This window comes from Duganella vulcania (genome assembly GCF_009857655.1).
In the GTDB taxonomy this organism is placed as follows: Bacteria; Pseudomonadota; Gammaproteobacteria; order Burkholderiales; family Burkholderiaceae_D; genus Rugamonas; species Rugamonas vulcania.
On record NZ_WWCX01000011.1, the window covers coordinates 57,672 to 113,265 of the forward strand.

Genomic DNA, 55,594 nt, shown 5'->3' on the forward strand with positions numbered 1-55,594 from the left:
ACAGCAGGAAGCCGGCCGGCTTGCCGTCGCAGTAGATTCCGCGTGTGAAGAAGTCGGGATAGAACTTGGATTGCGCGATCGAATAGGCATTGCTGTCCAAAAAATCACGCTGGTGCTCCGGGAGCTCCATGTCCATGAAGCTCTCGAAGTTGTCCTCGTCGATGTCTTGCAGCGTCACGTGTGCGGTCATTGAAAACCGGTTTCCTTAAGCGATGATATTCAGGCCGCCGTCGACATAGACGGTGCTGCCAGTGAGGCGATGTGCATATTGCGAGGCCAGGTAGGCGCAGGTATTGCCGACGTCGAGGATGTCCACCAGCTCACCCACGGGCGCGCGGGTGGCGGCGTCGCGCAGCAGCAGTTCGAAGTCCTTCAGGCCGGAGGCGGCCCGCGTTTGCAGCGGCCCCGGCGAAATCGCATGGACCCGGATGCCGCGATGGCCCAGTTCATAGGCCAGATAGCGGCAACACGCTTCCAGCGCAGCCTTCACCGGCCCCATGACGTTGTAGTTCGGGACGACCTTCTCCGCGCCATGGTAACTCATGGCGAACATGCTGCCGCCTTCAGTCATCAACGGCACCGCCAGTTTGGCCATGCGCACGAAGGAGTGGCAGGAGATGTCCATCGCTTGAAGGAAGCCGTCCAGCGAACAATCCAGCAGGCCGCCCTGCAAATCCGCCTTGGGCGCGAAGGCGATCGAGTGGACCAGGACATCCAGCTTGCCCTGTTCGGCCACTTTCGCGAACAGCGCTTCCATTTGGCCGGGTATCGTCACATCCAGCGGCAATAGCTGCGCGTCGATTTCCTGCGCCAGCGGCGCCACGTGCGGCAAGGCCTTGTCGTTCAGGTAGGTGAGCACGACCTCCGCCCCGAGTTTGCGGAAGGCCAGCGCGCAGCCCCAGGCGATGGAGTGCTCATTGGCGACGCCGACCACCAGCGCGCGTTTGCCGGACAAAATCGGATAAATCGTTTCGGTGGTATTCATGGGCGCTCCAATAATGTTTGCGTGTGACGGGCAATCATCAGTTCCTCGTTGGCCGGAATCACCCACACGGCCACCTTGCTGTCGGCGGCGCTGATGCGCGCCACGCCACGCGGATTGGCGTCGTTGGCGCCGGCGTCCAGCTTCACACCCAGCCAGGCGGCGTCGCGGCAGACCGCCGCGCGCAGCGCCGTGCTGTTCTCGCCTATCCCGCCCGAGAAGACCAATGCGTCCAACCCTCCCAGTGCCGCGGCCAGCGAACCCAGTTCGCGGCCGATGCGGTAGACCATCAACGCAATGGCGGCTTTTGCGTGCGGATCGTCGCTTTGCTCCAGCGTCCGCATGTCCGGCGAAATGCCGGAGACGCCAAGCAGGCCGGACTCCTGGTACAGCAGCTTCTGCACCCCGCCCACATCCATGCCCAATTGTTCGATCAGGTACAGCACCACGCCGGGATCCAGCGCGCCGCAGCGGGTGCCCATGGGCAGGCCATCGACGGCGGTAAAGCCCATCGTACTGGCGACGCTGCGCCCAGCGGCCATCGCGCACATGCTGGCGCCATTGCCCAGGTGCGCCGCGACCACCTTGGCGCTTGCCAGCGATGGATCTGCATCCGGCAGGCGGCTGGCGATATATTCGTACGACAGTCCGTGGAAGCCGTAGCGCCGCACGCCCTGCTCGGTGATCCGCGCCGGCAGCGCGAACGCTTGGGCTTCCGGCGGCTGGCCGACGTGGAAGGCGGTATCGAAACAACCCATTTGCGGCACATCAGGGGCCATCGCCATCACGGCGCGCACCGGCGCCAGATTGTGCGGAAGATGCAGGGGCGCCAGCGGTATCAGCTTCTCCAGCGCGGCCAGTACATCGGAATTCAAGCGCTGCGGCCCGCTGTAGGCCACGCCGCCATGAACAATGCGGTGGCCCACCGCCACCACGCGATGGCCCTCGAGATGCGATTGCGCGAAATCGATCAGGAAGCGCATGCCGCCTTCGTGGTTCAGCGGAGCGTCCGCCCAGCGGTGCTCTCCGATGGAGCGTCCCTGCGCGTCCTGCGCGCTGAAGCGGGTGACGCCGCTGTAGAGGTTTTCGATTTTCCCATTGAACGTGAGCGCCAGCCCGGCGCCGCTGTACAGCGAGAACTTGATGCTCGACGAGCCAGCGTTGATGACGACGATGCTATCGTTAGGTGCCATGTCCTCAAGCTCCCATGGCGTGGCCGGTGGCCAGTTTGCTGTGCGCCACCAGCACCGCCACCGCGCAGGACGCGAGGCGCGCGGTGACCGAGTCGGCACGGCTGGTCAGGATGATCGGCACGCGGGCGCCGAGCACGATGCCCGCCGCCGCCGCACCGGCCATGAAGGTCAGGCTCTTGGCCAGCATATTGCCGGCTTCCAGATCGGGCGCCACCAGTATGTTCGCCTTGCCGGCCACCGGCGAGACCAGATGCTTGATCGCCGCGGCCTCGGGATCGATGGCGTTGTCCATCGCCAGCGGACCGTCCAGGATGGCGCCGGTGATTTGGCCGCGGTCCGCCATCTTGCACAGCGCGGCGGCGTCTATCGTGGAAGGCATCTTGGCGCTGACCGTCTCCACCGCCGCCAGGATAGCCACCTTGACCGGATTGAACTTCATCACATGGGCCAGGTCGATGGCGTTCTGGATGATGTCGACCTTTTCGTCCAGCGTGGGATTGATGTTGACGGCGGCATCGGTGACGATCAACGGCTCGTCGCGGCCAGGCACGTCCATCACGAAGCAGTGGCTCAGGCGGCGCCCGGTGCGCAGGCCGGTCCCGCCGGCGACCACGGCGCCCATTAATTCGTCGGTGTGCAGGCTGCCCTTCATCAGCACGGACGCATGGCCTTCGCGGATCAGCTCCACCGCGCGGAAGGCCGAGGCGTGGCTGTGTTCGGTATCGACCAGTTGCAGTGCGGAGATGTCCAGGCCCGCCTCCTCCGCGGCTTTGCGGACGCGTGCCTGTGGCCCGACCAGGATCGGATTGATCAACCCCATGCGGGCGGCATCCAGCGCAGCTTCCAGTGCGTGGCGGTCGCACGCGTGCGCGACGGCGACCGTGACCGGCCCGGCTTTGCGCGCCGCAGCGATCAGGATTTCGTAATTCGGGTGAGGCGTACTTGGTGCATTCATCTGGTTTCCTTTGTGGTCAGGCAGGGAAATGATATCAACAAATCTAGATAACGCAATCGAATATTGCTGCGGTGCCGCATCGAATTATTTTGCGCGGTTTAACCCTGATTTCCCCGCCGGTCCGTTTCACATGGGACGCCGGGCTTTTCCGGCCAAGGAGATGTCATGTTGCGCCCACTGCTAGCAGTACTTTTATTGAGCCTGTCGTTGACGGCGAACGCCATCGCGCCGCTTCCGCCCATCATGCCGCCGCGCCTGATCGCCCCGCGCGCGCAGACGCCAGTGCGCCTGCAAAGCCTGCGCATCGGCGCGGAGATCAGCGGCGGCCTGGCCCAAACCACCGTGGAGATGGTGTTCTACAATCCAAACGCAGTACAGCTGGAAGGCGAACTGCAGTTCCCGCTGCTGCCCGCGCAGCACGTGACCGCGTTCGCGCTGGATATCGACGGGGCGCTGCGGCCCGCTGTGCCGGTCGAAAAAGCCAAGGGCCGCATGATCTTCGAGGAGGTTGAACGAACCCGCGTCGATCCCGCGCTGTTGGAGACGACCCAGGGGAATAACTTCAAGCTGCGCGTCTACCCGATACCGCCGCACGGCACCCGCACCGTGCAGCTCAAATATGCCGAAGCGCTGCCGCGCCAGGAGGCACAGCGGCTGTATCGGCTGCCCCTGGCCTACGGTGAAGGGATCAAGGAATTTGATCTGGAACTAAATGTGCACGGCGCGGTAACGCCCCCGCAGACGCGCGGCGCGTTGGGCGGCGTGCAGTTCGAGCGCCAGCAGGACGGCTATCGCGCCCGCATCGCCAGGAATGCCTTCCGCGCCGACGGCACACTGGAGCTGACGCTGTCCGCCGCGACGGAACCGCAGACCTTTGTGCAGGAGTTCGACGGCGAGACCTTCTTCCTCAGCGAGATCGCCGTCGCCGGGGACAGCAACCATCCGGCGCGGGTGCCGCCAGGCGTGCTTGGACTGCTGTGGGATAGCTCGGGCTCCGGCGCCCAGCGCCAGACCGAGGCCGAACTGGCAGTGCTGGACGCCTACTTCAAGACCGTGCGCAATGTGGAGGTGCGGTTGATCCGCCTGCGCGACCGCACGGAGGCTAGCCAGCGATACCGCGTCGTCAACGGCAATTGGGCTGGTTTGCGCGCCGCGCTGGCGAATACCGCCTACGACGGCGCCAGCGCCCTGGGCGCATGGAAGCCGGAAGCGGACATCAACGAATACCTGCTGGTCAGCGATGGACTGTCCAACTATGGCGATGCGCCCTTCCCTACGCTGGGCAAGGGTCAGCGCCTGTATGCGCTGAATTCGGCGCTGGTGTCGGACAGCGCGCGCCTGTCGGCGCTGGCGGAACGCAATGGTGGCCGCCTTGTGCAACTGCAGGCAGGCCAGCCGGTGCAGGCGGCACAAGCGCTGCTGGCCGACGAGCTGCAACTGAGCGATGTCGCAGCCACCGGCGCCACCGATATCGCGATTGAAGCACGCGAGCCGCAGGACGGCATATTGCGCATCGCCGGGCGCCTGAAACAAGCCAATGCGGAGCTGGCGCTAACCTTGACGCAGCAGGGCAAGAGCCGCACGATGACTGTGCCGGTTAGCGGCAAGGCGCCGTTCCACCCACTGGCCGCTGGCATGTGGGCCAGCTACCGCCTGCATGCGCTGGAAGCGGACTACGATCTGAAACGCGGAGAGATCCGGCGTGTCGGCCAGCGTTTCGGCATCCCCACGCGCGAAACCTCGCTGCTGGTGCTGGACCGGCTGGAGGACTATCTGCGCTACGACATCGAACCGCCCGCAGCCTACAAGGAAGCCTATGCCAAGCTCAAAGAGAATCGCCTGACGCAGCGGCGCCGCATCGCCGCACAACACAGCGACCAGGTCGTGCAGGAATTTGAGCAAAAGGTGGCGTGGTGGGCAAAGACCTATCCGAAGTCGGCGCCGCCCCGGCATATCGAGTTCAAGCAGGACGGCGATGGCGCGATGGAGTTCGAGCCTCGTATGATGCCGGCCGCGGTGGCCGAAATGGCCCCGTCGCCAACGCAAAGGCGAGCGCCTGCGCCGCTGGCATACGGACGCGCCGAGACGCGCAACGCGGAGCGCCTCGCCAAAGCCCCTGCGCCATCCGGCGATGAAACGCCGAACGCCGGCATCCAGCTCAAGAAATGGTCACCCGACGAACCGTATCGTGCCCGCATGAAGGCCGCCAAAGCCGGCGACTTGTATGCCATTTACCTCGACGAGAAGCCGAACTACGCCAACAGCAGCGCCTTCTTCCTCGACAGCGCGGACATGCTGCTCGAATCGGGCCAGCGCGACCTGGCCTTGCGCGTGCTATCCAACCTGGCGGAGATGAATCTGGAAAACCGCCAGGTATTGCGGATACTCGGCTACCGGCTGCTGCAGGCGGGCGAGCCGGTATTGGCGATCCCCGTGTTCAAGCAGGTGCTGCTGCTGGCAGAAGAGGAGCCGCAATCGTACCGCGATCTGGGCCTCGCTTATGCCGCCGCCGGACAGGTGCAACCGGCGGTGGACCAGCTGGCGGAAGTGCTGAACCGTCCGTGGGATGGCCGCTTTGCCGAAATCGAGCTGGTGACGCTGGCGGAGCTGAATGCGATTGTCGCCAAGGCTGCCGTCAAGCCGGACACCAGCCGCGTCGATCCGCGCCTGCTGCGCAACCTGCCGCTGGCCTTGCGGGCAGTGCTGACCTGGGACGCCGACAACACCGACATCGATTTGTGGGTCACCGATCCGAACGGAGAGAAGTGCTACTACGGCAACCGCTACACCTACCAGGGCGGGCGCATGTCGCGCGATTTCACCGGCGGCTACGGGCCTGAGGAGTTTTCGCTGCGGGTGGCCAAGCCTGGCAAATATCGGGTGGAGGTCAACTCCTTTGGCAGCCGCCAGCAGATCGTGGCTGGCGCGACGACGGTGCAGCTGCGCCTCAGCACCGGCTTCGGCACGGCGAAACAGCGCGACCAGATGGTCACGCTGCGCCTGCGCGATACCGGCAGCACCGTGCTGGTGGGAGAGTTCGACGTTAATTGATCGCCTGGAGTTGCCGCTGAAGTTCAGGCGGCACTTCGGCATACGGGTAGCGCATGCGGAATTTCAGCCATTCCGCATGCGCTTCTTTCGTTTGGCCGGCTTTCAGCATTGCGTCGATGCGATCAAGCCACTCGGGCGCCGGCGGGTCCTCCACTACCGCGCCAAAATAACTCATCGGCCGTGGCTTGGATGCGGCATCTGCCATCACCGGTGCCCGCATGCGAGCAAGCGGCGCTGGCGCCGCCAGCAATGGGAATTCGGCGCCAGGCTCCGGTTGCAGGATCAGCTGCCTGGATTCCTCTCGTGCAGCCAGCACGGTGGACCGTTTGGCCATTGGCGCAGCCATGACCGGTGGCGCGGCTGCTATCGACGGCGCAGCTAATGCCGGTGCCGGGGCAATTTCGGTGTCCGCCGCGGCGACCGCGATGTCCACGGGCGGCGCCGGTCGCGTCGCGGAGCGCTTGTGCTGAACAGCTTTCGGCGCTGGCGGCGGCGCCGATTCAATTTCAACAGCGGGCGGCGGCACTTCCGCGACAGGAGCCGCCGCCACGACCACAGGCTCCTTGGCCACCGGCGCAACCGCCTGCGGCATCAGGACGCGCACAGCGAACAAGGCAAACACCGCGCTGGCCGCCAACCCAAGCGGAACGCTCGCGCGCCGCAGGTAGTGGCGGGCCGGCGGTGCGGCCGGCACGGCATCGTGCAGCGCATCGTTTGCCGATTCGGCGCCGCCGCCGCGCATGTCGGCAGCAGCCCGCGCCAGGATGGCGGCGGACAAAGCCTCCGGCGGCTGCGGTTGCGGCACGCCTTGCAGCTGGCGCGCCAGGTCCCCCTCGCCATTGAGGAAATCTTCGAATTCCGCGTCTTCAGTGTGATCGTGTGGATTCATGCTCTCGCCTCTTCGGCAGCCGGCGCCAGTTCCTGCCGCAGCCTGCGCATCGCGTAACGCAGGCGGCTCTTCACCGTCTCCACCGGCGCCGCCACCAGTTCCGCGATTTCCTCCAGGCTCATGCCGTTGAACTGCTGGAGCACCAGCGCCTCGCGCTGATCGACCGGCAGCAAACGTATCATCGCATGCAATCGGCTGTTCTGCTGCTTGCGTTCCAATTGGCCGTCGGGCGCCAGGCTATCGTGCGCGCCATCGGCGACGCCCTCGAACCAACCCTCCTCGCCGCCGTCGCTGGCCAGCAGCACACGCTCGTTCAGGCGTATCAAGTCGATCAGGCGATTGCGCGCGATCTGGAAAAGATAGGTGCGGAAGCTGGCGCCCGGCTCGTAGCGCGCGCGGGCCTGGTGCAGATTGGCCCAGCTGTCCTGCATGATGTCGTTGACCCATTCGCGGCGCGGCGAGCGCCATGCCAGAAACAGATACAGTCCCTGGCTGTGGCGCCGGTACAGTTCCTCGAACGCCGCCAGATCGCCGTTGCGATAGCTGAGCATGAGCATTTCATCGGATCGTGGCGCGGACATGGCGTAATGATAACGCAAGCACAGCCCGCCCGGAAATCCACGTATTGTTACCAAATATTGCCAAGCCATAAAGGCTTTCCCGCAACCGGGGCTGTAAAGACGTGTAAATTTCGCCGCTAGAGATATTTCCCGAGATAAACTTTAGCTGCTAAAGCTCAGGAGCACGTCATGCACTTTACTCTTCGCCCCATCACTTTCGCTGTGGCCTGTGGCCTGGCGTTGTCGCAGTCCTTGCCCGTCCATGCGCAGCCGCAGAACTGGCGCGCCACGCATTCCCACGCGCCCGACGCCAGCGATTTCACGCCCGGCGCAGAGATGCGGTCCGGCGATACGCTGCACGTCGCGGTCTCGCTTCAGCTGCGCAACCGCGACCAGCTGGAGGCCTTCGCCGCAAGCCTGATGGCCGGCCAGACCAACACCCCGCTGACCAGTGAGCAGTTCCTGTCCCGGTATGCGCCGGCGCCGGCCGATGTCGCCGCTGTGGTCAAGCACCTCAGCCAGAGTGGCTTCGTCAATATCGAGATCAGTCCAAATAACATGCTGGTGAGCGCCGACGGCTCGGTGGGCAGCGCGCGCTCGGCCTTCAATGTCCAGATGCGCCACTTCTCCAGAGGCGAGCGCACGGCGTACGCCAACACCAACGATCCGGTGGTGCCCAGCGCATTGAGCGGCATCGTGCTCGGCGTGCATGGCCTGCAAACCGTGCATCTGGCGCACACCGCGCAGGTCGAGGCGCAGGCATCGGTCTACGCCACAGCCGGCAAGGTGGGCCACAGCCCGACGGCCTGGCCGGCGATCTACAACGCCACCGCCCTGCCCACCGCGGCCAAGACGACCATCGGCATCATCACCGCCGGCAGCATGACGCAGACCTTGACGGACCTGAGCAGCTTCGCCCGCACCGCAGGCTACGCGCAGCCGGTGGTCAGTGTGGTCAACGTCGCCAGCGCCAGCCGGCGCGTGAGCACGACCGCCACCACGGACAATACGGCGGAGTGGAATATCGACAGCCAGAACGCGCTGGGCGCGGCCGGCGGCGCCGTCAAGTCCATGGTGTTTTATGCGGCGGCTTCGCTGACCGAGGCGGATCTGACGGCGGCCTATAACGCTGCCGTCGCGGCCAATGTCGCCAAGGTGATCAACGTGTCGCTGGGCGAGTGCGAGTCCAACGCGCGCCTGAGCGGCACGCAAGCCACCGACGACCAGATTTTCCTGGCCGCCGTGGCGCAAGGCCAGACCTTCGTCGTCGCCACCGGGGATGCCGGCTCCTACGAGTGCGGCGGCAAGACCAGCGCGCAAAGCTATCCAGCCGTCTCCCCGTATGTGATCGCGGTCGGCGGCACGTCGGTCTCCACCAGCACCACCGGCACGTGGACCGGTGAAACCGTTTGGGCGTGCACCAACTACAGCACCTGCGCCACCGGCGGCGGCACGGGCGGTGGCGTGAGCCTGATCGAGGCCGCGCCAAGCTGGCAACTGGCGTCCAAGGTGCTGGGCACTTCAACCCGCCGGGGCGTGCCGGATATCTCCTTCGCCGGCGATCCGTCGACCGGGGCGATCACGCTCGTCAAAGGCAAGTACGTGCAGTACGGCGGCACCAGCCTGGCCGCGCCTATTTTCGCCGGCTTCTGGGCGCGGATACAGTCCGCCAATGGCAACCGGCTGGCCTTCCCCGCTCCCGCCCTGTACAAATATGGCGTGGCGCAGACGGCGCTTTTCCACGATGTCATCTCCGGCACTAACGGCGGATACACCGCAGCCAAGGGCTGGGACTACACGACCGGTTTCGGCAGCCTGAATGTCGGCAGCTTCGCCGCCTTCGTCACCTCCAGCGGCGGGTTCTGACGCCGGTCAGTAGATCTCGCGGCGCAAGCGCTGCATTTGCTGCTCATGACGTTCCACCCAACGGCGGGCGTCATCGAGCTGGCGCTCCAGGCGCGGAATGTAGTCGTACAGATCGCGGCGCTCCTGTTCACGGCGGGCGTCCTGCTTCCTCGTTTCGTCGTTGACCACGCGGTCCTTGGCTTCCTGGTTCGAGCGGATCTCGCGTTCCAGCCTGGCCAATCGATGACGGGCGTCATTCAGGCGGTTCGCCACATCATTGGCATCGTCCACCGCCTGGCGGTGCTTGGCGGCGGCGATCTCGAAATCCTGCCCGCTCACGTAAGCATGCTTCAACTGGTTGCGCATCTCGACGCGGCAGACTTCGACCATCATGCCGATGTTGGTGCGCCCACGTTCAAAGGCGTTCTCCGGCTGGCAGTACCTGGTGTTCTGCTCTTCCCATGCCGCCGTGTACTGGTCGCGGGTTTTGGCGGTGACGAACACGCCATCGCGCCCCGCATTGGCGATGCGTTCGTCCAGCATGAACGGCTTGCCATAGCCATCGTCGGCGCCGGCCTGGCTCCAGTAGGCGGCAAGCCGCGTCTCCCAGGCCTGGCGGTAGTCGGACTCGAAAATCTTCAGTCCCTTGGCGCGTGCTTCCTTGCCGCGCATGGCGAAGTCCTTGCCGCTGACGGCATCCTGGGTGCCGAGGTTGCGCCAGTAGTTGACGATCTCGCCGTTCCATGCTGCACGGTAGGCTTCCTCCTGCACCTGCACGCCGGCGCTGCGGGCGGCGGCGGCACGGTCGCGGAAGGCGCTGTCCGGCGTGCCATTGCGCGCGTCGGTGTAGCCGGCATCCTGCCAGAAGGTGCGGTTGCCGATCTGCCAGCCGTCGGAATATGCGGCTTCGTCGAAGCGCAGCTGCGTCGCTGCGGCCCTGACGCGCGCGGCGTCCTTTTGCGCGGCCAGTGGCTGGCCGTCGGTGCCGGCGCGCTTGCCCAGTCCCCGCCAGTATTCGGAATTGCCGATGGCCCAGCCGGCATCGTAGGCTGGGCGGTTGAGCGGCGTATTGTGCTTGCGGATTTCTTCGCTGGCCACGTGGGCGTCAAACTGAGGTTGCTGCCCGTTGCCGCCATCGGCCTTGCCAAATTGCGACCACAGGTCCCAGTTCCCCTGTGCCCAGCCGGCCGTGTACTGCGCCTCCGCGCCGCTGGCGGCGGTTTGTTTGGCATCGGCGTGGTCATCGCAGAAGTCCTTGCGCTCCGCGTAGTTGGCCGGTTCGCCCTGCAAGCCGTCCTTGTGGCCGATGGCGTTCCAGTCGCCGACCTTGCAATCGGCGATGCGCTGCATGGTGGATTGGCAGCCGGCCAGCAGCAGCGGCACAGCGAGGATCAGCGGGCGAAAGCGGGTCAGATAATTCATGGCGGGATATGAGAGTTTCAGCGGCCAGATTATATGGCAAATTTGACACGCTCAGGCTGGGTTTTGCGTAAAGCTTACCCTCACCATCAGCCCCGGTCCTTCGTCGCGATTCGCCAGCAGGATGCGGCCCTGGTTGCGGGCGGCGGCCCGCTCGGCGATCGCCAGCCCAAGACCGCTGCCCGCCTGGTCCTGGTCGGGCAGCCGGAAAAAGCGTTCGAACACCTTGCGCTGCATTTCCGGCGCGATGCCCGGTCCCTGGTCGGCCACCGAGAAGTCCACGCGGCCATCGGCCTCCAGGATGCATACCGTCACGCGCCCGCCTTCGGGCGAATACTTGACGGCGTTGCTGACCAGGTTATCGATCAGCGACGCCATGCTTTCCAGGTGCATCGGCAGGATGCAGCGCTCCGGCGCCTGCAGTTCGATTTCGACATGGCGGGTGGCGGCGATCTGGCCGGCCAGCGCCAAGCGGTCCGCCACCAGTTCAACCAAGTCGCGCGGCACCAGGCTGGCGTGATCGCGGTCGCCGCCGGAACGGGCCAAGGCCAGCAACTGGTGGACCGTGTGCGTGGCGCGCTGCACGCCGGTGCGCAGGCCTTGTCCGGCTTCTTCCACACGCTGCGCGGTGCGCGTGGTGGCCAACGTCTCGGCATTGATCTGGATGATGGACAGCGGCGTCTTGAGTTCATGCGCGGCGTCGACCAGGAACTCCTGTTCGCGCTCCAGCCGCTCGGTCAGGCGCTCCATCAGCCGGTTCACCGAACCGACCAGCGGCGACAGCTCCAGGTATGGCGACGGCGCCAGCGGCGACAAATCGGTGGCCGAGCGCTCTTCGATCTCGCCGACGATGGACTTCAAGGGCCGCAGTCCGACACGAATGATGAACCAGGCCGGCAGCAGCAGGAACGGTATGCTGAACAGCAGCGGCGCAAAGTAATAGCCGATGCTGGACACCTGCAGCATCCATTCGCCTATCACCTCGGTCGCCATGCGCACCGTGACGCCGGTGGCGGGGTCGTCTTCGACCGAGACCACCCACCCGTCCCTGAGCGGTTGCCGGTGCGGGCCGGCGGCGGCATCGGTGGGCGGCAGGCCGGCGTCCGGCGAGGCGTAGACCAGCTGCCCGTGCCGCCAGACCTGCGTTTGCAGCGCCGGTATGTACCAGCCCAGTTCCGTGTACAGCGCGTAGTGCAGCTGTTCCATCTTGCGCACCAGGGGCTGGATCTGCCCGGGTGGCCTTTCGCCGATGGTTTGCATCAGCACGATGATGCGCAAGGCGCTGGCGCGCAGCTCGCGCTGCATGTCGCGGCGCTTGCTGGTGCGGGTCTCGTACACATCCAGTGCCAGGTTCGCCAGCCAGATCAGCATCATCACCGCGATGAAGCCGAACAGCAGGCGCTTGAACAGCGAGCGATTGTGCATTGTCATTTGTCGACGACGTAGCCGACGCCGCGCACCGTGCGGATGTAGCCCTCGCCGATTTTCTGCCGCAGGTGCGACATATGGACGTCCAGCGCCGCGCCCTCGCTGTGCGGCAGCGCGCGCGACTCGAGCTCGCGCCGGGTCAGCACACGGTCCGGGTAGCGCATCAGCGCATGCAGCAGCGCGAATTCGGTCTTGGACAGCACCACGTTGACGCCGGCCCGGGTCAACAGCATGCGCTTATCGTCCAGTACCAGGTCCTTGACCTTCCACACCGGCTCACCGGATTCGCTCCAGCCGGTGGCGCGCCGCATCACCGCGCGCAAGCGCGCCAGCAGTTCCGTGACCACGAAGGGCTTGACCAGATAGTCGTCGGCGCCGCGATCGAGGCCGTTCAAGCGGTCCTCCAGGCTGTCGCGCGCGGTGATGACCAGGATGGGCAGCGTGTGGCCGGACGCCCGCAGCTCGCGCAGCACGTCGATGCCGTTCCCGTCGGGCAGGCCCAGGTCCAGCAGCACCGCGTCGAACGGCTCGTTTTCCACCCAATGGCGCGCATCGCTGGCGCGGCGCACCCATACCACTTCCTGTCCCGCATCCTGCAAGGCCGCTTGCAAGGCCTTGCCCAGTTCCAGGTCGTCCTCGACCAGGCATATCTTCATGTGTAACCACCTCTTTCGTGAAGCCCGTATCTACGCATCTTCCCGCCCGCCTGTCAATCGCCTGCGCGCCACAGCGTTAGGAAACCCTTAAGGTTTCTTTTGGATTGCGTTAAGGAAGACTAGGGAGAATCTGCCCACACTACAACTATCATCGTGGGAGATTAGATGGACAGCAAAGCAGGGATGAAAACGGTGCCAACGCCGATCGCGTCGGCGGTGGCATTGATGCTCGCATGCGCGGCGGCGCCCGCGATGGCGCAGCAAACGGCCGGCGACAGCGCCCAGCCGCTGGAACAGGTGGTGGTTACCGGCATCCGCGCCTCCCTGCAGCAGGCGCTGGCCCGCAAGCGCAATAGCGATACGCTGTCCGAAGTGGTATCGGCCGAAGACATCGGCAAGATGCCGGACAAGAACGTGGCGGACGCCATCCAGCGCGTGCCGGGCGTGAACATCTCCTCCTCCGCCGGCGGCGAAGGCGGCTTCGCCGAGAACGACCGCGTGAGCATCCGCGGCACCAGCTCCAGCCTGACGCAGACGCAGGTCAACGGCCATACCATCGGCACCGGCGACTGGTTCGTGCTGGACCAGGCGGGCGCGGTCGGCCGCAGCGTGAGCTACGCGCTGCTGCCGTCGGAAATCGTCAGCGCGGTCACGGTGCAGAAAAGCCAGCAGGCCGACATGGTGGAAGGCGGCGTGGCCGGCTCGGTCAATATCGAAACCCGCAAGCCGCTGGACTTCAAGAAGCAGTTGACGCTGGAAGCCTCGGCCCAGGCCATCCATGCCGACCTGCCCAGCAAGACCGATCCGCAAATGAATGCGCTGATCGGCTGGAAGAACGACGCCAAGACCTTCGGCGTGCTGGTGCAGCTGTTCTCGGAAAAACGCCATGAGCGGCGCGACGGCCAGGAGTTCTACGGCTACACCGCCATCGCCGCCGACAGCAACGCGGCCAAGGCGCATCCCGAGCTGGCGGGCATCCTGGCGCCGGCCGGCATCAGCGCCTCGCTGTTCGAGCAGACCCGCAAGCGCACCGGCGGCGCCTTCGACCTCCAGTTCAAGCCGAACAAGGAACTGAGCTTCGACATCAACGGTTTCAGCTCGCAGCTGGACGCGGCCAACTACAACCGCAGCTTCTACAACAACATCGCCGCCAACATCAACGCCACCAACCCCGACACAGGCGCGCCGGTCGGCGTGATCCCTTCGGCCTACACCATCAAGAGCGGCACGCTGGTGTCGGCGACGATCCCGGCGTCGCAGTACCCGGCCGTCAGCGCCACGCAGACCTACAACTCGTCGCTGTATTCGGCCTTCGGCGACCAGATCTACCGTCCCGGCTCGTCGTCCTCGTCGGCCTACATCGATCTCGATGGCAGCTACAAGGTCAACCAGGACCTGCGCATCAGCGGCAGCGTGGGCTACACGCGCGGCACCGGCAAGACCCCGGCCGATATCGGCTACGAGGCAGGCCTGACCGGCGCCGGTTCCAGCTACACGCTGAACGGCCTGTCGCCGGCCATCATGTCCTTCCCCGGCGCGGACACGTCGAAGTTCACCAACTACGTCACCGCCTCCGCCTGGGGCTCACACGTCATTACCAAGGATGCCGAAAAATACGCGCAGGCCGACGCCGAACTGCGGCTCGATCGCGACGTCATGGAGTCCGCCAAGTTCGGCGTGCGCTTCGCCGAACACCATCGCAGCGTGAGCCAGCCGGAGAACCGCAGCTGCAAGGCCTGCGACGGCACCACCTCGGCGCCGCTGCCGGCCTGGAATGGCTCGACCTACCCGTCCAACTTCGGCAACGGCATCACCAACAGCGGCGGCTTCCTGCGCAACGTGTGGCAGATCAATCCCGCCGACATCGCCGCCTGGGCCGCCAAATACGACCTGGCCGGCGGCCCCACCACCGAGAACTGGGCCGGCGAGATGGACGTGAAGGAGAAGTCCAGCGCCATCTACGGCATGGTCAACCTGGCGGGCGACGGCTGGCGCGGCAACGTGGGCGTGCGCTATGTGCACACCAACCAGGCGACGATCACCAACATCCCCGGCGGCGACCATCCCATCGGCCAGGACAACGTGAACGGCCCGTACACGCCGACGCTGAACCAGAGCGGCTACAACGACTTCCTGCCGAGCGCGAACTTCAAGATCGACCTGTCGCCCAAGCTGGTGGCCCGCGCGGCTGTCGCCAAGACGATGGCGCGCCCGGACTTCAGCGCGATGGTCGGTGCGGTGACGCTCAACGACACCAACCTGACCGGCAGCAGCGGCAATCCGAGACTGAAGCCGGTCCGCTCGACCAACTACGACGTCGCGCTGGAGTGGTACTTCGCGCCGAAAGCGTTGCTGTCGGCCGGCGTGTTCTACATGGACATGTCGTCCTATGTCACCTACGGCACGGCCAACCTCACCTACTTCAACAACTCGTTCAAGCGCTTCGACAGCTACGCCATTTCGTCGCCGACCAATATCGCGGCCAAGAACAAGGGCGTGGAGCTGGCGTACCAGCAGCACCTGTTCGGAGGCGTGGGCGTCGTGGCCAACTACACCTACACCGACGGCAAGGCGGACGACGGCCTGCCGGTGGTGGGCAACTCGAAAAACACCTACAACGCAGAGACCTACTACGAGGACGACCGCTTGAGCGCCCGCCTGGCCTACACCTACCGCTCCAGCTTCTCGGGCGGCTTGTACAACAGCTTCCCGCAGGTGATGGCGGGGACCGGCAACCTGGCGGCGTCGATCAGCTACAAGATCAACGAGAACCTGTCGGTCACCTTCGATGCGCTGAACCTGAACAACGCGGTGCTCCGCTACTACGGCACCAACAAGGACCAGCCTATCGCCTCGTATTCGAACGGCCGTCAATACTACCTGGGGCTGCGTGGCAAACTCTAGGCCGGCGCGGATACTGGCGATCGACGCCTTCCGCGGCGTCACCATCCTGGTCATGATCTTCGTGAACACGCTGGCAGGCGTGCGCGGGATGCCGGCCTGGATGGATCACGCCCCGGCGGATGCCGACGCCATGACCTTCCCGGACGTGGTGTTCCCTGCCTTCCTGTTCATCGTCGGCATGTCGATACCGTTCGCCATGGCGCAGCGGCAGGCGGCGGGCGATACGGCGGCCCAGCGCTGGCGGCACGTGCTCACCCGGGCCGCCGGCTTGTTGGTGCTCGGTGTCTTCATGGTCAACGCGGAAGACGGCTACAACGAGGCGGCGATGGGCATGTCCATCCATCTGTGGTCGCTGCTGTTCTACGGCTGCGCGATGCTGGTGTGGACCGTGCACCGGTTCGCGAACAGGACGCTGTCGCTGGCATTGCGGGCGGCCGGCCTTTGCGGGCTGGTGGCGCTGGCGCTGGCGTTTCGCGGCGGCGCCGATGGCAGCCTGCGGCTCGCGCCGCAATGGTGGGGCATACTGGGATTGATAGGCTGGGCCTACCTGTACAGCGCATTGGCGTGGGAGCTTGCGCGTGCGCGCATCCTGCCGCTCGTCGCGCTGGTGCTGGCATGTACGGGCCTGTACGCCGCCGCCCACGCGGCGCCATCGTCCGCGCTTGTGCAGCTGCTGGGCGCGCAGGCAGAAAACGCCGTGCACACATCGATCGCGCTGTGCGGCATGGTGACGTCGCTGATCTTCTTCGGCCAGGGGCGCGCCAAGCCGTTCCGCGATGCGCTGCTGCTTGCGCTGGCACTGACCGCGATCGCCTTTGTGCTGCGGCCCTGGTTCAAGATCTCGAAGATTTATGCGACGCCGAGCTGGGCGCTTTACAGCTCCGCCATCTGCGTACTGCTGTTCGCGGCGCTGTACTGGGTGGTCGACCTGCGGCGCATTAACGGCTGGGTGGCGCTGGTCCGGCCGGCGGCGGCCAATCCGCTGCTGGTTTATATCATTCCCTACATCGTCTACGCGATGATGCAGCTGCTGCACCTGGCGCGGCCGGACGTGCTGGGCTCCGGTTGGCCCGGATTCCTATGGGCCCTCGCCTACGCCATCATCGTCATGGCGCTGGCGGCGGGCCTCAACCGGCTGCACTTCAAATTGCAGCTTTAACCTCGAAAACTATGCGCATCAATTCTATCGACGCGGTACGCGGCCTGACGGTGGCCGCCATGCTGCTGGTGAACGACGCCGGCGACTGGTCGCACGTCTACCCCTGGCTGGAACACGCCGAATGGCACGGCTGCACGCCGCCGGACTTCATCTTCCCCATCTTCCTGCTGATCGTCGGCGTCTCGCTCAACCTCGCGCTGGGGCCGCGCCTTGAGGCCGGCGCCAATGCGGCGGAGCTTGCGCGCCCGGTGCTGCTGCGCGCCGCGCGCATCGTGCTGCTGGGGATAGCACTGCATGTGGTGGCGATGCTGCTGCTGAATGGGCGCGGCTTCCGCCTGTTCGGCGTGCTGCAACGGACCGGCATCTGCTTCGCCGCTGCGGGACTGCTGGCCATCCACGTGCGCAGCGCCCGCGCGCAGTGGGCGGTGTTCGCCACCATCGTGCTGGGATATTGGGGCCTGCTGGCCGCCGGCGGTTCGCTGGAGCCGGGCCTGAACCTGCCCGACCGCGTCGACAGCGCGCTGCTCGGCCATCTGGCCTACCAGTACGACGCCGCCACCGGCATCGGCCACGACCCGGAGGGCATCGTGGGCACGCTGGCGTCGCTGGCCACGGTCATCCTCGGCCTGCGCGCCGGCGACTGGCTGCGGCAAGGGCGGACCCGCACGCTGGCACTGGCAGGCGCAGCGGGCATGCTGGCCGGCGGCCTGTGGTCGCTGGTGCTGCCGCTGAACAAACAGCTGTGGACCTCGTCGTTCGTGCTGTGGACCGGCGGATTCGGCATGCTGGTCATCGCGCTGGCGCACCAGCTGATCGACGTTCGTGGTTGGCCGCCGCTGGGCCGCGCCATGGGCCTGAACGCCATCGCCGCCTACGCCGGCTCCTGGATCGCGACTTGCGTGATCGAAGGCAGCGGCATCATGGGGCCACTTTACGCGACGATTTTCAGCCGTCCGCTGACCCCGTTGCTGGGCCCCTGGGCGGCCTCGCTGGCGTTCGCCGCCTGCTTCACCGCCCTATTCTGGCTGGCCATGGCCGGCGCTGAAAAAAAAGGCTGGCGCATCACGATTTGAGCCCGGTTTTCTTTTTGCATTTGAGCGGGATCGCTTCCATTGCTAGCACATCCATTGTGACTATCTCAACTAACTTTACAAAATAAAAATATTCCAAATTGCATCTTGTTCATTCATAATGCTTTTAGAGCAAGTTCGCTGAAGTCACCGTTCCGCGCCGCCGGCGGCCGGCCGTCCGCCTCAAATACGAAATCTGGAGTTTTTACATGCGCTTTAAATCGATAATGTTGGCCCTGTCCGCTGTCGCCGCCCTGAGCGCCAGCGCCGCAAACGCCGCCGTACCTGGCGAATTGATCGTCAACGGCGGTTTTGAAAGCGGCAACTACGGCCAGATCGGCTGGGGCGGCCATCAGCTGCAAGGCTGGAACAGCAACGGCTACAACTTCCTGTTCAACGGCTCGAACGTCGACAACGGTGGCGTCACCGGCAGCTACGGCAACCTGCAACTGTGGGGTCCACATAACGGCGCCGCCAACGGCCTGGGCGCCAGCCCGGTGGGCGGCAATTTCGTCGCGGCCGACGGCGCCTTCGAAATCGCCCCGCTGACCCAGACCGTCAACGGCCTGGTCGCAGGCAAGCAATACGACCTGAGCTTCTACTGGGCCGGCGCGCAGCAGCAATCGTTCAACGGCGCCACCACCGAACAGTGGAAAGTCTCGTTCGGCAATCAGACCAAGTCGACCGAAGTGAAACAGAACGCCAACCACGGCTTCACCGGCTGGCAAAAAGAGACCTTCACCTTCACCGCCACCAGCAGCAGCGAAGTGCTGAGCTTCCTGGCCGTGGGCACCCCTGCCGGCGTGCCGCCGTTCTCGCTGCTGGATGGCGTGTCGATGGTGGCCTCCGTACCTGAGCCGCAAACCTGGGGCATGCTGGGCCTGGGCCTCGGCCTGGTCGGTTTCGCCGCACGCCGCCGCAAAGCCAAGGCCGCTTAATTCGCTGCCTGCTTCAACCGATGCCGGACGTTCGCGTCCGGCATTGTCGTTTCCGTTTTCGCTATTATTGGCACCATGACTTCGATGAACGCCTTCCTCGCCTACCTGCCCACTTTTGCGGTCAACGTCGCGCGCCTGTGCGTGTGGCTGGTGCTGCTGTCGCTGGTGTTCGTGCCGCTGGAGCGCTGGCTCGCGGTGCGCAAGGCGCGCCTGCCGCGGCGCGCGCTGGCGATCAATCTGGGCCTGTATTTTCTCAACAGCCTGTTGCCGGCCGCCGTGCTGAGCGCGTTGATGGCCGTGGTGGCCGTGGCAGCGCAGGCGGTGTTGCCTGCCGCCGTGCCGGCCGCCGTGGGCGCGTTGCCGCTGGCGGTGAAGCTGCCGCTGTCCCTGCTGATCGCCGAGGTGGGCTTTTACTGGGGCCACCGGCTGAGCCACCAGCTGCCGTGGCTGTGGCATTTTCATTCGGTGCACCACAAGCCTGAGCACCTGTACTTCCTGATCAACACGCATGCGCACCCGGTCGACATGGTTGTCACCCGGCTGTTCGGCATGACGCCGCTGTACATCCTCGGCCTTGCCGGCGCCAGCGCGAGCGGCAGCGCCACGCCGGCGCTGGTGATTATCATCGGCACCGTCTGGGGATTCTTCATCCATTCGAATCTGCGGGTCCGGCTCGGCCCGCTGGAATCGATCATCGCCACGCCGGCCTTCCATCACTGGCACCACACCAGCGTGGCGCCGCTGGACCGCAATTTCTCGTCGATGCTGCCTTTCCTCGACCGCGTGTTCGGCACCTGGCACCTGCCCGCCGAGTGGCCGGCGGCCTACGGCATCAGCGAAGCGCCTCCCAGCGCGCACGAGGCGTTGAGGCAAGCGGGCGATCCTTCGCTATAATCCAGCGTTACTCCACGACGAAGAAAGCCTCGGATGTTCAAAAGTTTGCGTATTGCCGGCGCGGTGATGCTGGCCTGCCTGTCCGGCGCGGCGGCGGCCGACACCTTCGAAACCATCGAAGCGGCGCCGCTGAAGGAAGTGTGGCTGAACGGCGGCTTCTACTCCTACCATTTTCAGCGCGATAAAGGCCTGAACGACAGCAATCCCGGCCTGGGCGGCGAATACCGCTTCTCGACGGTGGCGTCGGCCACGGCGGGCCGCTTCTACAACAGCGACCGCGCGTATTCGAATTACGTCGGCGTGTACTACCAGCCGTGGAAGGTCGGCCCGGTGCGGCTGGGCGCGGTGGCGGGCGGCTTCAGCGGCTACCCGAAGATGCGCGACGGCGGCTGGTTCCTGGCGGCGATCCCCACCGCCAGCTTCGAATACAAGAGCGTCGGCGTCAATGTCGCCATAGTGCCGACCTATAAGGACCGGCTCTATGGCGCCATTTCCGTCCAGCTCAAGCTGAAGGTCTTCGACTGATCAGTGGCGCGCCTTGGACGAGACGGCGATCTGGTCGAGGATGTGCTTGGGCACGGCCGCGTAGTGCTTGAACTCCATCGTGTACGTGGCCCGGCCCTGCGTCAGCGAACGTAGCGTGGTGGAGTAGCCGAACATCTCGGCCAGCGGCACCAAGGCGCGGATGATCTTGCCGCCGCCGCCCGGGATCTCGTCCATCCCCTGCACCATGCCGCGCCGCGCCGTCAGGTCGCCCATGGCGTTGCCCATGAACTCTTCCGGCGTTTCCACTTCCACCTGCATCATCGGCTCCAGCAGCACCGGATCGGCGCGCCGCATGCCATCCTTGAAGGCCATCGAGCCGGCCATGCGGAACGCGTTCTCGTTCGAGTCAACGTCGTGGTACGAACCGAAGGTCAGCGTGACCTTGACGTCCACCACCGGATAGCCGGCCAGCACGCCGCTGCGCAAGGTCTCCTGCACGCCCTTGTCGACGGCGGGTATGAACTCGCGCGGCACCACGCCGCCCTTGATGGCGTCGACGAACTCGTAGCCCTTGCCCGGCTCCAGCGGCTCCAGCGTCAGCACCACGTGGCCGTACTGCCCGCGTCCGCCGGACTGCTTGACGAACTTGCCTTCGACATCGCTGGCCGCGCGCTGGATGGTCTCGCGGTACGCCACCTGCGGCTTGCCCACGGTCGCCTCCACGCTGAACTCGCGCCGCATGCGGTCCACCAGGATCTCCAGGTGCAGCTCGCCCATGCCGGACATGATGGTCTGGCCCGATTCCTCGTCCGTGTGCACACGGAACGACGGGTCTTCCTGCGCCAGCCGGTTCAGGGCGATACCCATCTTTTCCTGGTCGGCCTTGGTCTTGGGCTCGACCGCCTGCGAGATCACCGGTTCCGGGAAGATCATCTTTTCCAGCACGATCACGTGCTCCGGCGAGCTCAGGGTGTCGCCGGTGGTCACGCCCTTCAGGCCCACCGCCGCCGCGATGTCGCCGGCGTAGACTTCCTTGATCTCCTTGCGCTCGTTGGCGTGCATCTGCAGGATGCGGCCCAGGCGTTCCTTCTGGCCCTTGGTCGGGTTGTAGACCGTGTCGCCGGAATTGACCACGCCCGAATACACGCGGAAGAAGGTCAGCTGGCCGACGAACGGATCGGTCATGATCTTGAATGCCAGCGCCGAGAACGGATCGCTGTCGGTCGGGTGGCGCTCGATCGGATTGTCGTCCTCGTCATGGCCGGCGATCGCCGGCACGTCGACCGGCGACGGCAGGTACTCGACCACCGCGTCCAGCATCGCCTGCACGCCGCGGTTCTTGAAGGCGCTGCCGGCCAGCATCGGCACGATCTCGTTGCGGATGGTGCGCAGGCGCAGGCCGGCCTTGATCTCGTCCTCGGTCAGCACGCCGCCGTCCAGGTATTTTTCCAGCAGCTCGGGCGAACCCTCGGCAGCCGCTTCGACCATCTTGTCGTGCCACTCCTGGGCCAGCCCCTGCAGGTGCGCGGGGATGTCCTCGTAGGTAAACTTGACGCCCAGGCTCTCGTCGTCCCAGTTAATCGCGCGCATCTTGACCAGGTCCACCACGCCGTGGAAGTTGTCCTCGGCGCCCAGCGGAATCTGGATCGGAATGGCGGCGCCCTTCAGCCGCGTGGCGATCTGCTCGCGCACGCGGAAGAAGTCCGCGCCGACGCGGTCCATCTTGTTGATGAAGGCGATGCGCGGCACGGCGTACTTGTTCGCCTGGCGCCACACGGTCTCCGACTGCGGCTGCACGCCGCCGACCGCGTCATACACCATGACCGCGCCGTCCAGCACGCGCATCGACCGCTCGACCTCGATGGTGAAGTCGACGTGGCCGGGCGTGTCGATGATGTTGATGCGGTGCTCGGGGAAATTGCCGGCCATGCCTTTCCAGAAGGCGGTGGTGGCGGCCGAGGTGATGGTGATCCCGCGTTCCTGTTCCTGCTCCATCCAGTCCATCGTCGCGGCGCCATTGTGCACCTCGCCGATTTTATGGTTGACACCGGTATAAAACAGGATGCGCTCCGTGGTCGTGGTCTTGCCAGCGTCGATGTGGGCGCTGATGCCAATATTGCGGTAACGCTCGATGGGGGTCTTGCGGGTCATCATTCTCTCCTTGGTGCAATGTGAATGCAGGAAGTCTCACGTGCGGCGATAACGGCGGATTTCAAGTGGCGGGGCAAGGTCATCCGTGCGACCTGACTGGCAGCAATTCCTATAGTCTGTAGAATAAGTTTCAAGTTTAACTGAAAGACCCTCATGACTGTACGCTCCAAACACGCACTCCTTCTCTCCTTCGGCATGGCGCCGGCTCTGGCATTGGCCCAATCCGCGCCGCCACCGGCCGCCAGCGACCTCGAATTGCGCATCGAACGCTGCTCCGTGCTGGGCGACGCCAGCGCCCGCCTCGCCTGCTACGACGCCCTGTCCAAGACCGGCCCCGCGCTGAAAAGCGCCGGTGGCGCCGCGGTCGGCGTGCCCGACCCCGGCAAGGTCAGCAAGCTGGCCACCGCATTGACCCAGCCGTCCAGCACCCAGCCGGACGAGCCGCCCGCCGCGCCGCTGCTGCCGCCCAAGGTGGCCGCCATCACCACCATACCGCCGCAAGACTCGGTCTCGCGCATGGTGCAGTGGTGGGAGCTGGACCGCTCGGCCAAGCGCGGCGTGTTCAACTTCCGGCCGCACCACGACACCTACCTGCTGCTGGCCAACTACAGCACCAGCTCCAATGATGCGCCTTTTGAAAATTTCACGCCGGCTGGCATCAAATCCCAGCACACGGAGCTGACCTACCAGCTCAGCTTCAAGATGAAAATGATCGAGCAGGTGCTCAAGACCCCGGTCGACCTGTGGTTCGGCTACACCCAGAACAGCTTCTGGCAGGCCTACAACCGCGCCGCCTCCAGCCCCTTCCGCGAGACCAACTACCAGCCCGAGCTGATGCTGACCACGCCGCTGAACCTGAACCTGGGCAGCGCGCTGGACATCCGCTACCTGACCCTGGCCGTGATGCACCAGTCGAACGGGCAAACGTCGACGCTGTCGCGCAGCTGGAACCGGGTGTATGCGGAAGTGGGCGCCGAGCACGGCAAGCTGGCCGCGCAATTGCGCATCTGGAAGCGGCTGGACAATGCCCGCTCGGACAACGACAACATCGACATCGTCGACTACATGGGCCATGGCGACCTGAACTTCAGCTACCGCAACGACGGCCACGAGTTCTCGCTGATGGCGCGCCACAACTTCAAGAACGGACGCGGCGCGCTGCGGGCCGGCTGGGCCTTCCCGGTGGTCGCCAACCTGAAAGGCTACCTGCAATTGTTCAGTGGTTACGGCCAAAGCCTGATCGACTACAACTACAAGCAAAAGTCGCTGGGCGCCGGCTTCCTGGTCGACTTCTAAGACAGCCCGCACTGCCGCCGTCACCCATTGACAGGCGGTTCTTTTCGCGTTAATTTAACCACATGGTTAAATACGAAAATCAGCTTGACGCGGTCTTCACCGCCCTCGCCCACCCGGCTCGGCGCGCAATGCTCGCGCGGCTAGGCAGGGGCGAAGCCACGGTGAGCGAACTGGCGCAGCCGTTCGAGATGTCCATGCCAGCCATCACCAAGCATCTGAAAGTGCTGGAAAAGGCCAAGTTGATCAGCCGCGGCAAGAATGCGCAATGGCGGCCCTGTCGTCTGGAAAAGGCGAGCCTGGAGACGGCATCAGGCTGGATAGACGAGCAGCGCAAGATCTGGGAGTCCCGCCTGGACCGCCTGGAAGATTATCTGCACACACTGGAAAAACAGAAAGGAAACGACGATGGCGACGAATGAATCCGAACGTGAACTGGTATTGCAGCGCGAGCTGCCCTTTGGCCGGGAGCTGATCTGGAAAGCCATGACCGAGCCTGAGCATGTGAACCGGTGGTGGGGCCCGGACGGCTTCCGGAACGAACATGTCAGCATGGATTTCCGGGTAGGCGGCAGCTGGACGTTCGAGATGGTGGCACCTGACGGCACCCGCTATCCCAACCATGCGGTATTCAAGGAAATCACGCCACCGTCCAAGCTGGTGTATGACCAGGGCTGCGGCAAGCGGGTCTGGTTCGAAGCCAGCATCACACTGGAGGAGGCGGGCAGCGGCACCCTCCTCACCCTGCGCCAGCTATACCCCGACAAGCAATCGCGCGACGAGGTGATCGAAAAGTTCGGCGCCGTCGAAGGCGGCAAGCAGCACCTGGCGAAACTCGAAGCCTACCTCAAGCAAAACCTGACCTGACCTACCGGAGACGCTCACCATGTCACTCGCACTGTAGGACGGCGAGCGTCACGTCGTCGAATCCAGCATCATCATCGAGCACCTGCAGCGCGCCGGACCGCGACTGATGCGGCCGCCGGCGGGAATCAGCGGCTTGGCGAGCCGCGCAGGATGCGCGCCGGCAGCATGACGATGGCGCGCAGCAGCTCGAACACGCCCTCGACGCCGATGCCGATCAGGCGGAACGGCAGCGTCAGCAGCCAGAACAGCGGATACAGCACCAGCGCCAGCAAAGCCAGCGGCCAGCACAGGAAAAGCAGACCCAGCCAAAGAATAAAGCTCAGCATACGACGCTCCCGGTATGAATATTATCTATAATGCCACTGTAGTTTAGCGACAGGCCGGACGCAATTCCCGTGCGACCAGCTGCGCATAGCCGCGATCAACCGCGACTTTCATGGGACAAACGGAAAAATAATGCTCAAACCCTGGTATGTGGCGGCCCTGCTCGGCAGCTCCGCTTTGATGACCGCGCAAGCCCAGCAACAGCCGGCCACGGCCCCCAGCGTGGTGGTGGCCGGCCAGCGCCACGCCTCGCCGTGGTTCCGCGCCGAGAGCCAGCACCTGGTGGTGTATTCGAACACCAGCAACAGCCAGGTCGCGGACCTGCTCAACCAGCTTGAAAAGCTGGACTACATGCTGCGGCTTTACACCCAGCCCTTCCTCAAGTCCAGCGGCGCCGAGCCGCGGCTGACGTTTTACTATCACGACGGCGCGGCGGCGTTGAACCCGCTGGGCGTCAGGCAGCCGGCCAACGCCATCGGCCTGTACAACAGCTGTGCCTCGGGCGTGCAGGGCTACGGCGTGCGCCTCAGCCCCGACGACGAGGAAGGCTTGTCCGCGCTGTACGAAGCCTACACCCGCCACTTCCTGTACCGCTACACCGACATCCGCGCGCCGATCTCCTTCATCGACGGCATGGCGCACTACTTCGCCAGCGTGCGCTTCACCGACACCGAGATGGTGGTGGGACGCACGCCGGCCAGCCTGGGCCGCTACCTGGACTTCCTGGGGAACGGCCACCGCTACAGCCTCGAGTACAAGGACGTGCTGGAGCAGAACGACTCGCGCGGCCAGAACTATGCCTCCACCGCCGGCATCAAGCTGGAGTTCGCCGCCCGCTCGTGGCTGCTGACCCATTACATGCTGTCGACCGACGACAACCGCAAGCGCCTGGTCGACTACCTGGGCGCGGTCTACCGCGAGGTGCCGATCACCGAGGCCTTCGAGCAGGCATACGGCCTCAAGGTAAGCGAGCTGAGCACCACGCTGTGGCGCTACCGGCTGCAAAAGCAGGCGGTGCTGACGGTGCACATCCCCACGTTGCCGGCTGCCGTGATGAACTTCGACAGCCTGCCGGAGTCGTCCGGCGAATTCGTCCTGACCGAGGCGGCGCTCAAGTCCTGCCCGGACCGCAAGACCGGCGAGTCGCTGCTGCGCCGGACCGCCGAGGCGGCCGCGCGCTATCCGGCCAACGCCTACGTCCAGCGCGTGCTCAGCCGGGCGCAGATCGACTGGGGCAATCCGCAGGACGCCATGCCCTACCTGACCTCGGCCGCGAACAAGCCGGATGCCGGCGCGGAAGTGTTTTATCTGCTGGGAGAGGCCCAGCTGCGCCTGAGCCAGACGGACGCCGCGCGCGCCAGCCTGGGCCGCGCACTGACGCTGGATCCGAAGTCGGCCGAGGCGGCGTCCGCGCTGTACCAGGCCGGGATGAAGGCCGGCGCCGCACCGGACGAGGCCACGCTGCAGGCGGCCATCGCCGGCTGGAAAAATGCGCACGAGGTCAACACGCTGGCCCGCCAGGCCGCGCTGGCCTACGCCTACGCGGGCGAGATGCCCAAGGCACGCAACGCCCTCAAGCTGATGGCGCATAACATCCGCGAACCTGAATTGGCGGCCTGGGCTAAAACCTGGCTGGATAAATTGGCGGCGGGCGCCGGCCAGGCCGAAGTGCTGGCGGAGATGCGGCTGCAACCGGCGTCAGGCACGGTGTCCCGCGAATGGACCATCGCCAATTCGATGGTCATGCAGGATGTGGAGTACAACGCCGGCTTGCAGGATGCGCGCAGCTTCCTCAGCCAGCAAAGCCTCAATCCGTCCAGCCCGGACAAGGCCGTGCAAGCGACCTTCGACACGCGCTAGGTCTTGATTACTGGCCGACGCAGATAATCTTGGTCACGTACTCTTTGGCGTTGGGCTTCTTTTTGTTAGCCCACGCCACCGCCTGATTGGCCTCCTCGATGGTCAACACCGTGGCCTTCTCTTTGGACTTGATGAAGGAAACGCCCTCGAAGACGCCGTCCTTGCTGCGCATGACTTTGGCAAACACCGGCGGCTTGGTCTCGCCGTCGGCGATTTTGTTCTGCTGGATGAGGTAGCGCTGGTCGATCTTTTCCATATATTTCTTTCTGCAAAAGACGAAATATACGCTTCGGAACGACCCGCGTGAAGGGCTATTTAGGCGAAGGCTGGCACGTAGCTGGCCGGTTGCAGCGCCGCTTCGTACAGGATCTCGGCGCGCAGCGAGGCCTGCAGCGATGGAATCGAGCCACCGGCGCGGTACTGGAAGCTCACTTGCAACACGTCGCCCTCGCGCGCCTTGACCGGGGTGGCCAGCGGCAGCGTCATGTAGTGGTTGAGCCAGTCGATGGTGGTCGAGCGCTCGGACACCACGGCCAAAATGTTCTTGGTCACGAAACGCATGGCGTTGATCTCGCCGCTGCGCTCAACCACGAACTTGCCCTGCCACGCATAGGTCAGGTCGTTGGGCTGGTTGAAGTCGATGATGCTGTACACGGCCGGCTGCGCCAGTTCCACCGTCCCGGGATAAATCACATTGGTTTCCTGGAACTGCACGATGGGCGCGTAAAAGCCTTCAAAATCATATTCCTGCTGTAGCGGTTGGACCGCCATGATCACGGCCTCGGGCAGAAACACCGGCAGCGGGCCGCCGAAACGCTCGGTATAGCGGCGCTTGAACGACTCGATCACCTCCACCTGCTTCTCGCGCAGCATGCCGACGTGGATCATCTCGCAGATGACGACATCGACCGGCTCCGGCGGCAGGTATTCGAAGGCGTCCGCGTGGACAACCTCGACCTTTTCACCGTTGGGGTTCAGCGCCAGCATCTTGCGCGCTTCCTTGACCATGTCGGGATTGAACTCGACGCAATACACCTTGTCCGCCTTGGCCGCCGCGAACCACGACAGCACGCCGGTGCCGCCGCCCAGCTCCAGCACCTTGGCGCCGGGCTTGACCGCGTAGTCGATGGCCGACTTGAAGCCGTGCATGCGGTTTTGGTCCATCAGCATGTTGTGATGGTAGTGGACTGGAATGAATTGCCCCAGATAGCAGCTTTCAATCTCGCGTTCGTTCAGCATGGATATCCTTGGTTGATGAGCATTGCGTCTGGGAGCAATGCATGGGAACCATTATCGTCAACAATGCCGGCCAACCAAGCGGGGAACTACGCGCCAAAAACCCGCCAATTCGGGCGTTGTCAATTCTGCATGCGGGTTAGCGCTTTGCCTTCGCGGCCAGGTGCGCTTCAATGGTTTTCGTGATCCACGGCTTGTCGGCCTTGGTCGCGAACTCGGCGGCGGTCTGGTGGAAGCCGCCGTCCTTCAGGGTCGCGTCGGCGCCCTGCTCCAGCAACAACTCCACGACCTTTTCCTGGCCCTCGCGCGCGGCGATCATCAGCGGCGTCATGCCGGACGGCGCTTCGGCGTCGATGTAGGCGTGGTGTTCAAGCAGGATGCTGGTGATCTCGGTGCTGCCGGCCGCCGCCGCGTAGTGCAAGGCGGTCCAGCCCTTCTGGTTGACCTGTGCGCCGCGCTTGATCATGTCCAGCACGGTGGCCTTGCTTTGACGGAAAGCCGCCATCATCAACGCGGTATTGCCGTTGGGCGCCTTGGCTTCCAGGTCGATGCCGGGCTGATCCATCAGCAGCGTGGCGACGCGGTAGGCTTCGTAGCGCATCGCGACGATCAGCGCGGTCTCGCCGCCCGGCTCGCGCAGATTGGGACTGAGTCCGCGTTCCAGCAGCTTTTTAACGCCGGAGACGTTGTCCAGCTGGATGGCGCGGAAGAGGTCGACCTCGTCGTCGGTCTGCTCGGCCGCCAGCGCGGGCATCGTCAGGGCGGCGGCCATGGCCGTCAGCAGCAAGCGGCGTTTGGAGAGAATCAGCATTAGGAAATCACGCTACCACGTTGAATAATTTGAAGAAATTGGCGGTCGTCTGTTCGGCGACCTGCTCCACCGGGATGCCCTTGAGCTTGGCGATGTACTCGCCGACGTGGGCCACGAAGCCCGGCTCGTTCATCTTGCCGCGATGCGGCATCGGCGCCAGGTACGGCGAATCGGTCTCGATCAGGATGCGCTCCAGCGGCACTTCCAGCGCCACCGCCTGCAGATCCTTGGCGCTCTTGAAGGTCACGATGCCGGAGAACGAGATGTAGAAACCCATCTCGATGGCCGCGCGCGCCACTTCCAGCGACTCGGTAAAGCAGTGCATCACGCCGGCCGCGCCGCCAGCCTCGGTGCCCGCGCCTTCTTCGCGCATGATGCGTATCGTGTCTTCGCTGGCGCTGCGGGTGTGGATAATCAAGGGCTTACGCGTGATTCTTGATGCTTTGATGTGGGTGCGGAAGCGCTCGCGCTGCCATTCCAGGTCGCCCTGCAGGCGGAAATAATCCAGCCCGGTTTCGCCGATGGCGATGATCTTCGGGTCGTCGGCCAGCTCAACCAGCTGCTCGACGGTCGGTTCGGGCGTGTCCTCGTAATCCGGATGCACGCCGACCGAGGCGTAGATGTGCGGATACTCGTGGGCCAGCGCCAACACTTGTGGAAAATCCGGCAGGTCGACCGATACGCACAGCGCGTGGGTGACCTTGTTGTCGGCCATCTTGGCCAGGATTTCGGGCATGCGAGCAGCCAGCTCGGGGAAATTGATGTGGCAGTGGGAATCGATAAACATGCCGTGATTGTAACCCAAGCGCGCCTGGCCTAGAATCGGCGTTCCATTCAATTCAGGAGCTCGCCCGATGTCCGTCCGCCTTCCGCTCACCCTCGCGCTTGCCCTGCCGCTGGCTGCCGCCGCCGAGCCGCCCTCCCAGCAATTCGCCGACCTCGGCGACGTGCGCCTGGAAAGCGGCGCCGTCATCAAGGATTGCAAGCTCGGCTACCGCACCCTCGGCAGCCTGAACGCGGCCCGCTCGAACGCGGTCGTGTTCCTGCCCTGGCACACCGGCAAGAGCGTCGAAGCGGTCTCGCTGCTGGGACCGAAGGGCTTGTTCAACACCGCCGGCCACTACGTGATCGTCATCGACGCGATCGGCAACGGCGTGGGCTGCTCGCCGTCCAACAGCGCGGCGCAGCACGGCACGGCCTTCCCGGCCTTCACGGTGCGCGACATGGTGGAATCCGAATACCGCCTGCTGACCGAAAAGCTGGGCCTCAAGCACATCCACGCGATGGTCGGCTACTCGATGGGCGCGACGCAGACTTTCCAGTGGATGGTCAGCCATCCCGGCTACATGGATGTGGCCGTGCCGATCGCCGGCACGCCGCGCCAGACCAGCTACGACCTGCTGTTCTGGCGCACCGAGGAGGCGGCGATGCTGGCCGATCCCGACTACGCCAACGGCGAGTACAAGCAGAATCCGAAGCTGCCGCTGTACCACCAGATCTTCTCGCTGAACTTCGACACGCCGGCCTACCGCGCGGCCCAGACCAAGCCGGCCGAGGTGGACAAATTCATCGCCGAGACCATCGCCGACGACCCGGACGCGGCCGACGCCAACGACCTGCGCTGGCAAATGCGCGCCTTCCTGACGCAGGATATCGCCGACGACGCCGCAGCCAAGGTGAAAGCGCGCGCACACATCATCAACCCGCGCCAGGACCTGATCGTCAATCCCGCGCCGGCGCTGGCGTTTGCGCGCCGGATTCGCGCCACGACGACGGTGCTGGAGGGCGATTGCGGCCATTCGGCGGTGGTCTGCGCGACCGCCCAGATCCGCGCCGCCGTCGACCGCGCGCTGAAATAAGGTTCAGGCGACGCGCTTGCCCAGGATGATCAGGTCGCGCTCGATGCCGTCCAGGTTGGCCACCTTGGGCAGGTTGGCCCAGGTCTCGAAGCCGAACTTGGCGAACAGGCCCAGGCTGGGCTTGTTGTGGCCGAAGATAAAGCCCAGCAAGGTGTGCACCTTGATCGCCGGCGCATGGGCGATGGCCTGCGCGATGCAGTAGCCGCCGATGCCCTTGCCGCGCCAGGCCTCGGCGATGTAGATCGAAATCTCGGACGTGCCCGAGTACGCGGGACGGCCGTAGAAATTCGAGTACGACATCCAGCCCAGCACTTCAGGCTGGCTGGCCGTGTCGTCGGCCCGCTCGATGATCCACAGCGGGCGCTTCTCCGGCGTATGCTCGTGGAACCAGCCCAGGCGCGACTCCACCGGCACCGGCTCGGTGTCGGCGGTGACTTCGCGCGAGGCGACGGTGCTGTTGTAGATGGCGACGATGGTGGGCAAATCTTCAAGCGTGGCGAGGCGATGGCGGAAAGCTGTGGTCATATCGGGAAGCGGTGAGGGATTAAAGCGTATGCGTGGCGCGCGAGGACCGCAGCGCCGCGCCGAGGATTTCTTCGATGCGCAGGCGGGCGCGCTGGCCGCTTTCGTCTTCGGGGAAGTGCACGCCCACGCCCTGCGCCTTGTTGTTGTGCGCGCCGGCCGGCGTGATCCAGGCAACTTTGCCGGCGATCGGGTATTTGTTGGTATCGTCCATCAGCGCCAGGATCAGGTAGATCTCGTCGCCGATTTTGTAGGGTTTCTGGGTCGGCACGAACATGCCGCCGTTCTTCAGGAAAGGCATGTAGGCCGCGTACAACGCGGCCTTCTCCTTGATCGCCAGCGACAAGACCGTTGGCCGCGCAACGGGCACGGTGTTCGGATCAAGTGGACTGGCAGCGGACATCTAATTCCCTTCAGGCGCAGCAGGCGGCGTATTCGAGCAACATATCCTCCAGAAACAGCTTGGGCGACAAGGGGTGATCGGCAGTCGCCCGCCGCTCGTTGGCGCCCTTGATGGCGGCCAGCAGGCGGCTGACGTGGATCTTGCCGGCCAGGCTGGCCAGTTCCTTCTGGTAGCGCGGATAGTAACGGATGTTACCTGCCAGTTTGTAGGAAAACACATCATAAAGCCAGCGCTGCAACCAAGAAACTTGTGCACTCAGCGGCACTTTTTGCAGTTTGTCGGCAACTTTCAACGCGCCTTCGACGCTCGGATGGGCCAGCAGCTGCAGCAGCACTTCCAGATCGTCGCGGTTGCCCACCTCGGCCTGGGCCATCGCCGCCAGCGGCGCGCCGCCCTGCTCGCGCAGCCAGCTGTCGGCATCCGGCACGCCCTGCGTCTTCAGCCAGGCCAGCGCCTCGGCGTGGCTGGGCATCGGCAGCGCGAACTTGCGGCAGCGCGACAGGATGGTCGGCAGCAGCCGGTCCAGGCTGTTGGAGGCCAGCAGGAACACCGTGCCCGGAGGCGGTTCCTCCAGCGTCTTCAGCAGCGCGTTGGAGGCCGGCATGTTCAGCGCCTCGGCCGGATACAGCACCACCACCCGCAGCCCCTGGCGGTGGGTGGAGATGTTCATGAAGTCCGCCAGGTTGCGGATCTGCTCGATCTTGATTTCCTTGGACGGCGCCTTGGTCGACTTGGCGGTCTTCTTGGCCTCGCCGTCGCCCTCCTCGCCTTCGGCGGGCTCGTCCTCGAGCGCCTCCGGCCGCACGCGGCGGTAATCCGGGTGGTTTTGCTGGGAGAACCAGCCGCAGGACGCGCACTGGCCGCAGGCGTGGCCGTCCGGCAGCACGGCCTCGCACAGCAGGCCCTGGGCGAAGCGCTCGATGAAGTCGGACTTGCCTATCCCGGCGGCGCCGTGAAACAGGATGGCGTGCGGCATGCGCTGGCGCAGCAGTTGCAGCTGCTGCCAGGACGACTCCTGCCATGGATATATGGAATTGCTCATCGTTGTCATGCCAGCAATTGGTCGAGGATGGCCGCGATCTGGACCTGGATGTCGGCGATGGACCGGGTCGAGTCGATCACGCGGAAACGGGCCGGGAACTGCGTGGCGCGGCGCAGGTACTCGTTGCGGGTGGAGGCGAAGAAATCGGCTTTCTCCTGCTCGAACTTGTCCAGCGAACGGGTGGCGTCCAGCCGCGCGCGCGCCACTTCCAACGGCACGTCGAACAGCAGCGTCAGGTCCGGCTGCAGGTGTGGATGCACCCAGTGCTCCAGCGCTTCCAGCTTGGCCAGGTCCATGCCGCGCCCACCGCCCTGGTAGGCGAAGCTGGCGTCGGTGAAACGGTCGGAAATGGCCCACGCGCCGCGATGCAGCGCCGGCTCGATCACCTGCGCGATGTGCTCGCGGCGGCTGGCGAACATCAGCAGGGCCTCGGTTTCCAGGTGCATTTTCTCGTGCAGCACCAGCTCCCGCAGCTTTTCGCCCAGCGGCGTGCCGCCCGGCTCGCGCGAGCTGACCACATCGACGCCGCGCGCCTTGAGGTAGTCGCCGACGAAGGCGATGTGGGTCGATTTTCCGGCGCCGTCTATGCCTTCGAAAGTGATGAATTTACCGCGGTGTTGAGTCATGAATTGCCTAAAACTTATCTTTGGAACTTGTTCACCGCCCGGTTATGGTCGGTCAAATTATCTGAAAACTGGCTGGTGCCGTTGCCCTTGGAGACGAAATACAGCGCCGGCGTCTTGGCCGGGGCCAGCGCTGCCGTCAGCGATTGCACGCCCGGCAAGGCGATCGGGGTCGGCGGCAGGCCGGTGCGCGTGTAGGTATTGTACGGGGTGTCGGTCTCCAGATCCGATTTGTGGATCTTGCCGTCGTATTTGCTGCCCATGCCGTAGATCACGGTCGGGTCGGTCTGCAGCAGCATGCCCAGCTTCAGGCGGTTGACGAACACGCCCGCGATCATGCCGCGCTCGGACTTTTGCCCGGTTTCCTTTTCCACGATCGAGGCCATGGTCAGCGCCTCGTACGGCGTCTTGTACGGCAGCGCCGGGTCGCGCTTGTCCCAGGCGTCGTTCAGGCGGCTCAGCAGCATGGCGTGCGCCTGCTTGTAGATCTGCAAATCGCTGGCGCCCTTGGCGAACAGATAGGTATCCGGGAAGAACAGCCCCTCCGGCTGTTTGTACTCGGAGGCGATGGCGTTCATCACTTCCTTGTCCGACATGGCGACCGTATCGTGCTTCAGGCCCTTGTGCGCGGCGATGGCCGCCCGCATCTGACGGAAGGTCCAGCCTTCGATGATGGTCAGCTGTTCCTGCGCGAACTCGCCGCGCACCAGCTGTTCGATCAGGCGCAGCGGCGTGGTGCCCGGCTTGAGCTCGTACGTGCCGGCCTTCAGCTTGGCGCTCTTGCCGGTCACGCGCGCGAGCAGGTTGAACAGCACCGGCTCGATGGGCACGCCCGCTTCGGCGATCTGCTGGCCGGCGGCGTGGGCGCCGCTGCCGGGCGCGATGTTGAATTCGATGGCTTCGATCTCATCGCCGATGATCGGATGCTGCGACCAGTACATGAAATAGGCGCCGCCGGCGATTGCCAGCAGGATGCACAAGGTGATGATTTTTTTAATAAAAGCCATTGTTAAAGCCGTAGGGTTGGAACAAGTCGCACAGCTTGCCACTTCTTGGCACAGTCCGCCAGTGCCGCGTTTTGCGCGGCATCCGACGCGATCCGTCCGACATCACTATAATGAGCCCGTAATGATAATGCTTTAATCGTCAAATTATTGGAAATTATGTCTTCTTGGAATGAACTTTTAGCACAGCAAGCCCAGGCGCTGACCACCACGCAGCTGGCCGTGGGCTTTGTCGCCCCGCTTGGCGACCAGGGCCTGATCGCGCTGGACGGCGAAGAATCCGCCAGTTTCCTGCACAATCAGCTAACCAACGACGTTGAGCACCTGGGCCAGGGCGAAGTCCGGCTGGCCGGGTATTGCTCGCCGAAGGGCCGCTTGCTGGCCTCGTTCCTGATGTGGCGTAACGAAACCACCATCTTCCTGCAGCTGCCGCGCGAGATCCAGGCGCCGGTGCAGAAGCGGCTGGGCATGTTCGTGCTGCGCGCCAAGACCAAGCTCAGCGACGCCACCGAACTGCCGGCCAGCCAGGTCGCGCTCGGCCTGGGCGGCGGCATGGCCGAAGAGGCGCTGCAAAACTGGTTCGACCCGCTGCCGGCCAGGCCGTTCACCAAGGTCGACCATCCACTGGGCACGCTGATCCGCGTGGCCGACGTGTTTGGCGCGCCGCGCTACCAGTGGCTGATGTCGGCCGAAGTGGCGCAGACGGTGGTGCCGGAGCTGGCCGCCAAGCTGTCCGTGGGCCGCACCGACGCCTGGCATCTGTCGGAAATCCATGCCGGCATCCCGCAGATCACCAAGGCCACGCAGGAGCAATTCGTGCCGCAGATGATCAACTTCGAGCTGCTGGGCGGTGTCAATTTCAAGAAGGGCTGCTACCCCGGGCAGGAAATCGTCGCCCGCAGCCAGTATCTGGGCAAGCTCAAGCGGCGCACCACCCTGGTCAGCATCGCCGACGCGGCCGCCGCGGCCGGCGTTGAGGTGTTCGCCACGGCCGATCCCGAACAACCGTGCGGCATGATCGTCAACGCCGCGCCCAACGGCAAGGGCGGCATCGACGCGCTGGTGGAAATGAAACTGGCCGCGATCGAAGCGGCCTCGGTCCGCCTCGGCTCGGCGGACGGCGTGCCGCTCACCTTCCTCGACATGCCCTACGTGCTGGACCCACTCGACCTCTAGCATGGACTTCTACATTTATTATCAGGTCAAGGATGCCGACGCGGCGTCCTTGCTGGCGGCGGTCGTCCCGATGCAGGCGGCGCTGGGCGCGCGGCACGCTGTCGCATGCCAGCTCAAGCGCCGCCCGGAAGTCAAGGACGGCATGCAGACTTGGATGGAGGTCTACGCCGCCACGCCGGCCGGATTCGCCGGCGCGCTGGACGCCGCCGTCGCGCAAGCCGGCCTGGCCGCCTGGACTGCCGGCCCGCGCCACACCGAAATCTTTACGGATCTAGTCCCATGTGCCTGATCGTCTTTGCCTGGCGGGTGATCCCGGCCGTGCCGCTGGTTGCCGCCGCCAACCGCGACGAGTTCTACCAGCGCGCCACCGCGCCGGCGGCCCCGTGGCCCGAACATCCGCAGATCTTCGCCGGCCGCGACCTGCAGGCCGGCGGCAGCTGGATGGGCATCGCCCAGCCGGCCGAGTGCGGCAAGGCTTCGCGTTTCGCCGCCATCACCAACATCCGCGCGCCGTCCGAGCACCGTGACGACGCGCCCTCGCGCGGCCGCCTGGTGGCCGACTTCCTGGCCGGCTGCATGACGCCGCAGGAATACGTCGACGCCATCCGCGCCGACGCGGGCGCCTACAACGGCTTCAACCTGGTGCTGAGCGACGGCGAGACGCTGATCTGGTTCTCCAACCGTGGCGACGCCGATCCGCGCAACGGCAAGCCGCTGGAGCCGGGCGTGTACGGCCTGTCGAACGCGCTGCTCGATGCGCCGTGGCCCAAGGTGCTCAAGACCAAGGCCCAGTTCGCGAGCCTGCTGTGCCTGGGCGCGCCGGATGACGCCTACTTCGAAATGCTGGCCGACACCACGCCCGCGCCGGACCAGCGCCTGCCCGAGACCGGTGTGCCGCTGGACCTGGAGCGCATGCTGTCGGCGGTGCGCATCGAGAGCCCGAGCTACGGCACGCGCACCTCAACCGTGGTCAAGCTATATGCGGAAGCGCCGGCCACGCTGCAGGAGATGCTGATCCACTAGGCCGCCTTGCGGCTATCAGCCGCCGGGCGCTTTACTGCTGCTTCATGTGGGCGATCAGCTGGTCAAGCGCCTTGCCCCAGCCATCCCGGAAACCCATCTGCTTGTGCGCTTCGACGGTGGCCTCGTCCTTGTGGCGGGCGCAGGCGATGTAGCGGGTGCCGCCGTTGGGCAGCGGCTCCATCCACCCTGGGATCGACATCCTCGACGATGTCCGTCATGCTTGCGCCCCTTAAAAGGTGTACTGCATATTGATGTGGGCGATGCCGGCCTCGAAGAATTCGTCGCCGTCGATGGCGAAGCCGTGGCGCTCGTAGAACGGGGCGGCGTGCGATTGCGCGCTCAGCACCACCTGCTTGTCGCCACGGGCGCGCGCCTGCGCCATCAGCACTTGCAGCAAGGCGCCGCCGACGCCGCTGCCGCGCGCGAACTGGCGCACCGCCATGCGGCCGATGTGACCGTCCGGCAGCAGGCGCCCGGTGCCGACCGGCGTGCCGTCCGCAGCGTAGGCCACCGCGTGCAGGCAGGCCGCGTCCATGTGGTCCATCTCCAGCTCGGCGGGGACTTTCTGTTCTTCGACGAAGACTTCAAAGCGTATCAGTTTCGCGTCGGCGTTGAGGGCGGTCCAGTCTCCGGTGCGGATGTCGTGCTTGGCGGTGAGGGTCATCGGCTTGCTTGGCTAGTTGCGGAAGGCGTGATTGTCGCATGCGGCGCCGTCGTGCGGCGCTTCCACGCCTGGAAGATGCGCTCGGCCTGCGCCTCCGCATCGGCCCGTTGCCGGGCGCTGATGGTCTTGGTCCAGCCGTCGAGCATTTCCTGCGGATAGACCACGCTGTCGGGGTTCATGGCGGTCACTATCTTGTTGGTCGCAAGCTGTTCCATGTAGAGCTCCGGCGCGCCCGCCGCCACGCCCAATCCGCGTCGCGCACCATGTCTTCGACCGATGCTCCAGCCGCCATGGAGGGCGCGGCATGACCTGGCGACGCAGCGGTCTGCGGCAAGGTAGCGCCATGCTGCTGCGCGGCTGATGGCCGCGCACACGACAATATCAGCCCGGCTTCATCCTTGCCCGCAATGCCTCGCGCACATGCGGCGTGGCGGCATACGGATCGCCGGGGTTGCTGCCGGCGACGATGTGCTCCATGCGCTCCTGCACGCCGGCCAGCGCGCCCGGATGCGAGTAGATGTAGAAGTCGCCGTCCGCGACGGCCTTGAACGTCATCTCCGCCACATCCTGCGCCGACACCTTGCCCGACGAGACCGCCTTGTCCGTCATGGCCTGGGCCGCCAGCTGGCTGGCGGTCGGGCCTTGCGTCATGCGCACGTCCTCGGGACGGTTGCGGTGCGACTGGCTGATCCCGGTCGGCACAAAATACGGACACAGCACCGATGTCCCGATCGGCGCGCCAACCAGTTGCAGATCCTGGTACAAAGTCTCCGACAGCGCCACCACCGCGTGCTTGGAGACGTTGTACACGCCCATCGCCGGCGCGTTCAGCAGGCCCGCCATCGACGCCGTGTTGACGATGTGGCCCTCGAACGAAGGATCGCTCTTGGCCGACTCCAGCATCAGCCTGGTGAAGATGCGCACGCCGTGGATCACGCCCCACACGTTCACGCCCATCACCCATTCCCAGTCGGCCTCGGTGTTTTCCCAGATCAGCCCGCCCGAACCGACGCCGGCGTTGTTGAACACCAGGTGCACGGCGCCGAATTCGGCGATGGCGGCGTCGGCCAGCGCCTGCACCTGCTCGCCCTTGCGCACGTCGCACAGGCGCGCGATGACGGCGGCGCCCTGCGCCTTGAGCGCGTCCACCGCGCATTCCAGCGCATCGGCCTGGACGTCGGCCAGCACCAGCTTCATGCCTTCGCGCGCCGCCACGTTGGCGAATTCGCGCCCCAAACCGCTTGCGCCGCCGGTGATGACGACGACCTTGTCCCTGAATGTTTTCATTAGATGAGCTTGACCAGTTGTTTGCCGAAGTTATGCCCTTGCAGCAGGCCCATGAACGCTTGCGGCGCGGCCGCGAGGCCTTCCGCTACCGTTTCGCGGTATTTGATCTGATGATTGGCGACCAGCGCGCCCAGCTCCTGCAAGCCCTGCTGCCAGAATTCCATGTGCTCGGTGACGATGAAGCCGCGCAGCGTCAGCCGGTTGAGCAGCAGCAGGCGCGAATGCTTGATCGGCAGTTCCTTGCCGTCGAAGCCGGCGATCAGCCCGCACAGCGCCACGCGGGCGTAGGCGTTGGTGCGCGCCAGCGCGGCGTCGAGGCAGGCGCCGCCGACGTTTTCAAAGATGGCGTCGACGCCTTCCGGCGTGGCCGCCGCCAGGTCGGCCTCCAGGTCGCCGGCCTTGTGGTCGACGCAGGCGTCGAAGCCCAGCTGCTTGACCACATACTCGCACTTCTCCGGCCCGCCGGCGATGCCGACCACGCGGCAGCCCCGCAGCCTGGCCAGCTGCCCGGCCACGCTGCCGACCGCGCCACTGGCCGCCGACACAACCACCGTATCGCCCGCCGCCGCCTCAAGGATCTGGTTGAAGCCATACCACGCCGCCATGCCGGGCATGCCGACCACGCCAAGGTAGGCCGACAGCGGAATGCGCGTGGTGTCCAGCTTGCGCAGCAACACGCCGTCGGACACGCCCATCTCGGCCCAGCCCAGCATGCCGCCGACGAACTCGCCGACCTTGAAGTAATCGTTGCGCGAGGCCACCACCTGGCCAACCGTTCCGCCTATCATCGTGTGGTCTAGCTGTTGCGAGGCGGCATAGCTCTTGGCCGCGCTCATGCGCCCGCGCATGTACGGGTCCAGCGACAGGTAGTGGTTGCGCACCAGCACCTCGCCGTCGTCCAGCGGGCGCATGTCCACCGTCTCCATCCTGAAATTCTCCGCCGCCACCGGCCCGCGCGGACGCGAGGCCATGACGATGCGATGGAACGTCTTGGGGATCTCCAACGTCATCGTCACACCGCCGACACGCCGCCGTCCACCGCCAGGATCTGGCCGGTGATGTGCTTGCCCGCGTCGGAGGCGAACAGCACCGCCGCGCCTTTCAAGTCCTCGTCGTCGCCCAGGCGGCCCAGCGGCGCGTCCTTGGACAGCTCGTCCGGTCCCAGTTTCTCCAGCAGGCCCTTGGTCATCTTGGACGGGAAGAAGCCCGGCGCCAGCGCGTTGACGGTGATGCCGTGGCGGCCCCACTCGCCGGCCAGCGTGCGCGTGAAGTTGACCAGCGCGCCCTTCGAGGTGTTGTAGGCGATGGTCTGCATGGTGCCGGGCGGGTTGCCGGCCAGGCCGGCGATCGAGGCGATGTTGATGATGCGGCCGTAGCCGCGCGGGATCATCGAGCGCTTGCCCACCAGCTGCGACACCACGAAGATGCTGCGGATGTTCAGGTTCATCACCTTGTCCCAGGCTTCGACCGGATGATCCTCGGCCGGCGCGCCCCAGCTGGCGCCGGCGTTGTTGATCAGGATGTCGATGTGGCCGAGGTGGGCCAGCGCGGCAGTGACCAGCGCGTCCGCATGCGCGTCCTGCGACAGGTCGGCGGCGACCGCATGGGCGTTGACGCCGTGGCTGGTCAGGAAGGCGACCGCCTCGTCCAGGTCCGCCTGCTTGCGCGAGGAGATGACGACCTTGGCGCCCTGCTCGCCCAGCGCCAGCGCCATCTGCAGGCCCAGTCCGCGCGAGCCGCCGGTGATCAGCGCGGTCTTGCCGGCCAGGGAAAACAATTCTTGGGTAGTACGCATAGTCGGTGTCCTTAGATTTCGTAGTCCATGCACTGGCGCGCGTCGCGCACGGCGGCGAAGAACGGCTTGATCGCCACATGGTCGGGATGGTTCTGGTACTCGTCCAGCGCGGCCTTGTCGGTGAACTCGGAGTACATCATCACGTCATAGGTCGCCTCCAGGCCCGGCTGGGCCACGACGGCCTCCAGCTTCAGCAGGCCGGGCACCAGGCCGACGCAGCCTTCCAGCAGCGTCTTCATCTTGGCCGCGTTGGCGGCGCGGTCGGCGCCCTCGGCATGGTCCTTCAATTTCCACATTACGATGTGCTTGATCATCTTGTCTCGCTTGTCTAGAACCACGCGTCGCGCATGTCGAGCGTGGTGGTGTCTATGCTGGCCAGCAGTTCCAGCTGCTGTTCGACCTTCGGCAATTCCCAGCGGAAGAAATAACGGCAGGCTTGCAGCTTGCCGCGATAGAAGTCGGCGTCGCCGCTATCCAGCGCGGCGGCCGCCAGCAAGGCCTGCTGCAACCAGATCCAGGCGACCACCACGTGGCCGACCGCTTCCAGGTACAGGCTGGCGTTGGCCAGGGTTTTGTTCATGTCGCCGGCAGCATACAGCTTTTGCGTGACGACTTCCACTGCCTGCCAGGCCGCGTCCAGCGCATCGGCGTGCGCCAGCAGCTCCTGGCTGATCTCCGCCAAGCCAGCCGGCACCGCATCCGGCGCGCCGACGCTGCCGCGCACCTTGCGCACCGTCTTGCGCAGCTCGGCACCGAAGGCCTTGAACAGGGCGCCGTCCTGCATGCTGGCCTTGCGGCCCAGCAGGTCGAGGCCGTGGATGCCGTGCGTGCCTTCGTGGATGGCGTTGAGGCGGTTGTCGCGATAAAACTGTTCGACGTTGTACTCGCGCGTGTAGCCGTAGCCGCCGTGCACCTGGATCGCCAGGCTGTTGGCCTCCACGCACCACTGCGACGGCCAGGACTTGGTGATCGGCGTCAGGAAGTCCAGCAGGCGGCCCGCATGTTCGCGCGCTTCCGGCGTCTCGGCACTGTTCTGCTCGTCGACCAGGCGGGCGCTGTACAGCACCAGGCCGAGGCCGCCCTCGACGTAGGCCTTCTGCGCCAGCAGCATGCGCCGCACGTCGGTGTGTTCGATGATGGGCAGTTGCGGCTGGGCCGGGTCCTTTTGCGCCGGATGGCGTCCCTGCGGGCGGTTGCGCGCGTAGTCCAGCGCGTGCAGGTAGCCGGTGTAGCCCAGCACGGCCGCGCCCAGGCCGACCGCGATGCGCGCCTCGTTCATCATGTGGAACATATTGGCCAGGCCCTGGTGCGGCTGGCCAACCAGGTAGCCGATGGCGCCGCCCCTGCCCTGCGGCTGGAACTTGCCCTCGCCGAAGTTGAGCAGGCAGTTGCTGGTGCCGCGGTTGCCCATCTTGTGGTTCAGGCCGGCCAGCACGACGTCGTTGCGCTCGCCACGGCTGCCGTCGTCGTTGACCAGGAACTTGGGCACGATGAACAGCGAGATGCCCTTCACGCCCGGGATCAGCTTGCCGTCCGGGCCAGGGATCTTGGCCAGCACCAGGTGGATGATGTTGTCCGACAGCTCGTGCTCGCCGGCCGAGATCCACATCTTGTTGCCGCTGAGGCGGAACTGGCGCTCGCCCTCAAGGCCGGGCTGCGGGTCGGGCACGGCGCGGGTGGTGATGTCGGACAGGCTCGAGCCGGCCTGCGGCTCCGACAGGCACATGGTGCCGAAGTAGCGGCCGGCGAACATCGGCTCGGCGTAGCGGCGCACCTGTTCCGGCGTGGCGCTCTTGAGCAAGGTGTTGGCCCCGCTCATGGTCAGGAAGGTGTAGGCGCTGGTGGCGACGTTGGCCGCCGTGAAGTACGCGGACAAGGCCTTCTGCACCACCACCGGCAGCTGCATGCCGCCGTGCTCGTAGTCCTGCCCGGCCGCCATCAGGCCGGCGGCCGAGTAGGCGTCCAGCGCCGTCTTCACTTCGGGAATGTGCTCGACGCTGAGGCAACCCTCGCCCGGCACGGCGTGCGCCTCCTGGCTGTCGCCCTTCTTGTTGTGCGGCGCGAACAGCTCGGTGGCGAGCTGCTCGGCCGTGTCGATGGCGGCATCGAAGGTTTCGCGGTTGTGATCGCTGAAGCGGGCGCGCCGGGTCAGCGCCTCCGCGTCCAGCCACTCGTACAGCATGAAGCCAAGGTCGCGGCGCGACAGCAGTAGGGACCGCATGGCTTACACCACTTCGAACAGGCCTGCCGCTCCCTGGCCGCCACCGATGCACATGGTGACCACCACATATTTGACGCCACGGCGCTTGCCCTCCAACAGCGCATGGCCGGTCAGGCGCGCGCCCGACACGCCGTACGGATGGCCGACCGCGATCGCGCCGCCGTTGACGTTGAGGCGGTCCATCGGGATGCCCAGCTTGTCGGCGCAGTACAGCACCTGCACGGCAAAGGCTTCGTTCAACTCCCACAGGCCGATGTCCTCGACCTTCAGGCCGGCCTTCTTCAGCAGCTTGGGAATGGCGAACACGGGACCGATGCCCATCTCGTCCGGCTCGCAGCCGGCTACCGCGAAGCCGCGGAAGATGCCCAGCGGTTGCAGGCCCTTGGCGGCCGCGGCCTGCGCGCTCATGACGATGGCGACCGAGGCGCCGTCAGAGAACTGGCTGGCGTTGCCGGCGCTGATGACGCCGCCCGGCATCGCGCTGCGGATCTTGGAGACCGCTTCGTAGGTGGTGTCGGCGCGGATGCCCTCGTCGGCCGAGATGGTCACTTCACGGGTCAGCAGCATGCCGCTGGCCTTGTCGGCCACGCCCATGACGGTGGTCATCGGCACGATCTCGGCGTCGAACAGGCCGGCCGCTTGCGCGGCGGCGGCGCGCTGCTGGCTCTGCACGCCGTATTCGTCCTGGCGCTCGCGGCTGATGTTGTAGCGCTTGGCCACGGTTTCCGCCGTCTGCAGCATGGTCCAGTAGATTTCAGGCTTGTGCTGGTCCAGCCAGACATCCTTGTACATGTGCAGGTTCATTTCCTGCTGCACGCAGGAGATCGACTCCACGCCGCCGGCGGCGTAGATGTCGCCCTCGCCGGCGATGATGCGCTGGGCCGCGCTGGCGATGGTCTGCAGGCCCGATGAGCAGAAACGGTTGACGGTCATGCCGCCGGTGGTCACCGGGCAGCCGGCGCGCAGCGCGATCTGGCGAGCGATGTTGCCGCCGGTGGCGCCCTCGGGGTTGGCGCAGCCGATCAGCACGTCCTCCACCTCGCCCGCCTCGATGCCGGCGCGGCTGATCGCCGCCTGCAGCGCGTGGCCGCCCAGCGTGGCGCCGTGCGTCATGTTGAACGCGCCTTTCCACGACTTGGCCAAACCTGTGCGGGCGGTTGAAACAATGACGGCGTCGATCATGAAAGTCTCCTATGAGTGGGTGTTTTTAGTGAATCGAGAATAGCATATTTTAGTACGGTCGTTCGCAAATATTTCTGTAAGTTTCGTGTAAGTTTCAAGCAAGCTTGACGTAAGCTTCGCGGGCCACACTGGGCGCAAGCTGACAAAGTTGTAACTATCTCAGCTGGGGAAATCCAAAAAATTACAGGAGACAAATATGGCAACATCACCAGGTACCGCAAACCTGCCCGCCGGCGGCGGCATCACGCCGGAAGAACGCAAGGTGATCTTCGCGTCCTCGCTGGGCACGATTTTCGAATGGTACGATTTCTATCTGTACGGTTCGCTCGCACCGATCATCGCCAAGCAGTTCTTCATCGGCGATCCAACCACCACCTTCATTTTCGCGCTGCTGGCCTTTGCCGCCGGCTTCATTGTGCGCCCATTCGGCGCGCTGGTGTTCGGCCGCCTCGGCGACATGATCGGCCGTAAGTACACCTTCCTGATCACCATCCTGATCATGGGCGCGTCCACCTTCATTGTCGGCCTGCTGCCGGGCCATGAGCAGATCGGCATCGCCGCTCCCATCATCCTGGTCTCGCTGCGCATCCTGCAAGGCCTGGCGCTGGGCGGCGAGTACGGCGGCGCGGCCACCTACGTGGCCGAGCACGCGCCGCACGGCAAGCGCGGCTCCTTCACTTCGTGGATCCAGACCACCGCCACGCTGGGCCTGTTCCTGTCGCTGCTGGTGATCCTGGGCACCCGCACCGCCATCGGCGAGAAGGAATTCGCCGCGTGGGGCTGGCGCGTGCCGTTCCTGGTGTCGGTGCTGCTGCTGGGCGTATCGGTGTGGATCCGCCTGTCGATGAACGAGTCGCCCGCCTTCGCCAAGATGAAGGCTGAAGGCAAGACCTCGAAAGCGCCGCTGAGCGAAGCGTTCGGCCAATGGCGCAACCTGAAGGTGGTGGTCCTGGCGCTGGTCGGCCTGACCATGGGCCAGGCGGTGGTGTGGTACACCGGCCAGTTCTACGCGCTGTTCTTCATGACGCAAGTGCTGAAGATCGACGGCGCCACCTCCAACATCCTGACCGCCATTTCGCTGGCGCTGGCGACCCCGTTCTTCATCTTCTTCGGCAAGCTGTCCGACAGCATCGGCCGCAAGTGGATCATCCTGGGCGGCTGCGTGATCGCTGCGGCGACCTACTTCCCGCTGTTCGGCGCGCTGACCCACTACGGCAATCCGGCGCTGGAAGCCGCGCTGAAAAATTCGCCGGTGGTGGTGGTGGCCGACCCAGCGTCGTGCCACTTCCAGTTCAACCTGACCGGCCAGAAGAAATTCCCATCGTCGTGCGATATCGCGACCGGCATGCTGTCGCAGGCCTCGGTCAACTACACCACGCAGGAAGCGCCGGCCGGCAGCGTCGCCAAGATCAAGGTCGGCGACAAGGAAATCACCTCCTTCAACGCCACCATGACGCCGGACGGCCTGAACTTCGACAAGGCCAGCAAGGATGCCGAAGCCGCGCTGAAGAAGGAAGTCGCCGCCGCCGTCAAGGGCGCCGGCTATCCCGCCAAGGCTGACGACACGCAGATCAACAAGCCAATGATGGTTGTGATCCTGTTCATCCTCGTGCTGTATGTGACCATGGTGTACGGCCCGATCGCCGCGATGCTGGTGGAGATGTTCCCGACCCGCATCCGCTACACCTCGATGTCGCTGCCCTACCATATCGGCAACGGCTGGTTCGGCGGCCTGCTGCCGACCATCTCGTTCGCGCTGGTGGCCTTCAAGGGCGACATCTTCTACGGCCTGTGGTATCCGATCGTCGTCGCGCTGATCACCGCGGTGATCGGTGCGCTGTTCGTCGGCGAGACCAAGGACAACGACATCTACGCCCACGATTAAGCCGGGCCGGATAGCGTTACAGAGCCCCGTGTGTGCATTGCGACGATCGTTGCAATGCCACACGGGGCTTTTTTACATCTGCCGGAACAGGTCGACGTAGTTGCGGCTGACGACCAGCTGCTCGTCGCGGCCCTTGAGCTGCACCATCAGGCGGCCGCGGAAATCGTGGCGGGTGCCGGCCACGTGGCGCGCGGCGACGATCACGCTGCGGTGGATCTGCCAGAACTGCTGCTCGTCGAGCTGTTCGCGCAGCTTGCTGATCGGCGTGCGGATCAGGCTCTCGCCGTCGGCCAGGAACACGCTGGTGTACTTGTCGTTGCTCTGGAAGTAAATCACCTCGTCGATGGCGATCAGGCGCGTCTGCTCGCCTTGCGAGGCGCGTATCCATTGCAGCGATGGCGCCGGCGCCGGCGCCACAGGCGCCGCGCCGCCCAGCTGCTGCAACAGCGCCTGCAGCGTCGCCGCCGTGATGCCCCCCGCGGCCGCCGGCTCGCTGGGACGCAGCGCCGCCTTCAGCTTGCCCACCGTTTTCTCCAGCCGTTCCAGGCTGGCTGGCTTCAGCAGATAATCGACCGCGGAATGCTCGAACGCGTCCACCGCGTACTGGTCGAAGGCCGTGACGAAGACGATGCGCGGCGGCTTGGCGCCCGCCACCAGCCGGGCCGCCACATCAAGCCCCGTCATGCCGGGCATGCGGATGTCGAGGAACACCACGTCCGGCGCCTCCTCGTCGATCAGGCGCAGCGCTTCCAGGCCATTGGCAGCCTTGGCCACCACCTTCAATTCCGGCCACGCGGTTTTCAGCTGGCCTTCCAGATAGTCGCGCAGATGTTCTTCGTCATCGGCGATCAGTGCTCGGAGTGTATCGATGTCGGACTCGCATTCAAAGGCAGCATCAGGCGCACCATCATGCCGCAGGGTTGGTTTTCCAATAATTCTACCCGAGCCGCGCCGCCATACAAACTGCGCAGCCGTTCGCGCAGATTGCTCAGGCCTACCCCGCCGCCCGGCTTGGCCGACATGGTGCTGCCCAGGCCAACGCCGGTGTCGCTGATCTGCACGCACAGGTGCTCGCCCAGCTCCACCGCGCTGACGACGATCTCGCCGCCCTCCACCTTCGGTTCCAGGCCGTGCGAGATGGCGTTCTCCACCACCGGCTGCAGCAGCATCGGCGCGATGGCGAACTGGCGCAGCCGGTCCGGCACCTCGATGCGGTAGCGCAGCCGTTCGCCCATGCGCACCGCCAGCACGTCCAGATAGGCCGCGATCAGCCTGGCCTCGGAACCCAGCGTGGCCTCCTCGCTGCGGCTGGCAGCCAGGCTGGCGCGCAGGTAGTCGATGAAGCGCTCCAGCATATGCTGGGCCTTGGCGGGCTGCGGGCCGATCAGGCTCACCACGTTGGCCAGCGTGTTGTACAGGAAGTGGGGTTCGATTTGCGCCTGCAAGGCCCGCAACCGCGCCTCCGCCAACATGCGCGCGCTGGAGGCGATCAGTTCCTGCTGCCGCGCCTTTTCCATCGCTTGCGCGACCTTGCGCTCCGCGCTGCTGCTCACCAGGTACATCAGCAAGGCCACCGCCGCCGCCACCACCAGCGTCTGGACCAGTGCGTCGCGGTTGGCCATGAACTGAAAGACGCTCTTCCCGCTCAACAGCGCGTTGCCGATGCCGAGACCCAGCGGCACGCAGACCACCACCAGCGAGGAGCTGAACACCATCCGTGGCAATCCCCGCGCGCGGCGCGGCCAGCCGCCGCTGACGGCATTGGCCAGGAGATTGCCGAAGTGGATCAGGAAGCCGATCAGGTTCGTAATCAACAGCATCGGCAGCCAGTGCTTGACCACCGGCTGCTCATAGTTCGACCAATGCATCTCGACTGCCGTCAGCACCGTGGCCAGACCCAAATTCCAGATCAGCGTGTACAGCAGGTTGCGCCGGGTCGACGATGGCCAGCGCCGGAAGAACGGCATCAGGTCCAGGGGGTGCGCCATCGGCGGGGCTTGTGTGCTGCGGTGGTTCATCGCTGTTTCCAAAAATTTTCAGGCCGCCAGAAAGTTACCATGAATGCAGGGCGGCGAGGCATAAGAAAGCCGCGCCATCGCCCGCGGGCCGGCCTTGACGTTGTGTGCATCAAACACCGTCAACACCGTTTGCCGCCGCCGCGTGTCCTGCGCCACGCCAACCAGGTAGCCGTCGGTCTCGGACCGCGCGCCGCGACGCGGCACCAGCACATGCTCCTCCGCCACCCAGCCGGCGTCGAAGCGATAGCTGTCCGCCTTGCCGCTGTCGGTGTCGATCAGGTTCACGGTGTTGAAGCTGTCGTCCGGCGTGCCGGGCGCCACGCCCAGCACCGCCAGCCTGCGGTGCCGCACCGACACCACCTGCGGCGACACCCGGGGGAACTCGCTGGCGCCGAACAGCCTCGCCTCGCGCGCCTGGCCGGCCGCGTAGTCCAGCGTGAGCTGCACGGTGCTGGAGCCGTCGCGGAATGGCTGTATCTCGCCGCGCATCATGGTGCCCAGCTGGGGCAGCGTGTCGCCCTGGTGCAGCACCACGTCCAGCCGCGTGCAGGCGCCGTCTTCGAACGCGTTCCCGAAGTGGAAGACCGAGCGCGCCGGCAGTTCGAACACCTGCCGCAGCTGCAGCGTGTCCTTGGCGATGACGACCACGCGCAACGGCCGCGTGTCGCCGGCCCAGCGCAGGCTCTCGCCGTAGCTGGTCTCCCGGCCGGGCTTCATGTCGTACGGCGGCACCAGGAAGATCAGGTGGCGCGCGCTGACGGCGAAGTCGTGCACCATGTTCAGTTGCGGCACGTCGATCACGGCGGTGCGCGCCACCTGCCCGGCCGGGTCCAGGCGGTAGATCACCAGCTTGTCCGCGCCCGGCATGTTCCCGAAGTTCCACAGGCCGCCGTCGGGATCGGATTTCGGATGCGCGGAGAACGGCATCGACCGCAGGTCCGGACGCCAGGTCTTGATGCCGCGCGTCTCCAGCGTTTGCGGATCGACTTCGATGGCCGATCCGCCTTCCCACAAGGCGTACACGTGGCCAGCGAACGGCACCAGGTTGGTGTTGGCGACGTTGATGGTGTCGTTGGTCTTGACCGGCCTGCGGTCGATGTAGGTGCCGAAGGCGGGATACAGGAACTGGCCGGCCGCGGTCTCCTCGGTGAACTTCTGGGTGGCGACGAAGCGGCCGCGATGCGCGACCTTGCCGCCGCCGACCTGCCAGCGCTGCACGTAGCCGTCGCCGTCGAACCAGTGGTGATAGCGCTCGCCCCCCAGCTCGAACCGTCCGGGCCCGTTGCGGTAGAAGACGCCCCGCAGGTCATCCGGCATGCGGCCGTGGATCGCCGCGTCGCCGGACAACTCGCCCTCGATGCCGGCATACGCCAGCAGCCTTGGATCGTGGTCCAGCGCCTGGTGGAAGCGGCGGTAGGTGTCGCTGTCCGCCCATGCTGCGCCGGAGCCCAGGCCCAGCGCGGCCAGGCCAATGCCACGGGACAGGAACTTGCGGCGGCTGTTCATCGTGTGGTTCATGTTCGGCTCCCGGTCAGTGCAGGCTGACGCTTTGCACGGCGCCGTCGGCGGGCAGCGCGAAGCGCGCGGCCGCGAACTTCGGCGGACCGAACTTGCCCATGGCGTTGTTGCTGAAGGCGTAGTCCTCGGTCGGGACGCCGACCAGGTTGGCGTCCATCTTGCCGTTGCCGTTGGCGTCGTGGTACAGCGAGAAGGCGTATTCGCCGGCCGGCAGGTCCTTGAACTCGATCTGGGTGGTGCCCGCCACGGCCTGCGCCGCGGCCGCGCGGAACGGCTTCTGCTGGAAGGTTTCGGCGGAGTTGTACAGCGCGACCATGATCGTGCCATTGGCGCTGGCCACGCCGGTCACGGCGATCTTCAGGTCGGCGGCGCCGGCCGGCGCGGCGGCCAGCATCAGGGCGGATATGGTGGACAGGACGAAGGCGGCAAGGCTGGTGGATCGCATGGTGGGCTCCGGTGAGTGAATGTGGCTCCACTCTAGCCGGCGCCCCACCGCCCCGGAGGACGATGCGACGAAATGCGCGCGCCCGGCGCGAAATGCAGCCAGGCGCCGCCAACTGCAAGGGCTCAGCGCTGGCGCCCGGCCGGAATATGGCGCGAAATGATGTCCAGCATCTGCTCGACGTCGATCGGCTTGGCGATGAAATCGTTCATGCCGGCGGCAATGCAGCGTTCCTGCTCCGATTGCATCACGCCCGCCGTCATCGCCAGGATCGGCAGGTCCAGCTTGAGCTCCCGCCGTATCACGGCGGTCGCGGCGAAACCGTCCATCACCGGCATCTGCACGTCCATCAGCACGATGTCGTAGTCGTCGGAACGCTCGCGCAGGCAATCGACCGCCAGCTGGCCGTTTTCCGCCACGTCGACGCTGGCGCCGGCGTATTCCAGCATGCCGCGCGCCACCACCTGGTTCAGCGGATGGTCCTCCACCAGCAGCAGGCGCAGCCCCTTGAGCCGGTGCGTCGCCGGGTCGTCGTTGTCGTCCGCCGGCACGGCGTGGGCCTCGGCCCGCGGCAGCAGGAACGGCAGCGTGACGACAAACTCGCTACCCTCGCCCGGCTTGCTGGTGACGGCGATATCGCCGCCCATCAACTCGGCCAGGCGGCGGCAGATCGCCAATCCCAGTCCGGTGCCGCCGAAGCGGCGCGTGGTGGAGGCGTCGGCCTGGTTGAACGCTTCGAACAAACGGCTCTGCTGCTCCAGGTCCATGCCGATGCCGGTGTCGCGCACCACAAAGCGCAGGCCCACCGCATCGCCCGCGTGGCCTGCCATGCTGTTGGCCGACCGCTCCACCCGCAGCAGCACCTGCCCGCGCTCGGTGAACTTGATGGCGTTGCCGACCAAATTGATCAGGATCTGCTGCAGCCGCATGGCGTCGCCCACCAGCGCGCGCGGCACGGCGGCGTCGGTGGCAATGGTCAGCTGCAGGCCGCTGGCCGCCACATTGGCCATCATCACCGTGTTTACCGCCTCCAGCACCTCGTCCAGCTGGAACGGGGCCGGCGCCAGTTCCATGCGCCCGGCCTCGATCTTGGAGAAGTCCAGCACATCGTTCAGGATGCCCAGCAGGACGTTGCCGGACGACCGTATCATATCCACGTACTCGGCCTGCTGCGCGCTCAGCTCCGTGTTCCCCAGCAAATAGGCCACGCCCAGCACCGCGTTCATCGGCGTGCGGATCTCGTGGCTCATATTGGCCACGAACTCGCTCTTGGCGCGGCTGGCGGCGGCGGCGCGCTGCTCGCCGGCCGCCTGCATCAGCTCCGCGTTCTTGCGGTCGGTGATGTCCATCGCCATCAGGTAGGTGCCCACCACCTCGCCGCCGGCGGCGATGTCCGGCACCAGGTCGACCAGGAAGTGCACCAGCTGGCCGCGCCGCTCGAACGCGCGCTCGTAATGCAGCCGGCCGCCCTGCAAGGCCTGGTCCAGGTCGCCCAGCCAGTTGTCGGCGGAAGCGCCGAAGACTTCGGATACGGTCTTGCCCAGCATCGTGTGCGGATCGATGCCGAACTGCACCCGGTAGTATTCGTTGGTGAACAGGTAGCGCTTGTCGCGGTCCAGGTAGGCGATCAGCAGCGGCAGATTGTCGGCCAGGATGCGGGCCCGCTTCTCGCTTTCGAAGGTGCGCAGCTGGGCCGCCTCGCGTTCGGCCATCAGCCGGTAGAAGGCGCCGCTCAATTCGCCGATTTCATCCTTGCGGTCCAGCTGCAGCACCTGGATGCCGGCGCGGCTGTTCTTGATCTCGACGACATTGCGCCGCAGCCGCTGCAACGGCCGCAGCAGGCGCGCGATGCCCAGCCACGACAGCAGGCCAGCCAGGCCGGTGAACGCCATCGCGGCGGCGGCGGCCTCGTAGCGCAAGGCCCGCAGCGGCGCCAGCGCCTCGTCGCTGGGGAAGCGCGCCGCGACGATCCAGCGCGCGTGCTGCAGGCGGCGGTAGGAATAGATCCCCATGACCTGGTCCTTGTTCTCCGCCTCGGTCCAGCCCTGGAAGCCGCCGAGCGCCATTTCGGTCGCGCGGTTGGTGCCGGGCCGCTCGTTGATGCTGTGCAGCAGCCGCTTTTTGTTCGGATGGCTGAGCAGGATGCCTTCGGCCGTCATGATGAAGGTGAAGCCGGTGCTGCCCGGCTTGAGCGCGCTGAGCGACTCGAACGGCGCGTAGTGCAGCAGGTTGATGCCGCCGGCCAGCACCAGCGCCACGCGGCCTTCGCTGTCGAACACCGGCGCGGTGATCAGCACCGTGGGCGCGCCGGCCAGCTTGCTGGCGAACGGCGCCGACACCACGCCGCGCCTGCGCGCCAGCGTCAGGTCGAACCACTCCTGGCCGGCCGCGCGGAACGCCTGCTGCGGCATGGCCTCCTCCAGCGCGCCGGTCAGCACGCCGTCGGCGTCGTAGATTTCCAGGAACGAGAACTGGCTGCGCGCGGTCGGCCGCGCCTTCAGATAGGCGCGCAGCGCCACGGGGTCGCGCAGCGTGGCCGGCGGCAGCGATTCCGCCAGCGCCGCCAGCATCGCCTTCTTGCCCGCCAGGTGCTCGTCGATGTGGGCCGCGGCGCCGGACAGCAAGGCATACTGCTGGCTGCCGATCACTTCCTTCATGTCGCGCTCGGCCAGCATCAGCGCCACCACCGTCACGATGACGGTGGCGCCCAGCACCAGCAGCATGACCAGGCCGCTGAGGCGCGACCTGAGGGTGGACGGCAGATACTGTTTCAACGCCATGAGCAGCGCCACTCACTAGAAAGATGATATCAAAGTATTACATGCTGCCCCCCCGTTTGGCTATGGTTGTACTGCATAAACCCAACAAATTTGCGCGGATGGCGGCTGCCGCGCCACCCAGCGCCGCCCGGTTTCGGGGTATAGTGATTGCCACCGAGACAATCCAATCGATCGCCATGCGAGCAGGCTCCGCTCCGGCCACGCCGTCCACCGCCCCGTCCAGCCCCACACCGCTTGCGCTGGTGCTGCTGACCGCCTGCTACTACCTGATCGCCAACGCCAGCCTGATGCTGGCCTTCGCCCACACCAACGCCACCCCGGTCTGGCCGCCGTCCGGTATCGCCTTTGCCGCCATCCTGCTGATGGGCCAGCGGGCCTGGCCGGCCATCCTGCTGGGCGCGCTGGCCGCCAACCTGTCCACCTTCACCACCAACGGCCTGCCGTTCACCACCGGGCTGGTGACCGCGTCGCTGCTGATCGCGGTCGGCAATACGCTGGAGGCGCTGGCCGGCGCCTGGCTGATGCGCCGCTACACCGACACCTCGCGCCCCCTGCGCCAGCTGCAGGACGTCTACAAGTTCGCCATCGTCGCGCTGCTGGTGTGCCTGGTCAGCGCCGGCATCGGCAGCACCACGCTGGTGCTGGGTGGCCTGGTGCCGGCCGGCGCCTTCAACACCGTGGCGCTGACCTGGTGGGTGGGCGACGTTGCCGGCATGCTGCTGGTGGCGCCGGCCATCCTGGCGTGGCGCCGGCGGCGCTGGCGCTGGCCGGCCGTGCTGGAGGCGGCGCTGTCGCTGCTGCTGCTGGCGGCGCTGATCGCCGGCATCTTCGGCCGCCGCTACACCTCGGACGACGATCCCGGCTGGCTGCCCTACCTGTTCATGGTGTGCGTGGCGTGGGCGTCCTACCGCTACGGCCTGCGCGGCGCCACCGTGTCGTGCATCGCGACCGCCGGCGGCGCCGTGTTGTGCACCGTGCGCGGCCTGGGGCCGTTCGCGGTGGGCACGCTGAACGACGCGCTGATCGCGCTCGACAGCTTCGTCGTGCTGTGCAGCGTGATCGGCATGGTGCTGTGCGCCGACGCCAGCGAACGCCGGCGCATGAGCGGCGCGGTGCACGGCCGCAGCGCCGCGCAGTGGGCCACGCTGCTGGTCGGCCTGGGCCTGACGGTGGTGGTCTGGCACCTGGTCGCGCTCAACACCGAGCGCCGCGCGCGCCAGCAGTTCGACACCGAATGTGGCGACATCACCGAACGCATCAGCGCCCGCATGGCCCTGTACGAATCGGGCCTGCGCGGCGCCCGCGCGCTGTTCAACGCGGAGCCGGAACCCAGCCGCGCGCAGTGGCGTGGCTATGTCGAGGCGCTCGACCTGCGGCGCAGCTTCCCCGGCATGATGGGATTGGGCTACAGCCCGCTGGTGCAGGCGGAGCAGCGCGACGCGCTGGAGCGGCGGGTGCGCGCGCAGGGCCACCCGGACTTCCGCGTCTGGACCCGGCCGGGCGCCGCCCTGGGCGCGGCGTCCGTCCCGGTGCTGTACCTGGAGCCGTTCCAGGGCCAGAACCTGCGCGCCTTCGGCTACGACATGATGTCCGAGCCGATCCGCCGGGCGGCGCTGCTGGAGGCGGCGCGCACCGGCGAGCCGGTGCTATCGGCCAAGGTGACGCTGGTGCAGAACGATACCGGCGAGGGCCGCCCGGGCTTCCTGATGTACTTCCCGATCTACCGCAAGCAGGACGGGCCGGCGCCGCGCGTCGAGACGCTGCAGGGCTACGCCAACAGCCCGATCCGCGCCGACGACATGATGGCCGGCCTGCTCGACCCATCCGACCACGTGGTGCTGCTGGAGATTTTCGACGGCCCGGACACCACGCCCGCCGGCCGCCTGTACGCCAGCGGCAACCGCAGCGACAGCGACAAGCTGCAGTATCCCAACCCCTACCTGCGCACTGCGCCGCTGGTGCTGCTGCACCACCGCTGGACGCTGCGTTTCACTTCCCTGCCGGCGTTCGAGAATTCCATCGACCGCCAGAAGTCCCACATCGTGCTGCTGGCCGGCGCCATCATCAGCCTGTTGTTCTTCGGCGTGGTGCGGGCCCTGACCGCGCGCCAGGCCTACGCCGCCGCGCTGGCCGAGGAAAAGACCGCGGCGCTGCGCGAATCGGAAAGCTCGCTGATCACCGCGCGCGACCTGGCGGAGGCGGCCAGCCGCGCCAAGTCCGAGTTCGTCGCCAACATGAGCCACGAGATCCGCACGCCGCTCAACGCCGTGCTGGGCATGACCCACCTGCTCAACAACACCGCGCTCTCGCCCGACCAGCAGAAATACCTGGAGATGATACGGTCGTCCGGCAACTCGCTGCTCAGCATCCTGAACGACGTGCTGGACTTCTCCAAGATCGAGGCCGGACGCATGGAGCTGGCGCCCGCGCCGTTCCAGCTGAGCGCCGTGCTGGAGGCCATCGCCACCATCATGACGGTCAACTCCGGCGAGAAGGACCTGGAGCTGGCGATCGGCGTGGAGGCCGACGTGCCGCAGTCGCTGGTCGGCGACGGCCACCGCCTGCAGCAGATCCTCATCAACCTGGTCGGCAACGCCATCAAGTTCACCGAAAAGGGCTCGGTGACGGTGCTGGTGGAGCGCGTTGGTGGCGGCCAGACCGGCGCGCTCACGCTGCGCTTAACGGTGCGCGACAGCGGCATCGGCATCCCGCCCGACCAGCTGGCGCAGTTGTTCGCGCCGTTCTCGCAGGCCGACGCCTCGATGACGCGCCGCTTCGGCGGCACCGGCCTGGGACTGGCCATCTCGCGCCGCATCGCCGCGCTGATGGGCGGCGAGATCGCCGTGCAAAGCGACGCCGGCGCCGGCAGCGCCTTCATGCTGACCGTGCCGCTGCAACGCGGCGCCGACCTGCCGCAGGCCGGCACGCCGCTGCCGGCCCAGCACCTGCTGGTGGTGGACGACGACGCGGTCAGCGCCGATTACCTGTGCCGCACCATCGGCGCGCGCGGCTGGAGCTGCGAGCGCGCCGGTTCCGGCGAACAGGCGCTGGCCCTGCTGCGCGCGGCCGCCACGCGCTACGACGCCATCCTGGTCGACTGGGACATGCGCGGCATGAACGGCCTGGAAACCATGCAGGCCATCCGCGCCGCCATGCCGCGGAACTGCCCCGCCATCATC

The 55,594-nt window shown here is 65.8% G+C and carries 52 protein-coding genes (2 of these 52 only partly in view); 18 read left to right on the forward strand and 34 right to left on the reverse strand.

Annotation, left to right across the window (positions count from 1 at the left end; translation table 11 throughout):
• The 4 genes in view from GTP90_RS09855 to GTP90_RS09870 are tightly spaced (at most 15 nt apart) and all read right to left on the reverse strand, a layout consistent with a single transcriptional unit that may run on beyond the window.
• Positions 1-190, reverse strand: partial view of a GNAT family N-acetyltransferase gene (locus tag GTP90_RS09855; protein WP_161083352.1) — the beginning only. The gene continues 284 nt to the left of window position 1, outside the view; only the first 190 of its 474 coding nucleotides appear in the window; its start codon is at positions 188-190; the stop codon falls past the left edge of the window.
• 15 nt (positions 191-205) lie between these two features.
• On the reverse strand, positions 206-985 hold the full coding sequence (gene fabI / locus GTP90_RS09860) for an enoyl-ACP reductase FabI (protein WP_161083353.1): 780 nt from the start codon (positions 983-985) through the stop codon (positions 206-208).
• Positions 982-2,175 (reverse strand): acetate/propionate family kinase, encoded by a 1,194-nt coding sequence (locus GTP90_RS09865; protein ID WP_161083354.1) that lies wholly within the window; start codon positions 2,173-2,175, stop codon positions 982-984. Before GTP90_RS09865 ends, fabI begins: the two co-directional genes overlap by 4 nt.
• A gap of 4 nt (positions 2,176-2,179) precedes the next feature.
• Complete coding sequence (locus GTP90_RS09870) at positions 2,180-3,130, reverse strand: phosphate acetyltransferase (protein WP_161083355.1); 951 nt, start codon at positions 3,128-3,130, stop codon at positions 2,180-2,182.
• A 165-nt stretch (positions 3,131-3,295) separates the two neighbouring features.
• Between GTP90_RS09870 and GTP90_RS09875 the strand changes: the two genes are divergently transcribed.
• A complete protein-coding gene (locus GTP90_RS09875; protein WP_161083356.1) occupies positions 3,296-6,181 on the forward strand; it encodes a DUF2135 domain-containing protein in 2,886 nt (961 codons plus the stop codon).
• Here the strand turns inward: GTP90_RS09875 and GTP90_RS09880 are convergent.
• Positions 6,174-7,070 (reverse strand): hypothetical protein, encoded by an 897-nt coding sequence (locus GTP90_RS09880; RefSeq protein WP_161083357.1) that lies wholly within the window; start codon positions 7,068-7,070, stop codon positions 6,174-6,176. The two genes, GTP90_RS09875 and GTP90_RS09880, sit on opposite strands and share 8 nt — an antisense overlap.
• On the reverse strand, positions 7,067-7,621 hold the full coding sequence (locus GTP90_RS09885; RefSeq protein ID WP_161083358.1) for a sigma-70 family RNA polymerase sigma factor: 555 nt from the start codon (positions 7,619-7,621) through the stop codon (positions 7,067-7,069). The genes GTP90_RS09880 and GTP90_RS09885 overlap by 4 nt, the downstream gene beginning before the upstream one ends.
• 198 nt (positions 7,622-7,819) lie before the next feature.
• Between GTP90_RS09885 and GTP90_RS09890 the strand changes: the two genes are divergently transcribed.
• On the forward strand, positions 7,820-9,496 hold the full coding sequence (locus tag GTP90_RS09890; protein ID WP_161083359.1) for a S53 family peptidase: 1,677 nt from the start codon (positions 7,820-7,822) through the stop codon (positions 9,494-9,496).
• Between the two features lie 6 nt (positions 9,497-9,502).
• Here the strand turns inward: GTP90_RS09890 and GTP90_RS09895 are convergent, their stop codons facing one another.
• From GTP90_RS09895 to GTP90_RS09905, 3 genes are read right to left on the reverse strand one after another with little or no spacing between them, the layout of a single operon-like run.
• Positions 9,503-10,897: a DUF2799 domain-containing protein gene (locus tag GTP90_RS09895; RefSeq protein ID WP_161083360.1), complete on the reverse strand. Its 1,395-nt coding sequence runs from the start codon at positions 10,895-10,897 to the stop codon at positions 9,503-9,505.
• Between the two features lie 51 nt (positions 10,898-10,948).
• Entirely contained in the window at positions 10,949-12,319 is a 1,371-nt protein-coding gene (locus tag GTP90_RS09900; protein ID WP_254451801.1) for an ATP-binding protein, read from the reverse strand.
• A 2-nt stretch (positions 12,320-12,321) separates the two neighbouring features.
• Positions 12,322-12,978 carry a response regulator transcription factor gene (locus GTP90_RS09905; RefSeq protein ID WP_161083362.1) on the reverse strand — a complete coding sequence of 219 codons (657 nt, stop codon included), beginning with the start codon at positions 12,976-12,978 and terminating at the stop codon, positions 12,322-12,324.
• A gap of 165 nt (positions 12,979-13,143) precedes the next feature.
• On the opposite strand from GTP90_RS09905, the gene GTP90_RS09910 reads away from it, so the two are divergent.
• The 6 genes from GTP90_RS09910 (at position 13,144) to GTP90_RS09935 (ending at position 20,468) form a co-directional block, all read left to right on the forward strand.
• The gene (locus tag GTP90_RS09910; RefSeq protein ID WP_161083363.1) at positions 13,144-15,882 is read left to right on the forward strand and encodes a TonB-dependent receptor; all 2,739 of its coding nucleotides are present in this window, start codon (positions 13,144-13,146) and stop codon (positions 15,880-15,882) included.
• Positions 15,869-17,041 (forward strand): DUF5009 domain-containing protein, encoded by a 1,173-nt coding sequence (locus GTP90_RS09915; RefSeq protein WP_161083364.1) that lies wholly within the window; start codon positions 15,869-15,871, stop codon positions 17,039-17,041. The genes GTP90_RS09910 and GTP90_RS09915 overlap by 14 nt, the downstream gene beginning before the upstream one ends.
• 11 nt (positions 17,042-17,052) lie before the next feature.
• Positions 17,053-18,114, forward strand: coding sequence for an acyltransferase family protein (locus tag GTP90_RS09920; protein ID WP_161083365.1), 1,062 nt, complete (start codon positions 17,053-17,055; stop codon positions 18,112-18,114).
• Positions 18,115-18,320: 206 nt separating this feature from the next.
• A complete protein-coding gene (locus GTP90_RS09925) occupies positions 18,321-19,049 on the forward strand; it encodes a PEP-CTERM sorting domain-containing protein (RefSeq protein WP_254451802.1) in 729 nt (242 codons plus the stop codon).
• 75 nt (positions 19,050-19,124) lie between these two features.
• Positions 19,125-19,943 (forward strand): sterol desaturase family protein, encoded by an 819-nt coding sequence (locus GTP90_RS09930; RefSeq protein WP_254451803.1) that lies wholly within the window; start codon positions 19,125-19,127, stop codon positions 19,941-19,943.
• Positions 19,944-19,976: 33 nt separating this feature from the next.
• Positions 19,977-20,468: a hypothetical protein gene (locus GTP90_RS09935; protein WP_161083366.1), complete on the forward strand. Its 492-nt coding sequence runs from the start codon at positions 19,977-19,979 to the stop codon at positions 20,466-20,468.
• Here the strand turns inward: GTP90_RS09935 and fusA are convergent, their stop codons facing one another.
• Entirely contained in the window at positions 20,469-22,580 is a 2,112-nt protein-coding gene (gene fusA, locus GTP90_RS09940) for an elongation factor G (protein ID WP_161083367.1), read from the reverse strand.
• Between the two features lie 195 nt (positions 22,581-22,775).
• On the opposite strand from fusA, the gene GTP90_RS09945 reads away from it, so the two are divergent.
• From GTP90_RS09945 to GTP90_RS09955, 3 genes are all read left to right on the forward strand, one after another.
• The gene (locus tag GTP90_RS09945; protein ID WP_161083402.1) at positions 22,776-23,876 is read left to right on the forward strand and encodes a phospholipase A; all 1,101 of its coding nucleotides are present in this window, start codon (positions 22,776-22,778) and stop codon (positions 23,874-23,876) included.
• Positions 23,877-23,938: 62 nt separating this feature from the next.
• The gene (locus tag GTP90_RS09950) at positions 23,939-24,295 is read left to right on the forward strand and encodes an ArsR/SmtB family transcription factor (RefSeq protein WP_161083368.1); all 357 of its coding nucleotides are present in this window, start codon (positions 23,939-23,941) and stop codon (positions 24,293-24,295) included.
• Complete coding sequence (locus GTP90_RS09955) at positions 24,282-24,740, forward strand: SRPBCC domain-containing protein (RefSeq protein ID WP_161083369.1); 459 nt, start codon at positions 24,282-24,284, stop codon at positions 24,738-24,740. The genes GTP90_RS09950 and GTP90_RS09955 overlap by 14 nt, the downstream gene beginning before the upstream one ends.
• A 125-nt stretch (positions 24,741-24,865) precedes the next feature.
• Here GTP90_RS09955 and GTP90_RS09960 read toward each other — a convergent pair whose 3' ends face one another.
• Complete coding sequence (locus GTP90_RS09960) at positions 24,866-25,066, reverse strand: hypothetical protein (protein WP_117010739.1); 201 nt, start codon at positions 25,064-25,066, stop codon at positions 24,866-24,868.
• A gap of 130 nt (positions 25,067-25,196) precedes the next feature.
• On the opposite strand from GTP90_RS09960, the gene GTP90_RS09965 reads away from it, so the two are divergent.
• A complete protein-coding gene (locus tag GTP90_RS09965) occupies positions 25,197-26,924 on the forward strand; it encodes a tetratricopeptide repeat protein (protein WP_161083370.1) in 1,728 nt (575 codons plus the stop codon).
• A 7-nt stretch (positions 26,925-26,931) separates the two neighbouring features.
• On the opposite strand, the gene GTP90_RS09970 is transcribed toward GTP90_RS09965, so the two are convergent.
• The 4 genes from GTP90_RS09970 to GTP90_RS09985 form a co-directional block, all read right to left on the reverse strand.
• Positions 26,932-27,180 carry a hypothetical protein gene (locus tag GTP90_RS09970; RefSeq protein ID WP_161083371.1) on the reverse strand — a complete coding sequence of 83 codons (249 nt, stop codon included), beginning with the start codon at positions 27,178-27,180 and terminating at the stop codon, positions 26,932-26,934.
• Positions 27,181-27,239: 59 nt separating this feature from the next.
• Positions 27,240-28,163, reverse strand: a complete 924-nt coding sequence (locus tag GTP90_RS09975) for a class I SAM-dependent methyltransferase (RefSeq protein ID WP_161083372.1) — start codon at positions 28,161-28,163, stop codon at positions 27,240-27,242.
• A 136-nt stretch (positions 28,164-28,299) separates the two neighbouring features.
• Positions 28,300-28,971, reverse strand: coding sequence for an ankyrin repeat domain-containing protein (locus GTP90_RS09980; protein WP_161083373.1), 672 nt, complete (start codon positions 28,969-28,971; stop codon positions 28,300-28,302).
• A gap of 7 nt (positions 28,972-28,978) precedes the next feature.
• Positions 28,979-29,758, reverse strand: coding sequence for a TatD family hydrolase (locus GTP90_RS09985; RefSeq protein WP_161083374.1), 780 nt, complete (start codon positions 29,756-29,758; stop codon positions 28,979-28,981).
• Between the two features lie 67 nt (positions 29,759-29,825).
• Here GTP90_RS09985 and GTP90_RS09990 point away from each other — a divergent pair, with 67 nt between their 5' ends.
• Positions 29,826-30,830: an alpha/beta fold hydrolase gene (locus tag GTP90_RS09990; protein WP_161083375.1), complete on the forward strand. Its 1,005-nt coding sequence runs from the start codon at positions 29,826-29,828 to the stop codon at positions 30,828-30,830.
• 3 nt (positions 30,831-30,833) lie between these two features.
• Here GTP90_RS09990 and GTP90_RS09995 read toward each other — a convergent pair whose 3' ends face one another.
• The 5 genes from GTP90_RS09995 to mltG are packed head-to-tail and all read right to left on the reverse strand — an operon-like array spanning position 30,834 to position 34,427.
• On the reverse strand, positions 30,834-31,355 hold the full coding sequence (locus GTP90_RS09995) for a GNAT family N-acetyltransferase (protein ID WP_161083376.1): 522 nt from the start codon (positions 31,353-31,355) through the stop codon (positions 30,834-30,836).
• 19 nt (positions 31,356-31,374) lie between these two features.
• Positions 31,375-31,755, reverse strand: coding sequence for a PilZ domain-containing protein (locus GTP90_RS10000; protein WP_117010751.1), 381 nt, complete (start codon positions 31,753-31,755; stop codon positions 31,375-31,377).
• 10 nt (positions 31,756-31,765) lie between these two features.
• Positions 31,766-32,797, reverse strand: a complete 1,032-nt coding sequence (locus GTP90_RS10005; RefSeq protein WP_161083377.1) for a DNA polymerase III subunit delta' — start codon at positions 32,795-32,797, stop codon at positions 31,766-31,768.
• A gap of 5 nt (positions 32,798-32,802) precedes the next feature.
• Positions 32,803-33,423 (reverse strand): dTMP kinase, encoded by a 621-nt coding sequence (gene tmk, locus GTP90_RS10010; RefSeq protein WP_161083378.1) that lies wholly within the window; start codon positions 33,421-33,423, stop codon positions 32,803-32,805.
• 14 nt (positions 33,424-33,437) lie between these two features.
• Positions 33,438-34,427: an endolytic transglycosylase MltG gene (gene mltG / locus GTP90_RS10015; RefSeq protein WP_175048037.1), complete on the reverse strand. Its 990-nt coding sequence runs from the start codon at positions 34,425-34,427 to the stop codon at positions 33,438-33,440.
• A 156-nt stretch (positions 34,428-34,583) separates the two neighbouring features.
• On the opposite strand from mltG, the gene ygfZ reads away from it, so the two are divergent.
• Genes ygfZ through GTP90_RS10030 form a run of 3 tightly spaced genes read left to right on the forward strand, consistent with a single transcriptional unit; the run spans position 34,584 to position 36,623 of the window.
• A complete protein-coding gene (gene ygfZ, locus GTP90_RS10020; protein WP_161083379.1) occupies positions 34,584-35,600 on the forward strand; it encodes a CAF17-like 4Fe-4S cluster assembly/insertion protein YgfZ in 1,017 nt (338 codons plus the stop codon).
• 1 nt (position 35,601) lies between these two features.
• Complete coding sequence (locus GTP90_RS10025) at positions 35,602-35,889, forward strand: DUF4936 family protein (RefSeq protein WP_161083380.1); 288 nt, start codon at positions 35,602-35,604, stop codon at positions 35,887-35,889.
• Positions 35,880-36,623 carry an NRDE family protein gene (locus GTP90_RS10030; protein ID WP_161083381.1) on the forward strand — a complete coding sequence of 248 codons (744 nt, stop codon included), beginning with the start codon at positions 35,880-35,882 and terminating at the stop codon, positions 36,621-36,623. Before GTP90_RS10025 ends, GTP90_RS10030 begins: the two co-directional genes overlap by 10 nt.
• Before the next feature lie 31 nt (positions 36,624-36,654).
• Here GTP90_RS10030 and GTP90_RS10035 read toward each other — a convergent pair whose 3' ends face one another.
• From GTP90_RS10035 to GTP90_RS10075, 9 genes are all read right to left on the reverse strand, one after another.
• Positions 36,655-36,822, reverse strand: coding sequence for an SRPBCC family protein (locus tag GTP90_RS10035; protein ID WP_254451804.1), 168 nt, complete (start codon positions 36,820-36,822; stop codon positions 36,655-36,657).
• Between the two features lie 30 nt (positions 36,823-36,852).
• Positions 36,853-37,287, reverse strand: coding sequence for a GNAT family N-acetyltransferase (locus GTP90_RS10040; RefSeq protein ID WP_161083382.1), 435 nt, complete (start codon positions 37,285-37,287; stop codon positions 36,853-36,855).
• Positions 37,284-37,502, reverse strand: a complete 219-nt coding sequence (locus GTP90_RS10045) for a hypothetical protein (RefSeq protein ID WP_161083383.1) — start codon at positions 37,500-37,502, stop codon at positions 37,284-37,286. Before GTP90_RS10045 ends, GTP90_RS10040 begins: the two co-directional genes overlap by 4 nt.
• Positions 37,503-37,668: 166 nt before the next feature.
• The gene (locus GTP90_RS10050; RefSeq protein ID WP_161083384.1) at positions 37,669-38,574 is read right to left on the reverse strand and encodes an SDR family oxidoreductase; all 906 of its coding nucleotides are present in this window, start codon (positions 38,572-38,574) and stop codon (positions 37,669-37,671) included.
• On the reverse strand, positions 38,574-39,572 hold the full coding sequence (locus GTP90_RS10055) for an MDR family NADP-dependent oxidoreductase (protein ID WP_161083404.1): 999 nt from the start codon (positions 39,570-39,572) through the stop codon (positions 38,574-38,576). The genes GTP90_RS10050 and GTP90_RS10055 overlap by 1 nt, the downstream gene beginning before the upstream one ends.
• 14 nt (positions 39,573-39,586) lie before the next feature.
• Positions 39,587-40,369 (reverse strand): SDR family oxidoreductase, encoded by a 783-nt coding sequence (locus tag GTP90_RS10060; protein WP_161083385.1) that lies wholly within the window; start codon positions 40,367-40,369, stop codon positions 39,587-39,589.
• An 11-nt stretch (positions 40,370-40,380) separates the two neighbouring features.
• On the reverse strand, positions 40,381-40,683 hold the full coding sequence (locus GTP90_RS10065) for a Dabb family protein (protein ID WP_161083386.1): 303 nt from the start codon (positions 40,681-40,683) through the stop codon (positions 40,381-40,383).
• Positions 40,684-40,697: 14 nt separating this feature from the next.
• Positions 40,698-42,590 carry an acyl-CoA dehydrogenase gene (locus tag GTP90_RS10070; protein ID WP_161083387.1) on the reverse strand — a complete coding sequence of 631 codons (1,893 nt, stop codon included), beginning with the start codon at positions 42,588-42,590 and terminating at the stop codon, positions 40,698-40,700.
• Between the two features lie 3 nt (positions 42,591-42,593).
• A complete protein-coding gene (locus GTP90_RS10075; RefSeq protein WP_161083388.1) occupies positions 42,594-43,772 on the reverse strand; it encodes an acetyl-CoA C-acyltransferase in 1,179 nt (392 codons plus the stop codon).
• Between the two features lie 196 nt (positions 43,773-43,968).
• Here GTP90_RS10075 and GTP90_RS10080 point away from each other — a divergent pair, with 196 nt between their 5' ends.
• On the forward strand, positions 43,969-45,657 hold the full coding sequence (locus tag GTP90_RS10080; protein ID WP_161083389.1) for an MFS transporter: 1,689 nt from the start codon (positions 43,969-43,971) through the stop codon (positions 45,655-45,657).
• A 72-nt stretch (positions 45,658-45,729) separates the two neighbouring features.
• On the opposite strand, the gene GTP90_RS10085 is transcribed toward GTP90_RS10080, so the two are convergent.
• From GTP90_RS10085 to GTP90_RS10105, 5 genes are all read right to left on the reverse strand, one after another.
• The gene (locus GTP90_RS10085; RefSeq protein ID WP_254451809.1) at positions 45,730-46,485 is read right to left on the reverse strand and encodes a LytR/AlgR family response regulator transcription factor; all 756 of its coding nucleotides are present in this window, start codon (positions 46,483-46,485) and stop codon (positions 45,730-45,732) included.
• A gap of 20 nt (positions 46,486-46,505) precedes the next feature.
• Positions 46,506-47,675, reverse strand: coding sequence for a sensor histidine kinase (locus GTP90_RS10090; protein WP_161083390.1), 1,170 nt, complete (start codon positions 47,673-47,675; stop codon positions 46,506-46,508).
• A gap of 18 nt (positions 47,676-47,693) precedes the next feature.
• On the reverse strand, positions 47,694-49,193 hold the full coding sequence (locus GTP90_RS10095; protein WP_254451805.1) for a carotenoid oxygenase family protein: 1,500 nt from the start codon (positions 49,191-49,193) through the stop codon (positions 47,694-47,696).
• A gap of 13 nt (positions 49,194-49,206) precedes the next feature.
• Positions 49,207-49,638, reverse strand: a complete 432-nt coding sequence (locus tag GTP90_RS10100) for a DUF2141 domain-containing protein (RefSeq protein ID WP_161083391.1) — start codon at positions 49,636-49,638, stop codon at positions 49,207-49,209.
• Between the two features lie 122 nt (positions 49,639-49,760).
• The gene (locus GTP90_RS10105; RefSeq protein ID WP_161083392.1) at positions 49,761-52,415 is read right to left on the reverse strand and encodes a PAS domain-containing hybrid sensor histidine kinase/response regulator family protein; all 2,655 of its coding nucleotides are present in this window, start codon (positions 52,413-52,415) and stop codon (positions 49,761-49,763) included.
• Between the two features lie 176 nt (positions 52,416-52,591).
• Between GTP90_RS10105 and GTP90_RS10110 the strand changes: the two genes are divergently transcribed.
• On the forward strand, positions 52,592-55,594 hold the 5' portion of the coding sequence (locus GTP90_RS10110) for a CHASE domain-containing protein (protein ID WP_161083393.1). The gene runs 576 nt beyond the window's last position; only the first 3,003 of its 3,579 coding nucleotides appear in the window; its start codon is at positions 52,592-52,594; its stop codon lies off the right edge, out of view.

What these genes read in the sequence shown, in the direction of transcription:
- fabI (WP_161083353.1), bottom strand. Translation starts at nt 985, where the DNA reads ATGAATACCACCGAAACGATTTATCCGATTTTGTCCGGCAAACGCGCG.
- GTP90_RS09865 (WP_161083354.1), bottom strand. Translation starts at nt 2,175, where the DNA reads ATGGCACCTAACGATAGCATCGTCGTCATCAACGCTGGCTCGTCGAGC.
- GTP90_RS09870 (WP_161083355.1), bottom strand. Translation starts at nt 3,130, where the DNA reads ATGAATGCACCAAGTACGCCTCACCCGAATTACGAAATCCTGATCGCT.
- GTP90_RS09875 (WP_161083356.1), top strand. Translation starts at nt 3,296, where the DNA reads ATGTTGCGCCCACTGCTAGCAGTACTTTTATTGAGCCTGTCGTTGACG.
- GTP90_RS09880 (WP_161083357.1), bottom strand. Translation starts at nt 7,070, where the DNA reads ATGAATCCACACGATCACACTGAAGACGCGGAATTCGAAGATTTCCTC.
- GTP90_RS09885 (WP_161083358.1), bottom strand. Translation starts at nt 7,621, where the DNA reads ATGCTCAGCTATCGCAACGGCGATCTGGCGGCGTTCGAGGAACTGTAC.
- GTP90_RS09890 (WP_161083359.1), top strand. Translation starts at nt 7,820, where the DNA reads ATGCACTTTACTCTTCGCCCCATCACTTTCGCTGTGGCCTGTGGCCTG.
- GTP90_RS09895 (WP_161083360.1), bottom strand. Translation starts at nt 10,897, where the DNA reads ATGAATTATCTGACCCGCTTTCGCCCGCTGATCCTCGCTGTGCCGCTG.
- GTP90_RS09900 (WP_254451801.1), bottom strand. Translation starts at nt 12,319, where the DNA reads ATGCACAATCGCTCGCTGTTCAAGCGCCTGCTGTTCGGCTTCATCGCG.
- GTP90_RS09905 (WP_161083362.1), bottom strand. Translation starts at nt 12,978, where the DNA reads ATGAAGATATGCCTGGTCGAGGACGACCTGGAACTGGGCAAGGCCTTG.
- GTP90_RS09910 (WP_161083363.1), top strand. Translation starts at nt 13,144, where the DNA reads ATGGACAGCAAAGCAGGGATGAAAACGGTGCCAACGCCGATCGCGTCG.
- GTP90_RS09920 (WP_161083365.1), top strand. Translation starts at nt 17,053, where the DNA reads ATGCGCATCAATTCTATCGACGCGGTACGCGGCCTGACGGTGGCCGCC.
- GTP90_RS09925 (WP_254451802.1), top strand. Translation starts at nt 18,321, where the DNA reads ATGCGCTTTAAATCGATAATGTTGGCCCTGTCCGCTGTCGCCGCCCTG.
- GTP90_RS09930 (WP_254451803.1), top strand. Translation starts at nt 19,125, where the DNA reads ATGACTTCGATGAACGCCTTCCTCGCCTACCTGCCCACTTTTGCGGTC.
- GTP90_RS09935 (WP_161083366.1), top strand. Translation starts at nt 19,977, where the DNA reads ATGTTCAAAAGTTTGCGTATTGCCGGCGCGGTGATGCTGGCCTGCCTG.
- fusA (WP_161083367.1), bottom strand. Translation starts at nt 22,580, where the DNA reads ATGACCCGCAAGACCCCCATCGAGCGTTACCGCAATATTGGCATCAGC.
- GTP90_RS09945 (WP_161083402.1), top strand. Translation starts at nt 22,776, where the DNA reads ATGGCGCCGGCTCTGGCATTGGCCCAATCCGCGCCGCCACCGGCCGCC.
- GTP90_RS09950 (WP_161083368.1), top strand. Translation starts at nt 23,939, where the DNA reads ATGGTTAAATACGAAAATCAGCTTGACGCGGTCTTCACCGCCCTCGCC.
- GTP90_RS09955 (WP_161083369.1), top strand. Translation starts at nt 24,282, where the DNA reads ATGGCGACGAATGAATCCGAACGTGAACTGGTATTGCAGCGCGAGCTG.
- GTP90_RS09960 (WP_117010739.1), bottom strand. Translation starts at nt 25,066, where the DNA reads ATGCTGAGCTTTATTCTTTGGCTGGGTCTGCTTTTCCTGTGCTGGCCG.
- GTP90_RS09965 (WP_161083370.1), top strand. Translation starts at nt 25,197, where the DNA reads ATGCTCAAACCCTGGTATGTGGCGGCCCTGCTCGGCAGCTCCGCTTTG.
- GTP90_RS09970 (WP_161083371.1), bottom strand. Translation starts at nt 27,180, where the DNA reads ATGGAAAAGATCGACCAGCGCTACCTCATCCAGCAGAACAAAATCGCC.
- GTP90_RS09975 (WP_161083372.1), bottom strand. Translation starts at nt 28,163, where the DNA reads ATGCTGAACGAACGCGAGATTGAAAGCTGCTATCTGGGGCAATTCATT.
- GTP90_RS09980 (WP_161083373.1), bottom strand. Translation starts at nt 28,971, where the DNA reads ATGCTGATTCTCTCCAAACGCCGCTTGCTGCTGACGGCCATGGCCGCC.
- GTP90_RS09985 (WP_161083374.1), bottom strand. Translation starts at nt 29,758, where the DNA reads ATGTTTATCGATTCCCACTGCCACATCAATTTCCCCGAGCTGGCTGCT.
- GTP90_RS09990 (WP_161083375.1), top strand. Translation starts at nt 29,826, where the DNA reads ATGTCCGTCCGCCTTCCGCTCACCCTCGCGCTTGCCCTGCCGCTGGCT.
- GTP90_RS09995 (WP_161083376.1), bottom strand. Translation starts at nt 31,355, where the DNA reads ATGACCACAGCTTTCCGCCATCGCCTCGCCACGCTTGAAGATTTGCCC.
- GTP90_RS10000 (WP_117010751.1), bottom strand. Translation starts at nt 31,755, where the DNA reads ATGTCCGCTGCCAGTCCACTTGATCCGAACACCGTGCCCGTTGCGCGG.
- GTP90_RS10005 (WP_161083377.1), bottom strand. Translation starts at nt 32,797, where the DNA reads ATGAGCAATTCCATATATCCATGGCAGGAGTCGTCCTGGCAGCAGCTG.
- tmk (WP_161083378.1), bottom strand. Translation starts at nt 33,423, where the DNA reads ATGACTCAACACCGCGGTAAATTCATCACTTTCGAAGGCATAGACGGC.
- mltG (WP_175048037.1), bottom strand. Translation starts at nt 34,427, where the DNA reads ATGGCTTTTATTAAAAAAATCATCACCTTGTGCATCCTGCTGGCAATC.
- ygfZ (WP_161083379.1), top strand. Translation starts at nt 34,584, where the DNA reads ATGTCTTCTTGGAATGAACTTTTAGCACAGCAAGCCCAGGCGCTGACC.
- GTP90_RS10025 (WP_161083380.1), top strand. Translation starts at nt 35,602, where the DNA reads ATGGACTTCTACATTTATTATCAGGTCAAGGATGCCGACGCGGCGTCC.
- GTP90_RS10030 (WP_161083381.1), top strand. Translation starts at nt 35,880, where the DNA reads ATGTGCCTGATCGTCTTTGCCTGGCGGGTGATCCCGGCCGTGCCGCTG.
- GTP90_RS10035 (WP_254451804.1), bottom strand. Translation starts at nt 36,822, where the DNA reads ATGTCGATCCCAGGGTGGATGGAGCCGCTGCCCAACGGCGGCACCCGC.
- GTP90_RS10040 (WP_161083382.1), bottom strand. Translation starts at nt 37,287, where the DNA reads ATGACCCTCACCGCCAAGCACGACATCCGCACCGGAGACTGGACCGCC.
- GTP90_RS10045 (WP_161083383.1), bottom strand. Translation starts at nt 37,502, where the DNA reads ATGGAACAGCTTGCGACCAACAAGATAGTGACCGCCATGAACCCCGAC.
- GTP90_RS10050 (WP_161083384.1), bottom strand. Translation starts at nt 38,574, where the DNA reads ATGAAAACATTCAGGGACAAGGTCGTCGTCATCACCGGCGGCGCAAGC.
- GTP90_RS10060 (WP_161083385.1), bottom strand. Translation starts at nt 40,369, where the DNA reads ATGCGTACTACCCAAGAATTGTTTTCCCTGGCCGGCAAGACCGCGCTG.
- GTP90_RS10065 (WP_161083386.1), bottom strand. Translation starts at nt 40,683, where the DNA reads ATGATCAAGCACATCGTAATGTGGAAATTGAAGGACCATGCCGAGGGC.
- GTP90_RS10070 (WP_161083387.1), bottom strand. Translation starts at nt 42,590, where the DNA reads ATGCGGTCCCTACTGCTGTCGCGCCGCGACCTTGGCTTCATGCTGTAC.
- GTP90_RS10075 (WP_161083388.1), bottom strand. Translation starts at nt 43,772, where the DNA reads ATGATCGACGCCGTCATTGTTTCAACCGCCCGCACAGGTTTGGCCAAG.
- GTP90_RS10080 (WP_161083389.1), top strand. Translation starts at nt 43,969, where the DNA reads ATGGCAACATCACCAGGTACCGCAAACCTGCCCGCCGGCGGCGGCATC.
- GTP90_RS10090 (WP_161083390.1), bottom strand. Translation starts at nt 47,675, where the DNA reads ATGAACCACCGCAGCACACAAGCCCCGCCGATGGCGCACCCCCTGGAC.
- GTP90_RS10095 (WP_254451805.1), bottom strand. Translation starts at nt 49,193, where the DNA reads ATGAACCACACGATGAACAGCCGCCGCAAGTTCCTGTCCCGTGGCATT.
- GTP90_RS10100 (WP_161083391.1), bottom strand. Translation starts at nt 49,638, where the DNA reads ATGCGATCCACCAGCCTTGCCGCCTTCGTCCTGTCCACCATATCCGCC.
- GTP90_RS10105 (WP_161083392.1), bottom strand. Translation starts at nt 52,415, where the DNA reads ATGGCGTTGAAACAGTATCTGCCGTCCACCCTCAGGTCGCGCCTCAGC.